This is a genomic window from Nostoc sp. ChiSLP03a (assembly GCF_034531215.2).
Classification (GTDB): domain Bacteria; phylum Cyanobacteriota; class Cyanobacteriia; order Cyanobacteriales; family Nostocaceae; genus Nostoc.
This window is the reverse complement of the sequence record NZ_JAVRBQ020000044.1, coordinates 173,014-213,542: the sequence shown is the minus strand read 5'-3', so window position 1 is coordinate 213,542 and position 40,529 is coordinate 173,014. Positions and strand designations below refer to the sequence as shown.

The window sequence follows — 40,529 nt, the reverse complement described above, 5'->3', positions numbered from 1 at the left end:
TGAAGACACTGTTTGTAGGCGTTTTTTCAGTTCCTCTTCGCTCTCGGCGATCGCAATTTTAAATGGGCGGCTCATGGTTCTGTTAACTTACCTAGTTTGCTTCTCCCCATTATATGCAGATTCATTTTTAATTGGTATGAGATAATCAACGAATGACTTGGGTATCTGGACAAAAGTTACACCGCGATCGGTATGAAATTAAGCAACAATTAGGACAGGGGAACTTCGCTATTACTTATCTTGCTGAGGATCGGGATGCCAAGAATGTTGTGATTAAAACATTGGATTCCAATTTGCTGAATCAATTAAGTAACGAAGACCGCGATCGCTTAAAATCAGGTTTTGCAGATGAATCCCGTAAACTAGCAATATGCAAACATCCGAATATTGTCCAAGTCATTGATACCTTCGAGGAAGGTGATTTAAAATGCATGGTCATGGAGTATATTCCAGGAGATAATTTAGCCAAAATTGTCCAACCGCGAGGATTTCTACCAGCGACAGAGGCTTTAGATTACATCCAACAAATTGGAAAAGCACTCACAGTAGTGCATGAACAAGGATTTTTGCATCGAGATGTGAAACCAGAAAATATCATTTTGCGGGCAGGTACGCATCAGGTTGTTTTGATAAACTTCGACTTAGCACGAAGATTTGTTGATAACCCAGTGTCAAGTCGCGGTAACTTGGTTGACAAATTTACACCAATTGAATTGTATTCCAACTCTCCTAGACAACAGGCGCGGCGTAAACCTTGGACTGATATTTATTCTCTGGCGGCAACTTTATATTTTTTATTAACAGGAAAACTGCCAGAAAGTGCTATCGAGCGCCAAGATAACAATAAGCGTTTAATTCCACCTAAAGAATTGAATGATAAGATTAGCGATCGCGTCAATCAAGCGATTCTCCACGCAATGGAACTACAACCCGACAACCGTCCCGAAACAGTAGAAGACTGGTTAAAGGAATTGGGTTTAAACACAGCAAGTTTTTCTCTTCCCAAACTTCTTTGGAAACAACCTTTGTGGGCACGGATATTAGAACTTATGAGTGTATTAGCATTATTTGCAGCCTTGATATCAGGAATCAAAGATGGCACAGACTTATTCAAAGATTGGTTTCCAGGCAAACCAGCACCCCCGACACAACAAACCCCATCGTCTTCCACTCAACCACAAAATAGGTAGTAGCCCACGTCTACGCAATAGTTAGTTTTAAAGTCGCATTTGTTGCTTTTGCGACTCCAATAGTTAGTTTTGAAGTCATATTTGTTGCTTTTGCGACTCCAATAGTTAGTTTTGAAGTCATATTTGTTGCTTTTGTGACTCCAAAAGTTAGTTTTAAAGTCACATTTGTTGCTTTTGCGGCTGCAATAGTTATTTTAGCAATAGCCAGAAAACCTCAATCTTCGTCTCTGCGCCTCTGCGTGAGCTATCCTTCTAATTCACCAACGTCAACTACCATAACTCACAAAAAGCGTGTCAGAATCAACATTAGCCATCAATAAATGTGGGTATATGTTCTGGCAAAACGGACAGCTAATACATAACGGCAAATACAAAATAGAAAAACAGTTGGGTGGTGGCGGTTTTGCAGTTACCTACCAAGCAATGCATACTAAGCTAAACCGTCGAGTCGTCATCAAAACCCCCAACATCAGCATCCAACGAGATCCAGATTATCCCAAATATGTTGAACGCTTCAAAAAAGAAGCACAGATGCTAGCAATGTGTTGTACAGACTCACATCCCCATATTGTGCAAGTATTCGACTTTTTTGTTGAAGAAGATGGTCGCTACTGCTTAGAGATGCAATATATAGCAGGCGAGAGTTTATGGGAATACGTGCAACGCCAAGGGAAATTACCCGAAACTGAAGCTGTAAGATACATCCGCCAAATAGGTTTAGCTTTGGTAGAGGTACATAAAAAAGGAGTCTTTCATCTCGATGTCACTCCCCCCAATATTATGCTCAACTTTAATTCAGAGATTCCTAACTCAGGCAAAGCAGTATTAATTGACTTTGGTATTGCCAGCGATATGTCCCCACCGAGTACATTGTCTAGGTCTTTTGGTAACAGGGTATTTGCGCCCTATGAGTTAACACGCAAAGGGATTCGTAACTCCACAGTTGATATCTACTGCTTGGCTGGATCATTGTACTATGCCATCACTGGACAACGCCCCACCAATTCCTTTGACCGCAAGTATGAGCAAGAGGAATTAGTATCACCAAAGCAACTTGTCCCCAGTCTTAATGATGCTGTAAATGAAGCGATTCTGCAAGGCATGGCATTAGAGGCAAAAGATCGACCTCAGACAATGGAAGAGTGGTTGAATTTTCTCTCCTCCTCGCAAGCAGGGAGCTATTTTGTAGAAATTGAGAGTATAAAAGTATTGATATTAGCTTCAGATGTGAGGGTAGACTACCACACGCTACAAGAATTACTCAAAGCGGGCAAATGGAAAGCCGCACATGAGGAAACCACCAAAGTCATGCTGAAAGTAGTCAAAAGAGAACAGCAAGGCTTGCTTAATTATGAAGACATACTAAACTTTCCCTACACCGACTTACGCACTATTGACCAATTGTGGGTAAAATACAGCAATGGTCATTTTGGCTTTAGTGTACAAAAACGTATTTGGCTAGAGTGTGGCGGCAAAGTAGATTATGAAACGGAGAGAATGTTGGGCGATCGCGTAGGCTGGTACAAAGAAGGAACTTGGCTGTCCTATAATCAGTACAACTTTTCTCTAAATGCCCCTGTTGGGCATCTGCCAAAGGTCTTTTACACATGGTCGGGGTTCAAGGGGGAAAATCTCTTCTCTCGTTTCCAGACTTGTAAATTGTAATCTATAAAGGTTTTAGAGATTTGGAAAACTTTGTGAACAAGATATATTCCACGAAGTCTTGCAGGTTCTAGCTTTTCGTTACCTGGCACTGGTTAAATAAGCGACCCACTAAGGCACACGCTTGGCAAATACAAAAAGCCACAATCAATATTAGATTAGGATATAAATTCAATCCCCAGTTAATCAACCATGTAAATACAGGGGTAATAATGACTATTAAAGAACAAATTAACCAAGAACTAGAAAAATTACCTGAACCCTTATTGCAGGAAATTTTAGACTTTGTACAATTTTTGCAAGTCAAACATGAAAAAAATAGTATATCTTCAGATACCCAACCCGATCAAATGCTTATAACAGAGCATACTTTAACAGGTTCTACTGCTGAAGATTTATTAGAATTTATCGGCATTTGGGAAGGTTCAGATATTAAAGAATGCCTGCAACTAGTTCATGACAGTCGCATACCTCTAGAATTGTAATTATGTATCTATTGGATACTAATCACTGTTCCTTTTTGATGGAAGGGATGCCTAGTGTTGTGAATCACTTGCGATCGCTTGGTCAGGTACAATTAGCAACTAGCGACTTTTGCAAGAAGTCTATTCCCTATCCCCTATCCCCTCTATGGGAACCACCAACTTCCTCTATTGCTGTAAAACTGAAACCGTCCAAAGCCAAGAAATTGACCGTGAGATTTTTCACCCACAGGGAATGCAGTAACACCCAATAAGTAAACACCAGAAAAGGTGGGATTACTTATAGGGCGGAGGGCGATAGTAATTGTCTGTCCTGGAGTTACAGGTGGATCAAAGATTACAGAAACCGTGCGTGTCTTGCGCTCGTTTATGACTGAAGCTAATTGCAGTTGCGTTTCTTTGCGATCGCGTGTGCCGACAAATGCACGGGTATCATCAAGATTGTAGCGGATGTATTCCGATCCTTCTTTTTGGGCGATCGTTACCTTTTGGAGAGCTTCTCCAGCATTTTCTGGCACATTGATAGTGAAGTAGTAAGTTGCGCCCCAAACGTTCGCCTCTTTGTAAGTAGTTGTCGCGTTAACAAGTGTTGGCGGTTGGACGAAATAGACTAAGCCATCTCTAAGCTGCACAGCTTGAGCCACCGGCAGCGTAACTTCTCCAATGCCTATTGCTAAAGAGAGTGTTATTCCAAACAAAGTTGTAAGGCGCATGATTCAAATATTAAGAAACGCACTTATTCTCATTCTAGTTCCTTGGGAATCAATGACTTAGGAACGATCGAAGCTTGTTTTTCCTCAAACGAAGGTTTTGTGTACCACCAAGCCCAAGCAATTAAAACAGCTTGCAAGGGAAGTCTAACTACGTGTACCCAAGGGGAGTTTGGTATATGTTCAATCTTAATCAGATTAGCCGCCATGTAAATATTCGCTGGGTAAACAGCAATGAAAAGAGCAATAAGTCCCCAAGCAGCAGCTTGACTTACAGGCGGAACTAATAACCCGATACCACCCAAAATTTCATAAAAGCCACTGAGATAAACTAATCCTAAAGGGTAAGGTAGTTGTGGCGGCACAATTTTGACATATTCTTGTGGAACAAGAAAGTGTGTTACTCCAACCACAATGATGGATATAGCAAGGATGACACGTAATGTTTCCTTGTGCTTATTCATGGTTTTTGCCTCTTTATATACTTGCCCTATTACTTCAGTTTGACTGATGGATGTTAATCTGCATTGAGTCAATAGGAGTAAAAATCAACAAAATTTTCCCAAGTACTTACCAAAACGGCATTGCTGAGTAAAAAAGCAATAATTGCACTCAGCACGGGCTAAACCTTAGCTATCCGCTAAACACTCCTGAAGCTAAATCTAATTTTTCTCGAACTATTTCCTCATCTCTAAAGCCAACCAGCACAGCTGTTCCATCTTTGATGAAAAGTGGACGTTTGAGCAGCATCGCGTCGTGAGTGAATGCATCAACCCACTGTTCATCAGTCCAAGTCTTCTTTTCATCTCCTAAAGCGCGGTAGGATTGACCAGAGGTGTTTCGCATGGGAGCAAAACCCAAAGAGTTTACCCAGTTTTGAATCATCTCACGAGTCGGCGGAGTATCTTTGGTGTTGATAAATTCATGGTCAATGTTGTTGTGTTGGAGCCACGTCAAAGCTTTTTTGCAAGTGCTGCAATTGGGAATTCCGTAGACTTGAATAGACATAAAATAATTAAGCAACAATCTTCATATATGACATAGTAGGTGGAACTTCTGCTATCAATGCTCTTGTCGTTAAATCTCTACAACAGAAATTTAAGAGTAGCGATCGCTTTTAGCAATCGGTAATTCCAAGCATGGAACTGGTTGAGCCATGATTCGAGGGTTCTGAAATACCAAGGAGTAGTTTTACTAACACTTTTATCCATAAAAAATATGAGCGATGCCTTTAATCGACTTGCACCCTTCATTCAAGAATATATTTATCATCACCAGTGGACTGAATTACGACCAGTTCAAATTGCCGCTTGTCAAGTTATATTTGACACTGATGCTCACTTGCTAGTTACTGCTGCAACTGCTGCTGGGAAAACAGAAGCAGCTTTTCTGCCAGTTTTAACTCTATTACATACCAACCCTGTTGCTACAATTGGCGCATTATATATTAGTCCAATTAAAGCTTTAATCAACGACCAATTTGAGCGTCTTAATGATTTACTAAAAGAAGCAGATATTCCAGTTTGGCACTGGCATGGCGATGTTTCCCAAACTAGAAAAAACAAGCTTTTAAAGAATCCTCAAGGTATTCTGCAAATTACTCCAGAATCTCTGGAAAGTTTGCTAATTAATAAAAATAACGACTTACTTCGCTTATTTGGTGATTTAAGGTTTGTGATAATTGATGAAATTCACGCTTTTATGGGTTCAGAACGAGGTTGTCAAATTATTTGCCAATTACAACGTTTAGCAACCTTGACGCAAAAACAACCGCGTCGTATTGGTTTATCGGCAACTCTTGGGGATTACTCAATAGCGGAAAATTGGCTGCGATCGGGAACAGATAAGCCAGTAATTACACCAAAAATTGATGGTATAAAACGCCAGATAAAACTAGCTGTAGAACATTTTTATATTTCTGATGAAGTAGATGAATCAGAAGCGACAGCAGATGAACAATATATTTTCAACCTCAGCAAGTCTCGCAAATGCCTAATATTTGCTAATAATCGCACACGCACCGAATCTGTAATTGCATCTTTGCGACAAATTGCCACAGAACAAGGACTACCAGATATATATCATGTGCATCATGGGAGTATATCTGCTAGCTTACGGCAAGCTGCTGAAAATGCGATGCGTGAACCCAACAATCCAGCCGTTACTGCCGCTACTCTAACTCTAGAATTAGGCATAGATATCGGTCATTTAGAGCGAGTGATTCAGTTAGAATCACCCTTGTCTGTAGCTAGCTTTTTACAGCGCTTGGGACGAAGTGGTAGAAGAGGAGAAGCTGCTGATATGCGTTTTGTTTGCGCTGAAGATAAGCCATTCGCAGAAGCTTCTCTACCAGAACAAATCCCCTGGCAACTTTTGCAATGTATTGCGATAATTCAACTTTATTTAGAGGAACAATGGATTGAACCAATTAGACCAATTAAATATCCTTTGAGTTTGCTTTATCACCAAACCATGAGTATTTTAACAGCAGCAGGGGAAATTTCAGCTAATGCCTTAGCTAAACAAATTTTTAATCTGTCGCCCTTTACTGCTCTTTTAAAAGAAGATTTTCAACTATTACTACGCTATTTAATTGATATTGGTCATATTCAGCAGACTGAACAAGGTAAATTAATCCTGGATTTGGCAGGAGAAAAGGTGGTGAGAAAATTTCAGTTTTATGCCGTCTTTGCTGAACAGCAAGAATATATTGTTAAGCAAGGTACAACAGAAATTGGCAGTATTGTCACACCGCTTCCTGTTGGTAATCAATTTGCTTTAGCTGGCAGAAGTTGGGAAGTTATAGAAGTTGACTTTAAAAAAAAGGCTATTTTTGTTAAACAAGCTGAGGGTAAATCTAGTATTTATTGGCGTGGTGGTGGTGGGACTATTCATACCAAAGTTTTGCAACGAATGCAGCAAGTATTATTTGAGAAGATTGAGTATAGTTACTTACAAAAAAATGCTTTGCAACGGTTAGGTCAAGTTCGCCAAATGGCGCAGCAAGTTGGATTAGATAAGCAGAATATTTTGCAATTAGAAAAAGGTAAATGCTGTATTTTTCCTTGGATGGGTACGGTTGCTTATCGCACATTAGAAAGATTACTCAACTCATACTGTCGGGAATCGTTGGAAATTACAAGTATTGGCGGAATAAATCCTTATTATTTGACAATTAAATTAGGCAAGAATGAATTTAAATATCTTTATCGTGAAATTGCTTCATTATGCGAACAAAGAATTACTTCAGAAGATTTAGTCAGTAGCTCAGAAGCACCGGAAATTCAAAAATATGATGGTTTTATTCCTCATTTACTTTTACGAAAAGCTTTTGCTACTGATTATTTGGATATGAATGAACTCAAAAAACAAGTGAAATTGTGGAGAGAATAAAAAGCTAATTCGGAATTATTTAAAATTAGCTATTTTTTAATTAACTTTTGGAGCGATCGCAAATCATAATTTAAGATTTTTCCAGTCTTCAAAAGTTTTAAATGGGAATTTGAATCCAGAACTCTGTGCCTTTTCCTGGTTCTGAGAGACAATTCAAAATTCCACCATGTTTTTCCACTATAATTTGGTAGCTAATTGACAATCCTATACCTGTTCCCTTACCTACCTGTTTTGTGGTGAAAAATGGATCGAATAACCGCTTTTTAATATCTTCTACCATTCCTAATCCGTTGTCAGCAATTCGGATGACAACAAATTTACTCTCTAAAACTTCAGTACGAATTACAATTTGCGGTTTATGATTTGTTTTTATCTTAACCATTGACTCTTCTAAGGCATCGATCGCATTAGTTAAAATATTCATAAACACTTGATTTAACTGGCCAGCATAACAATCAACTAGAGGCAAATTACCATATTCTTTCACTATAGATATATCCAAGCCAATTCCGTTATTTTTCCAACGGTGATGCAAAATTAATAAGGTATTTTCAATTCCTTCATGAATATCAACTAATTTTTTATCTGCTTCATCATGGCGAGAAAAATTTCGCAATCCTAAAACAATTTCACGAATACGATTAGTACCCATATTCATCGATGATAGAAGTTGAGAAAGGTCACTAGTAAGGAATTCTAAATCAATTTTTTTAGTGAAATTTTCAATTTCTACTTCCGGATGGGGATAATGTTGCTGATAAAGGTGCAAAAGAGTTAACATCTCTTGAAAGTATTCATTAGCAAAGGTTAAGTTGCCATGAATAAAATTAACTGGATTGTTAATTTCATGGGCAACTCCAGCGACTAATTGTCCTAAGCTAGACATTTTTTCATTCTGGATCAGTTGAGATTGAGTTTGTTGCAATTTATGCAAGGTTTCGGTAAGTTTTTCAGCTTGAGTTTGAGCTTCTAAAGTAGCAACGCGACTTTGGGTATAAAGTTGTGCGTGATCGATAGCGATCGCTAGTTGATCGCAAACAGCTTGTAGTAAGCTAATTTCACTGTTATTCCAAATGCGATCGCCACTACAATGACTACACACAATTGCTCCAATTTCCCCAGAATTACTCTTAATTGGTAGCATTAGTTGAGATGTGATCCCAAACTCAGTTAAAAGTTCTTGCACATCATATTCGAGATGTGATTTGCTATTAATATTGTCGATGCAGCTTAGTTCTTGAGAGAGAAGATTTTGAGTTAAAAAAGTGCTTTTTTGTAGTGGAATACTGCCTAACATACTTGCCAAGTTAGGGTTTCGGGCTTCATAGGTAATAGTTAGGCTTGGTTGAGATGGATGCGGTAAATAAGAAAGAAAGTAGCAACGGTCAATTTGTAATAAGCTGCGAATTTCATTCACAGCAGTTTCTAAGATCATATCTAGGTTAAGAGAACTGCGGATCTGACTAGCTAAACGTAGTAATAAAGCTTCCCGACGACTGAAGAGTTCTTCTCGTGCCCAGATTCGGTCAATAGCTACAGCAATATTATTAGCAATCCAATTTAATAGATTATGAGTTGGTTCGGTAAATAATTGCTTGCTAAATAAAGTCATTATACCAATTATTTGCTGCTCTACTATTAAAGGATAAGCAGAAAATCGTAAAATTGATAATGTAGAATTGAGAAGTTCATTGGAATTATTAATTGATAGTTCTTCGTTAAAAATTGCTTGATGATTTTGAATCATTAAGCCAATAATATTATTGACTAAAGCAATATGTTCTGGGAAATCTTGGGTATCGTTCAAAGTACTACAAGTAATATCTGTGCAATGAACACCAGCTTGTAATTGTAGCTGGTTTGTCTGTCGTTCAAATGTCCAGATACAAACAAAGCCGATATCAAGGTATTGGGAAATAGTATTTGTACAATTTTGCAAAATTTCTGGAAGTGTGCCACTTTGAGATAAGGCTAAACTGACTTCTGCACTCAAAACTGACAAGCGCGATCGCTCTAATAAAGCTAACTCTGAAAGCTTACGCTGTGTAATATCTGTGCGAATCGATACATATTGATAGGGCTTTCCGTCTTGTCCCAACATTGGGGCGATCAAAGTATCAACCCAATAAAAAGTTCCATCCTTGGCTTTATTTTGAATTTCTCCCTTCCATATTTTCCCTTGGGCGATACTTTTCCATAAGTTTGCAAAGAATTCTTTTGTATGGTGTCCAGAATTGATAATCCGATGATCTTGCCCTAAAAGTTCTTCTGAAGAATATTTAGAAACTTTACAAAATAAGTCATTGACATAAGTTATTTTTCCATTTCTATCAGTAATAGCTACCAAGGAATGGGCATTTAAGGCAAATTTAAAAGCTTCTAATTCTTGGATAGAATTTTTTAGTGCTATCTCATTCTGTTTATTAGCACTTATGTCACGAGCTACTGCATAAATCAATTTTTCTTCACTAAAAGCAGTTGCATTCCATGATAGCCATTTGTAAGAACCATCCTGACAAAGATAGCGGTTTTCAAAGCTGACTGCATCTACAGATTGTGCAATTTTTTCAGCTGCGACAATAGTAGATTCACGGTCTTCAGGATGAACAAATTCGATAAAGGGTTGAGCAATAAGTTCCTGAATTGACCAACCTAGTGTTTTTGTCCATACTGGATTTAAATACTTAAAATAACCATCAAAGTTAGCAATACACAATAAATCTAAAGAAATTGAAAAAAAGCGGGAGTATTTTTCTTCAGATTTGTTTAACTCATATTTAACTAGTTTCATCAGCTTTTTAGGTATGAATCTTTTTTGAAAAAGGTTAAATAAGTTAATACGTTTTTTTATTGAAGTTGAATTACCATTTTGATATAATCTATCACCCCAGAAACTCACGTAATGCCAGTTCTAACCAAGACTGTTGAGCTTACCAATAAAAACGTAATTAACTTGATGTAGAGCCAATAAGTATCTAGTAGTTTCTACTGAGGAAACTAGCTAGCTATTGAGTTAATTCTCTACTAAATAAAGGTTTCCCTAAAAAGCTGTAAAGTAAACATTTAGATTTTAAATTTAAAATAAGAAGTGTTACGTAAACTGAATTCATCAGAACTTTTATCTGTAATTGTCCTTAAGTAGCTAAGGTATTAGTACCGCAAAGTCGTAATTTGTAGTTAAGAATTCAATTACGAATTATGAATTACGTTAGCGCAGCGAAAGCGTTGCGGTAGCGAGTACTCGAGCGTCCGCAGGAGCGTCATTACAAATTATTTTAAGCAATACTCCCGCGCTTTCTGGCTTCTTTGTAGGAAGTTCCCACATTTTTTAGGCCAGCTTTAATCATCTGTTGTTCAAGTAGAGCAAAGAAACGCGCTTTATCGCCACCTTTTATTACTGCTTGATTATGCGCTTCGGCGATCGCTACAGGATAGCCATATCCTTTTTGCACTTGTGCTAACATTAGTCCCAGTGCTTGGTCTAACATGGTTGCATTCTCGGCTACCCATACCGGAACTTCGATTCGGGCGATTTCAGTGCCAACGTGGACGTAGCAAAAGTAAATTGTTTGATCGCCATAAAGTTCGAGAATAGGAGAATTGCTGCGCCACAGAGTACTACGTTGTCCTGGTTTGAGTCGGGTTGACCAAACAGAAGTATCTCGCAACTGTTCAAAAATTTTACAAGCTACTTTTTCTAGCTGATTTGGGCAATAAGTTTTACAGTCTGGCACTGGATGGGGACAAGCTAATAACCGTAAAAAGTTCATTGTTTCGATGCTGCGAGAGGCGCTAAGATAGCCCATTAAAGGAATTTGAGCATCACGCATCTGCTGCCAAGCTTCTAGGATGGGGGGTAAAATGCGATCGCGTGCATCCATCGGCAATTGTTCTAAAAACCAGTAAATTAGCGAACCATCTACCATCGCTAGCGCTGGTGTTTCCTTTTGCGCTGCATCACACGCCAGTTCTGCTAACACCGTTGTTTCGGAAGCAGTGCGGCGAAAACTCATCCATTCCTCGGTTCTAATTCCCCATTGCCGAGACATATATAAATCTTCTGGGCGATAAAATACTTCTGGCAAACTATCGAGTAATGGATGGCGATTTTGTCCGTAGTGCAAGACGACTCTGCCAATATTTAGCAGATAACAGTAAGCAATTTCGTGATGGTTGGGGGCAATTTGGGAACCATCGGTAGCGATGACAGTATGAATTTTTGGGGGAACTGGAATATCGATGCAGGTTTCTAGCGCCTCAATTGGAGTAGCATTAGCAAAGAGAATGCGATCGCGCCATTTTTCCTGGCGATCGATTAAATCTTGTTGACACTCGTAAGCATTTTTTAAATGTTGTTGTGCCAGTTCTAAACGCTGACGACTAGCAGCAGCTTCTAAAGTAAGATGCTGACTTAAACCCTGCATTTGTCGCGCCAGTTTTGTTAGGTCAAGCATAAAAATAAGTGCGAAGTGATACGTCAGAAATTAAATATGTATTATTCAAAATCCTTATAGAGACGTAGCACTACTACGTCTCTTTTTGAGTAGATATTTAATATATTAAAGCCAAGCTGAGAAATCTTTGGCAAACTGAGAAAGTGATAACAACTGAATTCGCGGATCGTTTTGAGCAGCTTCTCGTTCTACTTGAGTATTATAGCCCCAGTCTGCAAGAAAAAGTTTCACATCTTCAAGGTCTGCTTGCTGTTGAACTAATTGTAATGTCTTAAGTCTATCTTCTACAAACCAGAGACTAACAGATTTGTCTTCTGATGACTGAATTAATTCTCGCAAAATTTCATATTTGGGACGCTTAACTTCTTTCCCAATGATTGATTCTGGTGGAAAATTTACTCCTTCTTGTTGTAACAACTGCTGTACAAAACGCCCTTCTTTAGTTGTCACAATGTACAGCTTAACTCCGCTGTCAATAGTTAATTTGATTTTTTCTACTACAGCCGGATAAAATCTATGCAGACTCAGCCAACCACTTAAATCCGTGGTAATCCATTCATCTCGTTGATTATCTAGTTTTGCACCAATTTCTCTTGCTTGGAGCTGATCATTTAACAAAATTTGTGGGGCAATACTCACCCATTCATGAAGAATTTTTTCGTCAGGAATTCCATCTATCAAGGCTTTAATTAAAATGGGCATTTCCCAACCTGTTTCAATAACAGGTCTTAATCGATAGAATCTTAAAGCCAAATCATCTGGCGGTGTGTCGTTAGCAGAAGACCAAATTTCACAGTAGGTACGCCATGCTACCTCAAAATATTCAATTAATCCGTCGCAAATCACTCCATCAAAGTCCAGGGCTAAAATTTGGGGACTACTTGTGGTCATTGGTTTGAGAAAAAAACTGCTGTTGTCAGCTTACCCGACAAATTTAAATCATGCAGTAATTTTTGTTAGTCTTTTATAATTCATAAATTTGCTGAAAAAGTGTGGTGGTATTGTAAAATTTGATTTGTTAATGGTAGGTTAACGAGCATCTACAGCAGGTTTGCGATCGACTAAACGAATTTGATTTTGCTTGACTACTACGGTGATTAGTGGTAACGAACGTTTAGATGGGTTACGAACAACTCGGCCCTGAGCTGGACTTGGGGTGGAACTGACTAAAGGTAATACTTGAGTCAGGCGCTCATTATTGAGCAAAAGCCAAGTCACTTTCAATTAACTTGGCATTTGTTAGGTTAGCCCGACTCAAATTGCACAAGTGAAAATTTGCCCCTCTTAGGTCTGCTAGTGACAGATTAGCTCCCGTTAAATCTGCACTAGTGAGGTTGACTTCACTTAAATTAGCACTACTCAGGTTAGCGCCCTGAAGTGAAGCTTGTTGCAGGTTTGCCTCGCTTAGGTTAGCCCTCATCAGGTATGCTTTACTTAAATCGGCTCCAGTTAAATTCGCTTGACTGAGGTCTGCTGCTGTTAAATCAGCTTTACTTAGATTGGCTTGACTTAAGTTTGCCCAACTCAATGAGGCATAACTTAAGTTAATTTCACTCAGCTTCATGGTCGCAAGTATTGCACACCTCAAATTGGCATTAACAAAATTTCTTTCTCCAATTGCATAACGGCGTAAAATTTCATCAGTTGTTACTCTGTTTAAAACAGCTTTTGATGCGCCTTGATAACACCATGTAGCTTGTAATAGTTTGGCAGCAGTGTTAACAGCTACCTCATCACTAGAAGCCACAATTACACCATTGCAGCCATCCCATTGACCGTTAAGCATTAGAGCAATCTCATTAGCGGCAGCAATTGAGTCAAATAGTAAAACAGATTCTTTATGCCGTTTTAACCAGTTATTCCAACCAATCGAGATAATATTTTTCATTTCTATAAATTTTGAATTTTTCAGACGATTACGGCTCTAATATCATGTCCGCTAAAAGACTGATCATTAACACCGCAGTTCTTGCTGGGAGGAGGGGAGAGGGTTTGAAGTTCTTACCCATAATTTAAATTGTGCAACTTATACGCACAACAGTTTACGTCATCACACTTAAATATGTTCTTGTTGGGTGCGTAAGCTGTTAATCGTAGCGATAAAAAATAGGAAAATGGCTAAAACCAATACGGTATTTCTGAGCATTGAGTTATCAAAATGCTTGAGTGCGATCGCCACTAATGCCCAAAGTATTACTCCTGCATAAGCGATGTCTCGACGCTGGATGACCATAACTGCTGCAACTGCTGTTGCTATCAATACCATGATGAGAGTCCAGATTACAGCAGAAATTCCCCAACCGTTCCACCTGTGAAAATCCAAGGCACACGCTACATTGACAATAGTCGCCACGCTAATCCAACCTAGATAAATGCTAATCGGAAAGTGAATACACCATTTTTTTAGCCAAGGTACACGCGATTTGCCAATTTCTAACTGCACATAAATACCAATTAGCGGCAACAGAATCAAGAGCATTGCAATTATAGAAAGAGCAAAAAGCCGAGACAAAAATAGATATACCCAAATACTTTGAGCAACACAGGCGATCGCCAACAGATAATCTGTCTTACGTAAATCAGGCTCATGTTGCTGGTTAGGTAGAGCTTGGTATACCCCAAAAGCAAGCAACCCAAGGTAAATCAGCCCCCAGATAGCAAAGGCGTAATTGGCAGGGATAATCAGGACATTTTTAAACAAAGTATTGGAAATTTCCCCGATGCTAAGTCCATTGAGCGGAAAAATGTTCGATACTACATTGATAATAAAAGCACCAAAGATTGCAGCTAAAGTAACAAGCTGCCGCCAAAGATCCCGGTAATTGCCTCTTGTGAACTGCTGCATAGGATGTTAACTCATAATCGAATCCGCACGCTTGTAAAGCCCAAAGACTTATTGTATCCTCGATCCCAGCCTAGAGGCTCTTAACCACTTGGGGCAAGGGCTGTATCTTAACAGGCGTGCCATTCAACTCATATCTTTTGTGCTTTTAGCTTACATCCCAAAAACAGTGATGCATATAAGCCACAGTCATATCTAGCAAGTTAATCAGGAGTTAAACTGATTATTGACCTCACTGCTTTTAAGGTACTGTCCATGCAGCTACTTCAAACTACCGACAAAGATTTTTCTGTCAAATTCCAAACTCTTGTAAACGATCGCCGGGAAGTTACAGTTGATGTTAGTGGGACAGTACGTGAGATTCTAGCTGATGTCAAAGTGCGTGGTGATGCCGCAGTCAAGGACTATACTAGCCGCTTCGATCGCAACAATCTCCAGTCTTTGCATTTAAGCGAAACTTTTATTGCCGAACACGCAACGCAATGTCCTGCTGATGTCTTGGCTGCACTGGAATTTGCTGCTAAAAGGATTGTAGCTTTCCATGAAAAACAATTACCACAAGATATTGCCTACAGTGATGCAGTCGGGGTAAAACTGGGATTGAATTGGGTAGCGCTCTCGCAAGTGGGAATTTATGTACCAGGGGGACGAGCTAGCTATCCGAGTTCTTTGTTGATGAATGCCTTACCAGCTAAAATTGCTGGTGTTGAAAGAATTGTCATGACAGTACCGATGCCTAGCGGTGAGATTAATCCCGTTGTCTTGGCTGCTGCTCAAGTTGCCGGTGTTACAGAAATATATGGCATTGGTGGGGCGCAAGCGATCGCAGCATTAGCTTATGGTACAGAAAGCATTGCCCCAGTAGATAAAATAGTTGGCCCTGGTAATGCTTATGTTGCTGAAGCCAAGCGTCAAGTCTTTGGCACTGTTGGCATTGATAGCATCGCTGGGCCTTCTGAAATTTTAGTGGTAGCCGACAGCCAGAACAACCCAGATTGGATTGCCTGGGATTTACTATCGCAAGCAGAACACGATCCTAGTGCTCAGTCAATCTTAATTACTGATTCCGAAATCTTCGCGCAACAAGTAATCAAGGCTGTTGAGAAAATTCTCACCGATTTACCCACCAAAGAAGTTGCTAGTGCAAGTTGGCAAAATTATGCAGCCGTGATTCTAGTTAGCGATTTAGCCGAGAGTATACCACTGCTCAATCAACTAGCTCCAGAACATGTGGAATTGTGTGTGGACAACCCGCAACTCCTTGCCAATCAAATTAAGTGTGTCGGCAGCGTGTTTTTAGGACGCTATACTCCAGAAGCGATTGGCGATTATTTAGGAGGCCCCAACCATGTACTGCCAACTGCACGTTCTGCTCGCTTTGCTTCTGGTTTGAGTGTGTTCGACTTTCTCAAACGAATTACTTTTTTAGAATGTGACAAAGAATCATTACAGACAATAGGCAAAGCAGCTGTCACCTTAGCAGAGGCAGAAGGTTTGCCAGCCCATGCAGGTAGTGTATCTGTACGCTTACATTGAAGTAGGCAGGAGGTAGGAGGCAGTAGAGAGCATCTACATTTGACATTGATTAAAAGGTTCTCGAATAAAATAGAGCGCATCGCGTTTTTGAACTTCCATACCGCCTCTATTCCAGCTTCCCCAACGAGTTATAAATTTTTTTTCACCTTGGCGACGTTCAATCGCAACAGTAAAATTATTACGGAGTTCCCGATAACATCCATCTAAATTCGTTAAGGTCAAATCCAGTGCTGGAATATTAAATTTATTCTCCCCTTTATTGACAACAAAAAATCCTTCACTGCCTCGCTCCATTAGCAATACAGTCGGACTATCAATTGTTGCTAAAACATTTTCTTTGGTATTTTTTCCCTGAGTTCCTCGTTGATGTATAATTTGGCGAAATTTGACACCATATTTGATAAAAGAAATATCTTTATTATCCCAGTTGAGTATTAAAGGAGTGCCACTTTCTCTCGCCAAGATATATGCTGTTGCAAGGAAAGAGTCAGAAGAATTGCTATAGGGGTTAATGGCATTAGAATTAATCTCGCCGATCGTATCGTGGTTTCTGCCAAAAGTGACGCTACGCGGATCGTTTATGGCTGTGGGAACTCGCAGAGAACGCAAATCTCCACCAAAGCTGAAGGCATTTTTCATTGAATTGTAGAGAACAAAATCTGTGATAGCAGCAATCCAGTTATAATTTTCTGCACTGGTGTCGCTATCTGTGATTACCTCAAGATAATTCCATGCTTTGCCTTGACTTTGGCGATCCACATAGCTGATGTACTCTTTAAGAACATCTGCTGGCATATGCTTGGCAGCATCAAACCGAAATCCATCAATTCCTAAATCTAGCAATTTTTTTAAATGAGCTTTTTGAATTTTTTTAACATTATTGGTAAATCTCAATTCAGGAAGTCCACCTAACCAACAATTAATTTCTGAATTTCTATTGCCATCACTATAATTAATGCTACAAGATTTTTTTCCTGTAAGATTTGAATCCGAATTAAAGTCATTTATAGAAAGACTTGGAAATTTAGTTAAATCTTCAAAATCATCATTGCCATCTAAATTAGCCATGTGATTGAAAACAACATCAGCAATCACTTTGACCTGACAACTGTGGGCTTGATTAATAAGTTTTTTTAAATTTAAGAGTGAACCTTTACCTTCGATAATACTGTAATCTACAGGTTGATAGCGTGCCCACCATTCTAGAGCAGGATTAGATTTTTGGGCTGGAGAAATTTGAATGTGAGAGTATCCTTGCTTCCCTATTTCACAAACAAATTTTTCAATATCAATGTACTGCTGGTCAAATGCATGAAAAATCGCAGAAGGTTGTTCTCCTGCTAATGTCTTAATCGGGTAAATACAAGTTGTGCAGATGACAACTGCACAGATGAAGATATTTTTGATCAAAGATATTACTCCTAAACCGGATTGTGTTTTTCTATTAGTTTGCCAAATAAACTTGACTTTTTATTGAGTAATATCATGTCCGTTTGGTTATTTATTAAACCTCAAGAATCCTTCCCCGTATGTATTGGGGCTACGGAGTACACACAAGTTGAATTACGCCCCTTAAAAATACGTGAGTTCGACAAGTGCTATTTTGACCTCTCCCCTAGCCCCTCTCCTACCAAGAGCTACGATGTACACACATCTCTAAAAATCCTACCCACCCAATATTTCTGTTCAAGTGAAAGTCTCACACTGAGCAAATATCCCGCCCAGAACTAAAGTTCCGGACTGATAAGCTAAAGTCCTCTTTTAGAGGACTAAACAAGAAATTTAGTTTAGTCCTCTAAAAGAAGCCTTTGGTTATGAGACTCGGAATTTATTCCGAGGCGGGATAGATACACTGCACCAACACTTGTGTCTACACCGTAGCCTACCAGGAGAGGGGAGCAAAAACTTTTCTTTTTTCATTACTCCTCCCTCTCCTTACCCAGAAATCCAAAATTGATTGGGCATTATTGACGCGATGGTTTCTTACCAAAGCCATAGCGCATTGTATCCATAATCCAAGTTTGGAAGTTGTCAATGTAGCTAAATATCACTGGTACTACTACCAGTGTCAACAGAGTGGAAGTTGTAAAACCGCCCATAATGGCAATTCCCATTGGTTGGCGAACTTCAGAACCCGCGCCGATTCCCAATGCTAAGGGCAGAATCCCGGCGATCGTTGCGAAAGAAGTCATTAAAATTGGGCGCAGACGTGATACGCCTGATTCAACGAGCGCCTGACGTTGGGTTTTGCCTTCTTGCATATTGATGATGGCATAGTCAACTAACAGAATCGAGTTTTTGGTGACAATCCCCAACAGCAACACGATACCAATCAGGGCATATATTCCCAAAGGTTTTTGAGCAACCATCAACGCTACCAATGCCCCGCCTAAACAAAAGGGTAAGGCTGCCATAATCGATAATGGATGGAGAAAGTTGTTATACAGTAACACCAGAATTGCATAAATACACATTAATGCCAGCCCCAACGCACCGCCAAAGCGACCAAAAATGTCTTGCATAATTTTGGCACTACCTGATGGTTGCTGTACTACTCCTGGCGGTAAGTTTTGCATTGCAGGTAGTTTGTTGATTGTCTGGACTGCTTCTCCTAAAGAAAGCCCTTGCAAATTCGCTTCTACAGCTACTTGACGGGCGCGATCGTAACGGTTGATGGTAGCAGGGCCGCTACCAAAGCGGATATCTGCCACTGCTATGAGGGGAACTAATCTGCCATTTTGACTGGGGACTTGTAGATTTGTGATTGTGTTGATATCAGCCCGCGCTTCGGGATCGATTTGGACGCGAATGGGGATTTGACGATCGCTTAAATTAAATTTCGCTAAGTTCGCCTCATTATCGCCGATGGTCGCAAGGGAAGCAGTCCGAGCGATCGCTTGCACTGTCACCCCCAAATCTGCCGCCCGTTGCGGGTTAGGAATTACCAAAATTTCTGGTTTGACTAAACTTGCAGTAGATGCCACTTCTACCAATCCGGCTAGCGATCGCATCTGCTTTTCTAAGGCATCAGCAGCTTGATTCAATGCTGCGGGATTTTCACTTCTGAGGACAATTGATAAACCTTTGCGACTGTCACCTGGTGACTGACTTTGAAAACTAATTCTCGCTCCTGGTATTTGCTCAAAGTCAGGACGCACTTGTTCCTCAAACTGTTTTTGGGAAATATTTCGTTCCTCTCTGGGTTTAAGATTAATCGCAAGACTAGCAGAATTGATCTCTTCTGTTGCTAGTACGCGTTCAACTACTGGATTTTGGCGGATAATATCAGTTGCTTGTGTGACTACCTTGTTAACGTCTTCTAATGTGGAACCAGGAGGAAGTTCTATAGATACATTGGAAATTCCGAAATCGCCATCATCAACAAAACCCTTGGGAATCAAGGGAACTAGCATCAGACTCGCAACAAAAAAAGCGAAAGCGATCGCCATTGTTGTCAATCTATGACGTAACGCCCACTGTAAAAGCGATCTATAAGGTTGAAAACCCCGACGCTTTTCATCTCCAAGTTTTCTACTTCCGTTCCCACCACCTGGAAGTGTAAATTTAAAATTAAAAATTTTTATTACTCCCCCTGCTCCCTGCCCCCTGCCCCCTGCCTCTTTTAAAAGATACGCCCCCATCATCGGCGTAACCATGCGCGCGACAAGAGTTGAGAAAATTGTGGAAACGGCAACGGTAACGCCAAATGGTTGAAAAAATTGCCCCGGAATCCCACCCATAAAGGCAACGGGCAAAAACACTGCAATAATCGTTGCTGAACTGGCGATTACCGCTAATCCTACTTCGTCGGAAGATTCAAAAGCCGCTTCCCAAGCTGACTTGCCCATAGCCATGTGGCGTTCCATGTTTTCAATTTCCACAACGGCATCATCGACCAAGTTACCCACCGCCAGGGCTAATGCCAACAAAGTCATGTTGTTGAGGGTGTAACCAAGGGCTTGCTGCACTGCGAAGGTGGGAATTATTGATAAGGGTAAGGCAACTGCCGTAATTAATGTTGCTCGCCAGTCCCGCAAAAACACTAAAATAACGATGACCGCCAGCACCGAAGCTTGAATCAATTCATCAATGGTGCTTTGGTAAGATTGGCGGACAATATCGGCTCTAGTAAAAATTAAATCCAGTTTGACATCTGGAGGAAGAGTTTTTTCCAGTTGTTTGACTGCTGCTTTCACTCCTTCTTCTACAGTCACCAGAACGCTGCCAGTACTACGTAAGACTTGAAAAGCTACTACGGGCTGATTATTCAAACGGGCGGCTTGGCGCACGTCACCAAATTTATCTTCTACAGTTCCCAGGCTAGATAAAGGTACGGAACCACCTTGTGGTAAAACGATTTCGTAGGTTTTCAAAATATCCACACTGGTGGCACTTCCTAAAGTACGGATACTTTGTTCGCTACCACCAACTTCGGCACGTCCGCCAGGTAAGTTAATATTCAAAGCGCGGATTTGGTCGTTTACCTGAGTGGCGGTGATCGCTAAAGATTGTAAGCGGTCTGGATTAAGATTAATCCGAATTTCTCGGTCAACGCCACCCACACGCTGAATTTGGGCTACACCACGAACTCCCAACAAGGCACGGCTAATAGTTTGGTCTACGAGATTGCTTAATTCTTCTACAGAACGCCGATCTGATTTAACTGCGTAGGTAATCACCGGGCCGCCGGAAAATTCTAGGCGTTCCACAATGGGATCGTTAATGTCTTGGGGTAAATCTTGGCGAATTTGAGCGATCGCATTCCGAACATCATTGGTGGCGCGATCGCTATCTGTACCCAAAACAAAATTGATTGTCGTCTGAGAATTCCCATCGCTAACGGTAGAAATCATGTAATCGATATTGCCCAACCCCGCCACAGCGTCTTCAATTTTTTTCGTCACTTGGGATTCTAGTTCTGCTGGGCCTGCACCTGGTTGGGTAACTTTGATCGAAACTGTTGGTATATCAATATTTGGGTTAATATCAATCCCCAAGGATATGAATGAGAACCAACCGACAACCGTCAAAATTAAAAATAAAACAATCGTGGGAACAGGTTTTTTAATCGACCAGGCTGAGATATTAAAAGACATTGGGAAATTTTAGATTTGTCATTGGTTATTTGTCATTTGTCATTTGTCATTTGTCATTTGTCATTTGTCATTGGTTATTTTTCCCTATTTTCTTCAATTTGCAACTCGAACCCGATCGCCATCTTTGAGATAGCCTGCACCATCAACGACAACGCGATCGCCTAACTGTAACCCACTCTTGATTTCCACTGTGTCGTTATTTCCAGGATCTCCTAACTCTACTTTCTGACTGCGGACTGTATTTTCACTCGATAAGATGAATACAATTACACTTGCGTCAGCTTGGGACTGCACTGCTTTTTGTGGCACTACCATTTTCATCCCTGAGTCAGTAGTAATTGCAGCACTAGCAAACATTCCTGGTTTTAGTAAAGTCGTTGGGGGCAAGTCAATTTTCACTGTCGCCTCCCGCCTTTGATCGTTCAGTTGTGGTTGTATATCTCTGACTCGTCCTTGCGATCGCACCCGGCGATCGACATCAGAAGTAATTTGCACCGATGCGCCAATTTTCACCTGAGTTAGTTGAGTTTCGGGCACTTTCGCCTGAAGTTCTAACTTTTCATCTCGGATAATCGAAAATAGCTTTTGTGTGCCACCAATCACCGTCCCCACTTGGGTTTGCGGCGGTACGCCAGTGACATCACCGACTCTAGCTAGTTTCTCGGCGATTACTCCTGAAACCGGCGCACGTACCACAGTTTGTCTCAATTGAGTTTGCAGTTGTTGTACTTTCGCAGCACTGCTTTTAACATCGGCTTTGGCTTTGTTGACGATCGCTTGGGAGTTATTAATATTAGCTTGGGCACTGCCGATATTAGCCTGGGCACTACGTATATTTTCTTGGGACAGGTTCACAACTTCTATGGCAGTTTTCACAGCGTAAGAACGAGTATCAAGTTCTTGTTTGCTAATCGTCCCAGAGTCAGCGAGTTGTTGATAGCGCTGATAATTTTTGGCTGCTTCCTCCAACCTCGCCTTAGCTTGAGCCAAATCGGCTTGTCTTTGCTGGACTATTGCTTTATTTGATGCCAAATCTGCCTGCTTGGATGCTACATCTGCTTGTTTGGATGCTACATCTGCTTGTTTCGATTCCACATCTGCTTTTGCTTGGCTAATTTGGTTTTGCAGTATGGAACCATCTAACACTGCCAACACTTGACCTTGTTTGACAAAAACTCCTTCTTTGACATTTGCGGGGATGCTTTTAATTTGTAAACCGTTTGTTTGCGGTAGCACCGGAATTAAATCACTCGCGGCTACAGTCCCAGTAGTTTTGAGTGTACGGACAACACGGGCGATTTCTACTGTGGCGATAGTAACTGTCATCGCTGGGTTAACTTTTTTATCCGCTACCGCGCTTTGTTGACGGGATGGAAAACGATTTAATACACTCATCACAACCAAGGCGATCGCAATTCCTAAACCAGTACCCAAGAATAATGGCTTCAACCATGCCCTGGTTTGTTTTTGATCTGATTTGCTCAAAAAATTCCGATCTTCAGAGGTTATAGCTTCTTCCACCTCAACTTCTGAAAGACTTTCATCGCTCACAGTTTCACCTCTACTTGCTGTTTATACATACCAAACCTTGGTATTTTCTTAAGAAAACTTGAAGTTTATCTACTTCGATATCAACTATGACGTATTTCATAGTGAATGTCTTTGCTCTGCAACAGTATATAATATAACTTTTTCACTAAGAGAAATTACTACTAAAAAATGGTAATAAATTTTATGTAGATTATGATACAGAAAATTCTCTCATCTCATAGAGCTACTCTATGTCACACACCATCTGTATTGAGATCACTGTCAATTAATGCTCAGATATGAAAAACTAATATAGCCGATCTAGATTTATCTAATTAAAATCGAAAGTATTTATGTACCTTGGTAGATCAGGAAATTATTTTTTACACGTAATCAATCATTTCTCTAAAGCCTTTGTGTTGCTAGGGAGTTATATATCCAGACACACGATAAAGCGTAAGAATTCAGCACCCAAGAGTCAGAAGTCAGAATTTAAAAGCAATGAGCGCATAATTCGTCTATTGGCCGAGAAGAATTCAACTAAGTTTTTCAACATTCTGGCTCCTGGATTCTGACTCCTGAATTCTTACGATAAAGCTAGCGTCTACAGGTACCCGTGAGTTACAAAGGAGCAAACTCCATTGCCTGAAATTCCAGCAAGGATGGCCTTGATGATGGAATTTTGAAATCAATCAAAATCAATAAAAAATTGGTATATACCAGAGTAACCAGATATGTTCAATGCCACTGAAATTTTAATTGATGCCTTCGTAAATGAAATTCGAGACGGCTATCGCCGCACTTATGGCTGCTTTAAACATGATTATCAAGATATTATCGCCTGGGCGGGTAACATGGCTTTGGAAAACATTGCCAATAGCGATGCCCTTTACCATAATGTTGAACACACAGTCCTAGTCGCCTTAGTGGGGCAAGAAATTTTACGTGGTAAACATATCAGGGAAGGCGGTGTTTCCAGTGAAGACTGGTTGCATTGTATTATTTCTTTAGTGTGTCATGATATTGGCTACGTTAAAGGGGTTTGTCGGCAAGACCGAGAAACAGCAAACTTATATGCCACAGGTAAAAATGGCAGAATGATTTCTGTAGCTGCTGGCGCTTCTGATGCCAGTCTGACACCTTATCATGTTGATAGAGCCAAGCTTTTCATCGATGAGCGTTTTGGAGGTCACAAGTTAATCGATGCTGAGGCAATTAAGAGCAATATTGAATTGACTCGATTTCCCGTACCTGCGGCAGAAGATCATCAAGATACAAGGTGTTTTGCAGGATTAGTCCGGGCTGCTGATTTAATTGGTCAACTAAGTGACCCGCGTTACCTGAAGAAAATTACTTCTTTATTTTACGAGTTTGAAGAAACTGGTGTAAATAAAGTTTTAGGCTATAAAACCCCTGCCGATTTGCGTAACAACTACGCTAAGTTTTACTGGAATGGCGTATATCCTTATATCCAAGAAGGACTGCATTACCTATCATTGACACAACAGGGAAAACAAATTCTTGCAAATCTTTACTCAAACGTGTTTGTTGTGGAACATGAAAAACAACAGGAAGAACAGCAGCGGTATTTAGAGAAGTTAGCAGTTGGGAACTAGGAGTTGGGAGTTAGGAGTTGAAAATTATTAATCATGAGTTATGAATTAAGATAAAAACTTAATAACTCATAACTCCTAACTTATAACTCCTAACTACTATGGATTGGTGGCGACGACTTAAGAAAAATCCTTTGGCACGATTTGGGGTAACTTTGCTATTAATTTTCTATATAGCAGTAATTGCAGCTGATTTCGTAGCTCCTTATGACCCCTATGCTTCACAGCCTAATGGTTCACTGCTGCCACCAACGAAGATACACTGGGTTTCTCAGTCAGGGCAGTTTACCTGGCCTTATGTTTATCCGACAACTCAGGGAGATACGAATTTAGATACAGGCGATCGCGAACTCATTGTAGACTCGAAAAAGCCTTCGCCTCTGCGTCTATTTGTCTCCGGCTCAGAATACCGATTGTTACAGATGAGTTTGCCACTACCGCCGAAGTGGGATGAAGTTACAATTTTTGGCGGTATTCCCTTAAATTGGCATTTATTTGGCACAACAAGTGGTGCAAAAGTCAATATTTTGGGTACTGATGACCAAGGCCGCGACCAGTTTAGTCGCTTGCTACATGGCGGTCGCATCAGTATGTTTATCGGCATTTTTGGCATTATCATTACCTATCCCCTTGGTTTGCTCATCGGGGGAATTTCCGGCTATTTCGGCGGTGTGACTGATAGCATCATTATGCGCTTGGCAGAAGTGCTAATGACTTTCCCTAGTATTTATCTTTTGGTGACATTGGGTGCAGTCTTACCAGCAGGTTTAAGTAGTACCCAGCGCTTTTTGCTGATTGTGGTGATTACTTCGGTGATTAGCTGGGCTGGTTTAGCACGGGTGATTCGGGGACAGGTACTATCAATTAAAGAGCGAGAATTTGTCCAAGCCGCGCGGGCAATGGGCGCGAACCCAATTTATATCATTATCCGTCATGTTTTACCGCAAACGGCTAGTTATGTAATTATCTCTGCGACTCTTGCAATTCCTAGCTTTATTGGTGCAGAGGCGATATTGAGTCTCATCGGCTTGGGTATTCAACAACCAGACCCCTCTTGGGGCAATATGTTATCTCTGGCTAGCAATGCTTCAATTTTGGTGTTGCAACCTTGGCTAATTTGGCCGCCGGCTGTGCTGATTATCCTCACAGTGTTGGCATTCAACTTACTCGGTGATGGGTTGAGAGATGCACTCGATCCTCGTAGTTTGAGAAGATAAGCTTTTAGAATAGCAAATGCTGTCGCCGAAATCACAAATGCGAACCCCGAAATAGCTTTTGCGTACTCCGAAATAACAAATGCGTAGGCGTAGCCAGCCGTAGGCATCACTTGTACTCTACTGCTGTAAAACCCAACGGCGAAAAAGTTCTACCATAATCCGCCAGCTTCCCTGAATTTCCTCAACGACATCATGACGCTTCAGAGTATTCAGCGCTTCTTGTAAATTGGCGTCGTTCATACCTGTAGACTGAGCTAAGGCATCCAGACTTAGCCCTTCTGGGTGAGGTGCAAGCATTTGTACAATTGCTTGTTGACCCTCAGCACCCCGCGCCGCCTGACCCCAAACCCCATCAAAGTAGTAGCGTCCCCGTTGGAAAAACTCAGGGTCATTGATAACTGCTTCCACATCTTCTATTGTGAAAACTGGGTCACGCGATCGCCCTTGCTCAAAAACAAAGTCATTGTAGCGGCGTACTAGCTGAAAACCCAGTAGTTGCACTAAATATGGTTGACCGTGTGTCAAAGCATAAATTTCATCTAAAGCTTCCAGGATGTAGTCGAGGGGGAAGTCTTCATTACCTGGGTTAGCAAGAATTTGGCGGGTAGCTACACGTTCTTGAAAGCCCACATGAATAGGAATGACGCTGGCAAAGAAGGGTTGAAAATAATCTGCTGTCATCTCTTCTAAAGTGTGCAAACCAGCAAATGCAAAGGCGATTTTAGAACTCATTTGCACTAAACCGCGCAAAAAACCCATAAAGTCGATAGGGATTTTTTTCGCTTCAATTAAATCTTCAATTTTCTCAAACTCGTCTAAGGCAATGATTAACCCACCGTCTAGCTTTGCTTCAACCTGTTTTAAATAGCGTTCAAAAGTCCGGTAGGGGAGATTTAGTAAATCAGCGTCAGTTGGGGGTGGAAGTTTTACAGTTTGAGAAATTTCATCACAAATTGCCATTAGCACCTCACCCACACCTTGGGGGCTATCTCCCAAACGTAGCAAGTTGACATAAGCTAGCTGTATTTGTGAACCTAAACATTGAGCAGCGTTAAGCAGAATAGAAGTTTTGCCCATGCGCCTGTGACCGTAGAGAACTATAGACTGGAGTTGATTACCCATTACCCAGAGTTCTTCTAACTGTCTAATGACATCTTCTTGCCCAACGAAGAGATGACCTTGAACGGGGTCGCCTACAACATAAGGATTAACCACAGGCTTGGTGATGGAAATTTCTCCCACTTCACCAGTAATTTCTAAAAGGCTTTTTTGCCAAGTTTGAGCGATATCTATTATTAATCCTTGCTCTGCTTGTGGTAATGTGTCGGCTTGATTTAGGATTTTTGTCAGTTCGCCTAATGCTCGATTCAAAGCTAAAGACCTGGCTGAACGTGAGACGCTGCGTTCAATAAACTGGACATCCTCAACAACTTGACGTAAATGAGCAAGAACTTTCCAAGAAACTGGACGTAAAAGCGGTTCCTGTGGAAAAAGAGGAACTTGGATAGCAGCAATAGAGGCTGGTTTTTTAGCTTCGTGAAACAGCGCTAGACTTTGAGCAAGGGTAAACATTTCCTCGCCATAGAGAAGAGAACGCACTACTGCAAAAGCCTCTGTTGCTCTAGCTGGTTTTTTTTCATGTAGATGCCAGAAACCAGCGGCAGCAGCACGGGCAGGAGTGTCTAAGCGAGTGTCTGTGTTAAAACGAGCCTGTAAACCTTCTTGCCAAGAACGAAGGAAGAACAAGAACCAATAGAAGGAGAAGAAATCTTTGATAAACCTTGATTTTAGGGTTTGATCTAGAGAAGCTGAAGCAAAACGTACTATATTCCAATCAAAAGGATTTGCCGCCAATCGAGAGACAGTCCAAATGAGTTGCTCTGAGGGGATTTTGGCAAGTACTCTATTGACTGCTTGGACAACAGGAATGAATTGTAGGGTATATGCCAGCAGTTCATTAGTATTGTGTAAACCTATTTCCCAATCATTTTGCAACCAATTTTCCAAGCGCCAGACAAGATTAGGAAGCGAAAGTGGAGTGATACGAGGAAGTAGCCAACTACTGTTTTGAATAGTTCGCAAGTTTAAAGGTGAGCCAATAAGCCAGGTTTCTGGACGCATTACCGCCACGCCTACCGCCACACCTCCCACTACGGCAAATGCTACGCCTCCCGCTACGTCTCCCGCTACGCATCGTACCATGCCTACCCCCATGCCTCCCGCCATGCCTCCTGCTACGCCTCCCACCACGCCAAACGCTATGCCTCCCACCACACCTCCCGCCACCCCTACCGCCACACCTTCCGCCACGCCTACTGCCAAGCCTCCCACCACGCCTCCCGCCACACCGAACACTACGCCTCCCGCCACACCGAACACTACGCCTCCCGCCACACTTCCTGTCACGCCTCCTGCCACACCTCCCACCACACCTCCCGCCACACCGAACGCTGCCGCGCCTACCGTTACGCCAAACGCCACGCCGAACCAGTCAACGGGAACATTTACAGTCTGCAAAATTAGACCTACAGCTAGAGGTGTAACTACTGTTAAAAATAATCCTTGAAAAAGTAACTCACGGTGGATAACATTTTGACGCAATAAGTCCCATACCTTCCGCCAATTCATTTCCCCTTGAGGAATATACCCATGCCCGAATTCATTCACATACCACCGCAAAGCTTGGGGGAAGAAAAATACCCAGTACAAAAGGCGCAGATAATCCAGTGGGTTCCATAGAGAGAGAGGACGCTTTAACTTGGGTGCTAAATCTAGGCGGGGTACAGGGGTCAATTCAGCCTCCATCATTAACCGTGAAGAACCTTACCTTCTCAGCTACCTTCCTATAAAGTAAGCGAGAGTAGGAGTAATCTTGCTTCCCTTGTAAGGAAGGGGTTGAGGGAGAAATCAAAGGGGTATCACTCATCGCCCACTCTCCACATACTGCGAATAAGTTCGATAACACAATTGCATTAGTTTACGAGGATGTCCGCCACTTTCTTGGATGAGTTGGATGATTTTGTCTTCAGTAAAACTCACTGAAGTGTTAGCCAAATGGTTGGTAATCAAAGCACGCATAGTGCCTTCATCCCAAGGATGAATGTGTTCTTCTTGGCAAATACCTGCCAGTGGAGATGTTTTGCCATTATCCTGACTGTCATTAAATAGCTTGTCCAGAGGTTCGCTAGCAGCTAAAATCAACCGCAAAGAAGCATCACGCCCTTCAGCTAAACCGCGCAATTGATCCCTAACTTGGCGAGTAAAGCCGTTTTCGATTAACTTTCCTAAATTATCTATAGCTAATAGCACTTTTTGATTTTGCAAATTGCGAGTTAGTCTATAGCCTTTGCTTTCAGGAATACCAATTTTATCGCACAAAGCAAAGTAGAATTCATCTTCATCATGAACTCCATTATTTAAATCTAAAAAAACTGGCTCGCGTGGAAACTGCAAATAATTTTCTGCCTGTTGGCAAATCACCCATAACAAAGATGACTTGCCGATTCCTTCTTCTCCTATGAGCGCGACACTACTATTACTGTTAAGTACTTCAAATACCCGTGATATTTCGTGTTCCCTGCCAAAAAACTGTTGTGGATCTTCTATTCTGCCGCGTTGAGGAATAAAAGGATTATGATTTTGCTGCAATAGATTAGCTGAGTGTAATTCATCTCTTAGTGCTGGATTAGTTAGTTCTACAATTGGTTCTTGGGAAAGTGAAGCTTGTTCTGAAAACTTTTGATATCCTGCTATTATTGAATTTTTAAAAGTTCTTTTTTTAACTTGTATTCCTAAAATTTCTGTAATTTTTGTGCATAACTTTGCACCCACATCTCTCACATATTGTGTACTATAGAAGCCATCATTAACAATCTCTGCATACTCCTTCCCTTCCCACATCCCTAAAAAGAGCTTTTGTTCTAAGTCATTTAAGACTTGCCTATCGTTTGCAAGTAGCTTATTAATGAATGTTAATGCTTTTTGTGAGTCCATTAGGTGTAAGCAAATTGGCAGAGCAAAGTTAAAATCAGTCAGTAGTGTAATACTTTACCCTACAAACCTACATTTGCCTACTTTCCCTTACAACAATTTAATCACTCAAACTCCCTACTAGTGACTACCTATAGAGCTTATGTTTCAAGTGATGATGGTGTCATACCAAAAAAAGTTGAGGAGTTTGAAAAATGGCAACTTTTAGACAACAGCTTGTACTTGCTCTCATCGCTGCTACCAGCGCCATACTAGCTACGGTAGCGCCTGCATTAATTGAGCGGGATAAAAAATCTTCTTCAGAACCAAAGCCTTTTGTCACCGCCACCTCTGCAATATGTGACAAAGTTCTTGCCGATAAAGTCTGTGTCGCTAATCTTACAGTGCAGGTTAATAGCAACGAACTTCAGCAAGTGAAAAATCGCGATCGCTTCTTTCTCAAATCTGGAGATACTCTAAGATTATCAAACGTCTATTATTGCATACCATCTCAAACTCTACTCAATAAAGTAGAAGTCAGAGGATATTTATTTAAACATGGAGTTGAGAGTTATAAAAATGGACTTTTCACTCCTAGTAACTTTCCAGTGAATCCTGCTTGTCATAATATCGGTAACTTCCAAAAAACTCGGAAGCTTGAACCAGGACAGCACCGAGTTAGTATACCCATTATCAAATATGTTGGCAGCAACAGAATTGTAGACAATAGTTTCTATTTTAACTTGGATGTTGGACAGTAATTTCAGTCTTCTGTTTGAAAGGGAAAGCGAGTAATAGTTTTATGGCTTACAGCGAGTTTAGTTTAGCTAAAGCAAAACAAGAGTTGAGTTTAACCACGTTAGAAAAACGAGATATTTTCGCTGCCGTCCCTGAATTAACAGCGAGTAATTTACTTGTAGAAACACTCAACTATAACCTCGATATCGCTTTAGGCAGTAATAGTGAAAAAGCTCGTTCTGAGTTAATTATTGCACCAATTTTAGTTGATTTACGCTGACAACTACACGAACAAGTTAGTTTATTTTCTGGAGTAGATTTCACTGTTGATAATAGCAAAGGATTAAACGTCACTTGCGATTTTATTATTACTAAATCTCCAGAAATTCTCATTTTGACAGCACCAGTAATTACAGTTGTAGAAGCTGAAAAAGAGAATATTAATGCGGGTTTTGGTCAGTGTGCAGCGGAAATGGTAGCAGCCCAAATTTTTAATCAGCAAGCTGCAACTGAGATTAAAACAATTTATGGCGCAGTCACAACTGGCAGTATTTGGCAATTCCTCAAATTACAACAACAAACATTGACCATTGATTTAAGCGAATATTATCTCAAAGATGTAAATAAAATTTTGGGGATTTTAGCCAGTGGTATTTCTCAAGAAATTTAATATCGAATTCGTGGGTCTACATAAGCATTTAAAATATCAATCAAAATGCTGGCGCTAACAACGATCGCACCAAAAAAGACCAGTACTCCCTGGACTGTGGGATAATCGCGATCGGCGATCGCTTGATACAATCGATTAGCCAAACCAGGCCAAGAAAATGTTACCTCTGTCAAAATCGCTCCACCCAATAGAGATGCAAAGGTTAATCCTAAAACTGTAATTACTGGAATTAGCGCATTTTTTAAAGCGTGGGAGGCTAAAATCTTATTTTCACCAATACCTCTAGCTCTAGCGGCTTCTACATAATCTGCTTGCAAGGTTTGCTTTAAATTCACTCGCACAATTCGCTCAAAAATCCCACTGAGTAAAATTCCCAAAGTGAGACTCGGTAAAGCCAGATGGTGCAAAGATGCGAAAAACTGGGTGAAATTTCCACCGAGTAGGCTATCAATTATATACAATCCAGTCACAGTAATGGGAGCCGGAAGATTGGGCGGAAAGCGGTTTGAATTGGGAAACCAACCGAGTTGAACTGAGAAAATCAACTGTAAAAGCATTCCCGCCCAAAACATGGGGAGTGCGTAGGTGATGATCCCAAATAGACGCCCGCCGACATCAAAATATGTCCCAGGACGAGAAGCTGAAAGAGTCCCAACCGCAATTCCGACGATGAGTGCAACCGCCATACTACATACTGCTAACTCCACTGTCGCCGGGAAATATTGCCCAATGATGTCCCAAACATTTTCTCCCCGACTCAACAAAGAACTTCCCAAATCAAAGCGCAACAAATTTCCCAAATAATTGAGGTACTGTAACCACAGAGGAAGATTTAAACCGAGTTGTTTTCGCAATTCTTCTTTAGCTGCTTCTGGCGCACGTCCACCAAGTATTGCATCTGCTGGATCTCCTGGTGTTGCTCTTAATAAGAGAAATACAATCGTGATGATCGTTAATAGCTGGAGTGGCGCAAGAAGCAACCGAGAAACAATGTAATATTGTAAAGCTTTAGAACGAGACATATTTTAGTTGTTTGTCATTTGTCATTTGTCATTTGTCATTTGTCAAGAGTTAATGCCCAGTCCCCAGTCCCCATTACCCCTTATCCCCAGAGGGGGCCCCACCATCCCCAGTCCCCAGTCTCCAGTCCCCAGTCCCCAGTCCCCATTGCCCTATGCCCAATAACTATTTTTTAATTGTCTGGTAAACCAAAATTTGGGTTGGGTTAAGTTTTACGCCATTAACACCATTTCGGGCAAATACATAGTCTTTGTTTTGCCATAAGGGAACGTAAGGTACATCAGTAGTTACTTGCGTTTGAATTTCGTTAAAAATTTTCTGACGCGCTTCGGGGTTTTGTTCTTTGCGTTGCCCATCAATCAATTTATTTATGGCTTCGTTATAGTAGAACGAACCCTGAGTTTGACTGCCTCCATCTTCGCATCCTTTAGCAGTTGAACCTTTGTCACAAGATAAAAATGGCTGGACGTAATTATCTGGATCTAAAAAGTCTGGATACCAATCAAGTAAAGCTGCTGGATACAAACCCTTGGCAATATCTTTAAAAAAGGCAGGCCCTTCCGCTTGGGTAACTTCAAATTGCAGTATTCCATCCATTTTGACATCCACAAGAGATTTGAGTGTCTGTGCTGCCAAACTCCGAGTAGGTGAACTAGAAGGATACCAAACTTGCACTTTTGCAGGATTTTCTTTGGAGAAGCCAGCAGTAGTTAATAATTTTTTAGCTTGGTCGAAGTTAGCATCGCCATATTTATCTTTGAATAATGGCACAGAAACTTTAAATGTTGTAGGAATCATGCTATAAAGCGGATCTGCTTGACCAAATAATACTCGCTCGTTTAAAAGTGGACGGTCAATTATGGAGGCGATCGCTTGTCTTACTTCTAATTGATCTAAAGGCTTTTGATTCCGGTTTAATACCAGATAACTTACTACACTACCTTCAGCTGCGATTGCTTGCCAATCCCCTTTTTTACTACCTTCTTCTAAGCTGCGATTTTGATCTGGTTGCAGCGACAAATAAGCTACATCAATTGCACCTGTACGGAAAGCATTAAACAAATTAACCGGACTAGTTTGAATTTGGAGATTAACACCCTTGTTAACTGGTTTTTCTCCCCAATATTTATCAAACACATCAAATCGGATGGAATCAGTACCATACTGTCCTAATTTGTAAGGGCCAGTCCCCACAAAAATATTCGGCTTGAATTTACCAGCGCCGACTTCGTAAGCTTTTGGAGAAACGGCACAGACTCCAGGAAACGCCAACAGTGAAGGAAAAGCTGCAAAGGACTTTTTCAGCTTGATTGTCAACTCATACTCGCTTGTCGCTTTTATAGAATCTACTATATCAGCTAGTAAGAATGAGGGTTTTCCTTTATTTTCAATAAAGCGCTGAATGGTAAAGGCCATTGCTTGAGCGTTAAAGGGAGTCCCATCGTGAAAAACTACTCCCTGACGTAAGGGGATGGTATAAATTAAGCCGTCTTGACTGACTTTGGGTAATGCTGTAGCTAATTGGGGTTTAATTTCGATGCTTCCTGGTTCGTAGGTGTAGAGGCGATCGCTCATATTAAACACCAAACCTAAAGCTGCTAACTCATAAGCATCAGCCGGATCGAGGGTTCTTGGTTTGGCTGTTGTACCGATAGTAATACGACCATCACCTGTAAGGGTATTTACGGAACCAGATGGCGGCGTAGTTGATTGCGGACGAGGAGCGCAACTAACAACTAAAAATAAACATAGACAAAACAAAGATAGGAATTGTGTAATTCGACCCCACCGTTTCACGAACAAGGAAAACCAGGTCATAGCAATAATATATTTGATATCAGCGGTCAGCAATTTTACTACATTTGTGACTCTTATGCTGAATCTTCACAATTTTATAGTGGTTCTTGTTTTAATGGAACACTCCGTAGCCATCTAAATCAAAAATTTGTGGCAGATACCCAACTTCATAATCAAGTTTATTGCTGTGATCCCGACGACGGGATACATCTATGCACTATTTGGTTAAAAAAAATCATTAATAAAATACGAAATTTAATATTTAAGATTTGTAAAGTATTGAAAAGTTTTTATGTAATTAAATTTTTTAATAGTTGGTTAAATTTGTCGTAAATTCATATTTACTAAAAAAATGGGTATTTGTTAAGCTTTGACACTTAGCCCAAGTAGTGTACGTTGAGATTTTAGCTGTTGCTGCTTGGGAACAGACACTGACAAAGCGTTTTCTCGTCAAGCTCGGCTGTATTCTCAAAAAGAAGTGTGTTTGAACATTAGCGACTAAAGCGATCGCGATATTGTTAACAGCAGATTGAAAGTCGAAATAGTGAGACTAAGACCGTGAAGTATTTCTTTCTATCTGAGGGATGGGCAGTTGCCAGAGTTTGGGCATCTGATGGACTCTGGCAAATAACCGCATGGCGACGCCAACCAGATATTCAGCGTATGAATATTTGTTTAGTCGAAGAAAATGAATTGCTCTGGCTTTATCGAGTTGAAGAAGCCGTTTTAACCGTGGAAGTGAAGCCAACAACACCAGTAATTGGTAGTCAGACCATCGGTCAAGTAGTACTCAAGCGTCTGATGAGTGCCGAACAGGTAATCGAACGCCTGGGTACAGCTGAAGCGAAGTGTCAACTGCAAAATATCCACTTGGTTGTTCAGTAAATATGGGGGATTGGGGATTGGGGATTAGGGATTGGGGATTAGGGATTGGGGATTGGGTAATCAGCTAGCTCAAAAATGATGTTCCGGGTTATTACCTACAGCAAATTTTGGAATATTTTCCCAGTCCCCAGTCCCCAGTCCCCAGTCCCCAGTCTCCAGTCCTCAGTCCCCAGTCCCCAATCCCTACGTAAAGAAAAGATAAGCAAATTTAATCCCCGACAGGTATTAGTAGCGAAAAAACTTGGATATGCTACGCGATCGCATCAATTTACACGCTTGCAAACAATTCCATCAATAGTTACACTTTTTAAAACATTCTCATTTTTGCTTGGCGATGGCTACCCTAACATAGGTAAACCTCCCGAAGCGAGTAAGCATTGCCAAAGCACCCACGCTGTCTGATTTATTAAGACTAAGCTGTGGTGATACTCTGGTGGCAATAACAAAAAACAAGAGAGAGTTTTATGAGTGGCGATTTTCGTCTCTCGTAACCTCAGTAAGAAAATTGCTTTGTAAACTAACTCATCGAGGAGGAGCGTAGTCGATGGGACTACCCTGGTACCGAGTACATACAGTCGTTCTGAATGATCCAGGGCGACTGATTTCTGTACACCTAATGCACACAGCCTTAGTAGCAGGCTGGGCTGGTTCGATGGCACTCTACGAACTAGCTGTTTTTGACCCTAGCGATGCAGTTCTCAACCCAATGTGGCGTCAAGGGATGTTCGTCTTGCCGTTCATGGCACGTTTGGGTGTTACCCAATCTTGGGGTGGTTGGAACGTTACTGGTGGGCCATCAACCGATCCTGGCTTTTGGTCATTTGAAGGCGTTGCTGCCGCTCACATTGTTCTTTCCGGTTTGCTGTTCCTAGCCGCCGTCTGGCACTGGGTTTACTGGGATTTGGAACTCTTTAGAGATCCCCGCACTGGTGAACCCGCTCTCGACTTGCCAAAAATGTTTGGCATTCACCTGTTCTTATCTGGTTTACTTTGTTTTGGATTTGGTGCTTTTCACGTCACCGGACTATTTGGGCCGGGAATATGGGTTTCTGACGCTTATGGTGTAACTGGTGCCGCCCAGGCAGTAGCACCAGAATGGGGCCCAGATGGTTTTAACCCCTATAACCCTGGTGGCATTGCAGCTCACCACATTGCCGCTGGTGTTGTTGGTATTATTGCAGGCTTATTCCACCTCACAGTTAGACCCCCCGAACGGCTCTACAAAGCCCTACGGATGGGGAACATCGAAACAGTACTTTCTAGCAGTATTGCAGCAGTCTTCTTTGCTGCTTTCGTTGTTGCTGGTACTATGTGGTACGGTAACGCCGCCACTCCCATAGAATTGTTTGGCCCCACCCGCTATCAATGGGATCAAAACTATTTCCGTCAAGAAATTCAGCGCCGCGTCCAAACAAACGTTGCCCAAGGTGCAACCCTTGAGCAAGCTTGGTCGCAGATTCCTGAAAAATTGGCTTTCTATGATTATGTTGGTAATAGCCCCGCGAAAGGCGGTCTATTCCGTACAGGGCCGATGGTGAAGGGTGATGGCATTGCTCAATCTTGGCAAGGTCACGCCGTATTCAAAGATTCTGAAGGACGGGAATTGACCGTGCGTCGTCTCCCCAACTTCTTTGAAACCTTCCCAGTGATTTTGACTGATGCCGATGGAATTGTCCGCGCTGACATTCCCTTCCGTCGGGCAGAATCTAAGTATAGCTTCGAGCAATCTGGTGTCACCGTTAGTTTCTACGGTGGCAATCTGAATGGTCAGACCTTTACAGAACCAGCTGATGTGAAGAAGTACGCTCGTAAGGCTCAAGGCGGTGAAATCTTTGAATTTGACCGGGAAACCTTGAACTCTGATGGTGTATTCCGCACCAGTCCTAGAGGTTGGTTTACTTTTGGACACGCCGTATTTGCTCTGTTGTTCTTCTTTGGTCATCTCTGGCATGGCGCTCGGACAATCTACCGAGACGTATTTGCTGGTGTTGACGCCGATCTTGAAGAGCAAGTTGAGTGGGGTCTGTTCCAGAAAGTGGGTGACAAGTCAACCCGCCGGAAAGAAGCCCTTTAATTTCAGTGCTGAGTAAAGAAGTGCTGAGTTCTGAGTTAAGCCTCTGACTCAGCACTCAGGTGACTCAGCATTAAAAACTTTAACTACTGGCTGGATAAAGAGGAAATCGTAATATGGAAAGCGTTGCGTACATCTTGATTTTTACTCTGTGTATAGGTACTCTCTTCTTTGCGATCGCATTTCGCGAACCCCCTCGCTTTGAGAAACCAAAAGATAAGTAGATCCTATCCACAGACTTTTAAGCGGATTTAATCTTAATATCCGTTGCTACTAAGTATGGTGGCAACGGATATTATTGTGTTTGTCCTTTGTCATTTGTCCTTTATGTTTGTTGTTTCTCACTAATGACCAATGATCAATGACCAATGACTAAAGACTAAATATTGTGATATAATTTCCAATCTTGGGAGTAGATATGTGTTAATGCTAGCTTTTCTGCGCTAGGATGAAAAAGGATGTTTTGTGTAAGCTGCCATAGTACTGCTTACATAACGCATCGCAATTGTCGCACCACCTTTACGGAGACTAGAACCAGGAACAAATCAGCATGGTCAATCAGAATTTAACCGCTACAGAAATTGGATTCACTCACGAAGATTTCGCTGCTCTACTTGACAAATACGATTATCATTTTAGCCCTGGTGATGTTGTCCCAGGAACAGTTTTCAGTATAGAGCCGCGCGGCGCTCTGATTGACATTGGTGCTAAAACCGCAGCATATATTCCTATACAAGAAATGTCTATTAACCGGGTGGATAGCCCGGAAGAAGTATTACAGTCAAACGAAACGCGCGAATTTTTTATCCTTACCGATGAAAACGAAGATGGTCAATTAACCCTTTCCATTCGCCGTATTGAATATATGCGGGCTTGGGAACGCGTGCGGCAGTTACAAGCAGAAGATGCTACTGTCCGTTCTGGCGTATTTGCAACCAATCGCGGTGGAGCATTGGTACGAATTGAGGGATTACGTGGCTTTATCCCAGGTTCCCACATCAGTACCCGCAAACCTAAAGAAGAATTGGTCGGCGAGGATCTGCCGTTGAAATTCCTAGAGGTGGACGAAGAACGCAATCGCCTCGTTCTATCTCACCGTCGGGCGCTGGTTGAGCGCAAGATGAACCGCTTAGAAGTCGGCGAAGTAGTAATTGGTACTGTTCGTGGGATCAAACCCTACGGTGCTTTCATCGACATTGGCGGCGTCAGTGGTTTACTGCATATTTCTGAGATTTCTCACGAACATATTGATACACCTCATAGCGTGTTCAATGTCAATGATGAAGTAAAAGTTATGATCATTGATTTGGACGCAGAAAGGGGTCGCATTTCCCTATCTACCAAGCAGCTAGAACCCGAACCCGGTGACATGATTAAAAACCGAGATTTGGTTTACGATAAGGCGGAAGAAATGGCTGCTAAGTATCGCGAACAGCTATTAGCCAAGCAGCAAGGTGCTACTGCTGCGGCTACACCAGGGGAAGTTCTTGCAGACGAAGATATTCCACCAGCAACAGAACTTGACGAAGATATTCCAGTAGTTGCGGCAATTGAAACAGAGATTCCAGCAGCGACGGAAATTGAAGAGGAAATTCCAGCAGCTATTGAAGAGTAATAGATTTTTTCTAGTTTTACTTGTTTTGAAGTAAGAGTATCAAATGCATTTTATAAAGAGGGTTTTTCCCTCTTTTTTTATGTGGAGAATCGGTGAAAGTTAAGAATTGGAAGTAGTAGAAGTTAAATATTATGGCAACCATAAAATGTAGAAATATCACTTTTGATAATATCCAAGCAATTTTGTTTGACAAAAACGGTACTCTAGAAGATTCAGAAACATATTTGCGATCGCTCGCACAAAAAGCAGCGAGGTTAATAGATGCTCAAATCCCTGGAACTGGGGAACCCCTATTAATGGCATTTGGCATCAATGGCAATTTTCTAGATCCCGCAGGTTTAATCTCAGTAGCAAGCCGCCGCGAAACAGAAGTTGCGGCTGCGGCATATATTGCCGAAACAGGAAAAGGATGGTTTGAGTGCTTAAAAATAGCCCGTCAAGCTTTGGATGAAGCGGAAAAATACATTGGAGAAACTCCTTCACCACTGTTTGTAGGTAGCCTAGAAATTTTGAAATACCTGCGGGAGGGTGGTCTAAAACTTGGCATTCTCTCGGCTGCGACAACTGAAGAAGTACGCAATTTTGTAACCAATCACCAATTAAGTAATTATATCCAGTTAGAAATGGGCGTAGATGAAGGGCCAAGTAAACCAGATCCAGTGCTATTTTTGCAAGCTTGCCAAGCTTTAGGAGTTGAACCGAACGCTACCTTGATGGTAGGTGATTCAGTTGGTGATATGCAAATGGCGCGTAATGCTAAAGCCGCAGGTTGTATTGGTATTACTTGGGTCGGTAAGTCAGATAACGTCCAAGGTGCAGATGTGATAATTAATCAACTTGATGAAATCCAAATTTTAGAAGATTAATTTAACCTGAGTTTAATGAACTCAAAAAAAACGGCAGTTGGGGCGTTTTCTGCCAGATTAGTTTTTAGATGGCATAGAAATCATCTATGTCGCAGTAACGAGTAAGGAGGATTTTTGCTCCCCTCTCCTGGAGTCAAAATCACACTCGTCGAAGTCACGTCAACTTAAGGTTTTTGGCGCTAACTCAAGCGTATCGATCTATGTTGCAGAATTTCTGTGTCAAATCAATCAAGATATCCTAGTATCCATCTATACCTGATAAGAGCCTTTTTATTTTATTCGCAAAAATCATATTAACTTAACATATCAAGATAGTTTTGCAATCTTTATTTAGATAGATCGTTAAAAAATCCGTAATATCTCTAATAGAATAAAATAGTAAATTTTTTAGAATCAGGGTAAAGGCATTCTGTAATCCATGCCCAGCAAGGGTTAAAAATTTAGTACCAAAAAGAAATAATGCTTAAGCCTTTTGCCCAGTAAGCATTATACAAATAAGATACATTTACCTTGTTTTTGAGAATAAAGACATTGCGATCCAATCGCAGTCTTAACTAATTTTCGATCATTTTTTATTGGTGTAAGCACATGAATTTTCAAAGCTCTGCTTCACCTGTCATCATTTCTGATTCTAATGATGTCAAAGCTGAAATGTCTTATGTTCAAGGAATAGAGCATTTAATTGAGGTTGTTCAAGCATTGTCACTAGCACGGACGCTAGAGCAAATCATGGAGATTGTACGAAAGTCTGCGCGTGAGTTGACTGGGGCAGATGGGGCTAGTTTTGTGCTACGAGATGGAGATCAATGTTATTACGCAGATGAAGATGCGATCGCTCCTTTATGGAAAGGACAACGCTTCCCGATGAGTATTTGCATTAGTGGGTATACAATGCAAAACCGTCAGTCCGTTGTGATTAGCGATATTTATGGAGATGAACGGATTCCATTTGCAGCTTACCAACCAACTTTTGTCAAAAGTTTGGCAATGGTGCCGATCCGAGCGTGTAACCCCATCGGTGCAATTGGAACATATTGGGCAACGTTATATCAGCCAACGGTAGAAAAAGTAAAGTTATTACAAGCATTGGCAGACACAACGGCTGTTGCAATGGAAAACGTGCAGATTTATCATGAATTAGAACAAATAGTCCACAATCGAACTGCTGCACTA

General features: G+C 41.2%; 33 protein-coding genes and 1 pseudogene (1 of these 34 running past the window's edge). 16 read left to right on the top strand and 18 right to left on the bottom strand.

The window, feature by feature from the left end; translation table 11 throughout:
* Positions 1 to 152 precede the first annotated feature (152 nt).
* Entirely contained in the window at positions 153 to 1,190 is a 1,038-nt protein-coding gene (locus tag RMY32_RS07810) for a serine/threonine-protein kinase (protein WP_322711193.1), read from the top strand.
* Between the two features lie 10 nt (positions 1,191 to 1,200).
* Here RMY32_RS07810 and RMY32_RS07805 read toward each other — a convergent pair whose 3' ends face one another.
* Entirely contained in the window at positions 1,201 to 1,353 is a 153-nt protein-coding gene (locus RMY32_RS07805; protein WP_322711192.1) for a hypothetical protein, read from the bottom strand.
* A gap of 167 nt (positions 1,354 to 1,520) precedes the next feature.
* Between RMY32_RS07805 and RMY32_RS07800 the strand changes: the two genes are divergently transcribed.
* Positions 1,521 to 2,855, top strand: a complete 1,335-nt coding sequence (locus RMY32_RS07800; protein WP_409882487.1) for a GUN4 domain-containing protein — start codon at positions 1,521 to 1,523, stop codon at positions 2,853 to 2,855.
* 209 nt (positions 2,856 to 3,064) lie between these two features.
* Positions 3,065 to 3,337, top strand: coding sequence for a DUF2281 domain-containing protein (locus RMY32_RS07795; protein WP_322711190.1), 273 nt, complete (start codon positions 3,065 to 3,067; stop codon positions 3,335 to 3,337).
* A 143-nt stretch (positions 3,338 to 3,480) separates the two neighbouring features.
* Here RMY32_RS07795 and RMY32_RS07790 read toward each other — a convergent pair whose 3' ends face one another.
* The 4 genes from RMY32_RS07790 to RMY32_RS07775 all read right to left on the bottom strand — a co-directional run bounded on the left by RMY32_RS07790 (position 3,481) and on the right by RMY32_RS07775 (position 5,255).
* Positions 3,481 to 4,047 (bottom strand): DUF2808 domain-containing protein, encoded by a 567-nt coding sequence (locus RMY32_RS07790; protein WP_322711189.1) that lies wholly within the window; start codon positions 4,045 to 4,047, stop codon positions 3,481 to 3,483.
* 29 nt (positions 4,048 to 4,076) lie between these two features.
* Positions 4,077 to 4,508 carry a DoxX family protein gene (locus RMY32_RS07785; protein ID WP_322711188.1) on the bottom strand — a complete coding sequence of 144 codons (432 nt, stop codon included), beginning with the start codon at positions 4,506 to 4,508 and terminating at the stop codon, positions 4,077 to 4,079.
* A 169-nt stretch (positions 4,509 to 4,677) separates the two neighbouring features.
* Positions 4,678 to 5,052 carry a Spx/MgsR family RNA polymerase-binding regulatory protein gene (locus RMY32_RS07780; RefSeq protein ID WP_322711187.1) on the bottom strand — a complete coding sequence of 125 codons (375 nt, stop codon included), beginning with the start codon at positions 5,050 to 5,052 and terminating at the stop codon, positions 4,678 to 4,680.
* Between the two features lie 77 nt (positions 5,053 to 5,129).
* Entirely contained in the window at positions 5,130 to 5,255 is a 126-nt protein-coding gene (locus RMY32_RS07775; RefSeq protein WP_322711186.1) for a hypothetical protein, read from the bottom strand.
* Between the two features lie 7 nt (positions 5,256 to 5,262).
* Between RMY32_RS07775 and RMY32_RS07770 the strand changes: the two genes are divergently transcribed.
* Entirely contained in the window at positions 5,263 to 7,437 is a 2,175-nt protein-coding gene (locus tag RMY32_RS07770; RefSeq protein WP_322711185.1) for a DEAD/DEAH box helicase, read from the top strand.
* Positions 7,438 to 7,534: 97 nt separating this feature from the next.
* Here RMY32_RS07770 and RMY32_RS07765 read toward each other — a convergent pair whose 3' ends face one another.
* From RMY32_RS07765 to RMY32_RS07740, 6 genes are all read right to left on the bottom strand, one after another.
* On the bottom strand, positions 7,535 to 10,228 hold the full coding sequence (locus RMY32_RS07765; protein ID WP_322711184.1) for a PAS domain S-box protein: 2,694 nt from the start codon (positions 10,226 to 10,228) through the stop codon (positions 7,535 to 7,537).
* Positions 10,229 to 10,712: 484 nt separating this feature from the next.
* Positions 10,713 to 11,891, bottom strand: a complete 1,179-nt coding sequence (locus tag RMY32_RS07760) for a DNA double-strand break repair nuclease NurA (protein ID WP_322711183.1) — start codon at positions 11,889 to 11,891, stop codon at positions 10,713 to 10,715.
* A gap of 105 nt (positions 11,892 to 11,996) precedes the next feature.
* Entirely contained in the window at positions 11,997 to 12,782 is a 786-nt protein-coding gene (locus tag RMY32_RS07755) for an HAD family hydrolase (RefSeq protein ID WP_322695913.1), read from the bottom strand.
* A gap of 138 nt (positions 12,783 to 12,920) precedes the next feature.
* On the bottom strand, positions 12,921 to 13,097 hold the full coding sequence (locus tag RMY32_RS07750; RefSeq protein WP_409882482.1) for a hypothetical protein: 177 nt from the start codon (positions 13,095 to 13,097) through the stop codon (positions 12,921 to 12,923).
* Positions 13,087 to 13,779 (bottom strand): pentapeptide repeat-containing protein, encoded by a 693-nt coding sequence (locus tag RMY32_RS07745; RefSeq protein WP_322711181.1) that lies wholly within the window; start codon positions 13,777 to 13,779, stop codon positions 13,087 to 13,089. Before RMY32_RS07745 ends, RMY32_RS07750 begins: the two co-directional genes overlap by 11 nt.
* A gap of 168 nt (positions 13,780 to 13,947) precedes the next feature.
* Positions 13,948 to 14,736, bottom strand: a complete 789-nt coding sequence (locus RMY32_RS07740) for a tryptophan-rich sensory protein (protein WP_322711180.1) — start codon at positions 14,734 to 14,736, stop codon at positions 13,948 to 13,950.
* A gap of 252 nt (positions 14,737 to 14,988) precedes the next feature.
* On the opposite strand from RMY32_RS07740, the gene hisD reads away from it, so the two are divergent.
* The gene (hisD, locus tag RMY32_RS07735) at positions 14,989 to 16,269 is read left to right on the top strand and encodes a histidinol dehydrogenase (protein WP_322711178.1); all 1,281 of its coding nucleotides are present in this window, start codon (positions 14,989 to 14,991) and stop codon (positions 16,267 to 16,269) included.
* A 33-nt stretch (positions 16,270 to 16,302) separates the two neighbouring features.
* Here the strand turns inward: hisD and RMY32_RS07730 are convergent, their stop codons facing one another.
* The 3 genes from RMY32_RS07730 to RMY32_RS07720 form a co-directional block, all read right to left on the bottom strand.
* Positions 16,303 to 17,679, bottom strand: a complete 1,377-nt coding sequence (locus RMY32_RS07730; protein WP_322711176.1) for an alpha-amylase family glycosyl hydrolase — start codon at positions 17,677 to 17,679, stop codon at positions 16,303 to 16,305.
* A 554-nt stretch (positions 17,680 to 18,233) separates the two neighbouring features.
* Positions 18,234 to 21,365: an efflux RND transporter permease subunit gene (locus RMY32_RS07725; RefSeq protein WP_322711175.1), complete on the bottom strand. Its 3,132-nt coding sequence runs from the start codon at positions 21,363 to 21,365 to the stop codon at positions 18,234 to 18,236.
* Positions 21,366 to 21,458: 93 nt separating this feature from the next.
* Positions 21,459 to 22,916, bottom strand: a complete 1,458-nt coding sequence (locus RMY32_RS07720) for an efflux RND transporter periplasmic adaptor subunit (RefSeq protein WP_322711174.1) — start codon at positions 22,914 to 22,916, stop codon at positions 21,459 to 21,461.
* 713 nt (positions 22,917 to 23,629) lie between these two features.
* Between RMY32_RS07720 and RMY32_RS07715 the strand changes: the two genes are divergently transcribed.
* Together RMY32_RS07715 and RMY32_RS07710 are read left to right on the top strand one after the other, a co-directional pair.
* Positions 23,630 to 24,511 (top strand): Npun_R2479 family HD domain-containing metalloprotein, encoded by an 882-nt coding sequence (locus RMY32_RS07715; protein WP_322711173.1) that lies wholly within the window; start codon positions 23,630 to 23,632, stop codon positions 24,509 to 24,511.
* A gap of 98 nt (positions 24,512 to 24,609) precedes the next feature.
* On the top strand, positions 24,610 to 25,725 hold the full coding sequence (locus tag RMY32_RS07710; protein ID WP_322711172.1) for an ABC transporter permease: 1,116 nt from the start codon (positions 24,610 to 24,612) through the stop codon (positions 25,723 to 25,725).
* Positions 25,726 to 25,842: 117 nt separating this feature from the next.
* On the opposite strand, the gene RMY32_RS07705 is transcribed toward RMY32_RS07710, so the two are convergent.
* Together RMY32_RS07705 and RMY32_RS07700 are read right to left on the bottom strand one after the other, a co-directional pair.
* Entirely contained in the window at positions 25,843 to 28,518 is a 2,676-nt protein-coding gene (locus tag RMY32_RS07705; RefSeq protein ID WP_409882477.1) for a helix-turn-helix domain-containing protein, read from the bottom strand.
* A gap of 129 nt (positions 28,519 to 28,647) precedes the next feature.
* Positions 28,648 to 29,718 (bottom strand): AAA family ATPase, encoded by a 1,071-nt coding sequence (locus RMY32_RS07700; protein ID WP_322711170.1) that lies wholly within the window; start codon positions 29,716 to 29,718, stop codon positions 28,648 to 28,650.
* Between the two features lie 191 nt (positions 29,719 to 29,909).
* Between RMY32_RS07700 and RMY32_RS07695 the strand changes: the two genes are divergently transcribed.
* The gene (locus RMY32_RS07695; RefSeq protein WP_322711169.1) at positions 29,910 to 30,455 is read left to right on the top strand and encodes a hypothetical protein; all 546 of its coding nucleotides are present in this window, start codon (positions 29,910 to 29,912) and stop codon (positions 30,453 to 30,455) included.
* Between the two features lie 41 nt (positions 30,456 to 30,496).
* A pseudogene (locus tag RMY32_RS07690) lies at positions 30,497 to 31,102 on the top strand (hypothetical protein).
* Here the strand turns inward: RMY32_RS07690 and RMY32_RS07685 are convergent.
* Together RMY32_RS07685 and RMY32_RS07680 are read right to left on the bottom strand one after the other, a co-directional pair.
* Positions 31,099 to 32,124, bottom strand: coding sequence for an ABC transporter permease (locus RMY32_RS07685; protein WP_322711168.1), 1,026 nt, complete (start codon positions 32,122 to 32,124; stop codon positions 31,099 to 31,101). The pseudogene RMY32_RS07690 and the gene RMY32_RS07685 overlap by 4 nt on opposite strands.
* Before the next feature lie 163 nt (positions 32,125 to 32,287).
* On the bottom strand, positions 32,288 to 33,940 hold the full coding sequence (locus tag RMY32_RS07680; protein WP_322711167.1) for an ABC transporter substrate-binding protein: 1,653 nt from the start codon (positions 33,938 to 33,940) through the stop codon (positions 32,288 to 32,290).
* 537 nt (positions 33,941 to 34,477) lie between these two features.
* Between RMY32_RS07680 and RMY32_RS07675 the strand changes: the two genes are divergently transcribed.
* The 7 genes from RMY32_RS07675 to RMY32_RS07645 form a co-directional block, all read left to right on the top strand.
* The gene (locus RMY32_RS07675) at positions 34,478 to 34,804 is read left to right on the top strand and encodes a hypothetical protein (RefSeq protein ID WP_289795423.1); all 327 of its coding nucleotides are present in this window, start codon (positions 34,478 to 34,480) and stop codon (positions 34,802 to 34,804) included.
* A gap of 75 nt (positions 34,805 to 34,879) precedes the next feature.
* The gene (locus RMY32_RS07670; RefSeq protein ID WP_322711166.1) at positions 34,880 to 35,206 is read left to right on the top strand and encodes a hypothetical protein; all 327 of its coding nucleotides are present in this window, start codon (positions 34,880 to 34,882) and stop codon (positions 35,204 to 35,206) included.
* A gap of 142 nt (positions 35,207 to 35,348) precedes the next feature.
* Positions 35,349 to 36,878, top strand: coding sequence for a photosystem II chlorophyll-binding protein CP47 (psbB, locus tag RMY32_RS07665; protein ID WP_322711165.1), 1,530 nt, complete (start codon positions 35,349 to 35,351; stop codon positions 36,876 to 36,878).
* A 113-nt stretch (positions 36,879 to 36,991) separates the two neighbouring features.
* Positions 36,992 to 37,099, top strand: coding sequence for a photosystem II reaction center protein T (locus tag RMY32_RS07660; RefSeq protein ID WP_084227385.1), 108 nt, complete (start codon positions 36,992 to 36,994; stop codon positions 37,097 to 37,099).
* A gap of 326 nt (positions 37,100 to 37,425) precedes the next feature.
* Positions 37,426 to 38,490, top strand: a complete 1,065-nt coding sequence (locus RMY32_RS07655) for a 30S ribosomal protein S1 (protein WP_322711164.1) — start codon at positions 37,426 to 37,428, stop codon at positions 38,488 to 38,490.
* A 131-nt stretch (positions 38,491 to 38,621) separates the two neighbouring features.
* Positions 38,622 to 39,356 (top strand): HAD family hydrolase, encoded by a 735-nt coding sequence (locus tag RMY32_RS07650; RefSeq protein WP_322711163.1) that lies wholly within the window; start codon positions 38,622 to 38,624, stop codon positions 39,354 to 39,356.
* Between the two features lie 588 nt (positions 39,357 to 39,944).
* On the top strand, positions 39,945 to 40,529 hold the 5' portion of the coding sequence (locus RMY32_RS07645; RefSeq protein ID WP_322711162.1) for a sensor domain-containing diguanylate cyclase. The gene runs 546 nt beyond the window's last position; the window shows 585 of its 1,131 coding nt (coding positions 1-585); its start codon is at positions 39,945 to 39,947; its stop codon lies off the right edge, out of view.

What these genes read in the sequence shown, in the direction of transcription:
- RMY32_RS07770 (WP_322711185.1), top strand. Translation starts at nt 5,263, where the DNA reads ATGAGCGATGCCTTTAATCGACTTGCACCCTTCATTCAAGAATATATT.
- RMY32_RS07715 (WP_322711173.1), top strand. Translation starts at nt 23,630, where the DNA reads ATGTTCAATGCCACTGAAATTTTAATTGATGCCTTCGTAAATGAAATT.
- RMY32_RS07725 (WP_322711175.1), bottom strand. Translation starts at nt 21,365, where the DNA reads ATGTCTTTTAATATCTCAGCCTGGTCGATTAAAAAACCTGTTCCCACG.
- RMY32_RS07650 (WP_322711163.1), top strand. Translation starts at nt 38,622, where the DNA reads ATGGCAACCATAAAATGTAGAAATATCACTTTTGATAATATCCAAGCA.
- RMY32_RS07685 (WP_322711168.1), bottom strand. Translation starts at nt 32,124, where the DNA reads ATGTCTCGTTCTAAAGCTTTACAATATTACATTGTTTCTCGGTTGCTT.
- RMY32_RS07670 (WP_322711166.1), top strand. Translation starts at nt 34,880, where the DNA reads ATGATGTTCCGGGTTATTACCTACAGCAAATTTTGGAATATTTTCCCA.
- RMY32_RS07655 (WP_322711164.1), top strand. Translation starts at nt 37,426, where the DNA reads ATGGTCAATCAGAATTTAACCGCTACAGAAATTGGATTCACTCACGAA.
- RMY32_RS07795 (WP_322711190.1), top strand. Translation starts at nt 3,065, where the DNA reads ATGACTATTAAAGAACAAATTAACCAAGAACTAGAAAAATTACCTGAA.
- RMY32_RS07810 (WP_322711193.1), top strand. Translation starts at nt 153, where the DNA reads ATGACTTGGGTATCTGGACAAAAGTTACACCGCGATCGGTATGAAATT.
- psbB (WP_322711165.1), top strand. Translation starts at nt 35,349, where the DNA reads ATGGGACTACCCTGGTACCGAGTACATACAGTCGTTCTGAATGATCCA.
- RMY32_RS07660 (WP_084227385.1), top strand. Translation starts at nt 36,992, where the DNA reads ATGGAAAGCGTTGCGTACATCTTGATTTTTACTCTGTGTATAGGTACT.
- hisD (WP_322711178.1), top strand. Translation starts at nt 14,989, where the DNA reads ATGCAGCTACTTCAAACTACCGACAAAGATTTTTCTGTCAAATTCCAA.
- RMY32_RS07780 (WP_322711187.1), bottom strand. Translation starts at nt 5,052, where the DNA reads ATGTCTATTCAAGTCTACGGAATTCCCAATTGCAGCACTTGCAAAAAA.
- RMY32_RS07785 (WP_322711188.1), bottom strand. Translation starts at nt 4,508, where the DNA reads ATGAATAAGCACAAGGAAACATTACGTGTCATCCTTGCTATATCCATC.
- RMY32_RS07695 (WP_322711169.1), top strand. Translation starts at nt 29,910, where the DNA reads ATGGCAACTTTTAGACAACAGCTTGTACTTGCTCTCATCGCTGCTACC.
- RMY32_RS07745 (WP_322711181.1), bottom strand. Translation starts at nt 13,779, where the DNA reads ATGAAAAATATTATCTCGATTGGTTGGAATAACTGGTTAAAACGGCAT.
- RMY32_RS07775 (WP_322711186.1), bottom strand. Translation starts at nt 5,255, where the DNA reads ATGGATAAAAGTGTTAGTAAAACTACTCCTTGGTATTTCAGAACCCTC.
- RMY32_RS07710 (WP_322711172.1), top strand. Translation starts at nt 24,610, where the DNA reads ATGGATTGGTGGCGACGACTTAAGAAAAATCCTTTGGCACGATTTGGG.
- RMY32_RS07755 (WP_322695913.1), bottom strand. Translation starts at nt 12,782, where the DNA reads ATGACCACAAGTAGTCCCCAAATTTTAGCCCTGGACTTTGATGGAGTG.
- RMY32_RS07790 (WP_322711189.1), bottom strand. Translation starts at nt 4,047, where the DNA reads ATGCGCCTTACAACTTTGTTTGGAATAACACTCTCTTTAGCAATAGGC.
- RMY32_RS07765 (WP_322711184.1), bottom strand. Translation starts at nt 10,228, where the DNA reads ATGAAACTAGTTAAATATGAGTTAAACAAATCTGAAGAAAAATACTCC.
- RMY32_RS07800 (WP_409882487.1), top strand. Translation starts at nt 1,521, where the DNA reads ATGTTCTGGCAAAACGGACAGCTAATACATAACGGCAAATACAAAATA.
- RMY32_RS07740 (WP_322711180.1), bottom strand. Translation starts at nt 14,736, where the DNA reads ATGCAGCAGTTCACAAGAGGCAATTACCGGGATCTTTGGCGGCAGCTT.
- RMY32_RS07760 (WP_322711183.1), bottom strand. Translation starts at nt 11,891, where the DNA reads ATGCTTGACCTAACAAAACTGGCGCGACAAATGCAGGGTTTAAGTCAG.
- RMY32_RS07700 (WP_322711170.1), bottom strand. Translation starts at nt 29,718, where the DNA reads ATGGACTCACAAAAAGCATTAACATTCATTAATAAGCTACTTGCAAAC.
- RMY32_RS07680 (WP_322711167.1), bottom strand. Translation starts at nt 33,940, where the DNA reads ATGACCTGGTTTTCCTTGTTCGTGAAACGGTGGGGTCGAATTACACAA.